A 57,671-nucleotide genomic window follows, 5' to 3' on the forward strand; every position below is an offset into this window, starting at 1 on the left:
ATTTAGACTTCTTGAATTGATCCTAACCAGGCGCGTAATACAAGAAACTCAACTAGCCCCCCGAATCATCAAAGAGCTTAAAACTCACTAATAAAATGAAATTCCACTTCTGGGAAGTTGTCCTGCACCATTTGTAACCAGGCGCGGGTTTCAGCCATGAATACGAGCTTACCTTCCTTGTCACGGGCAATGTAGCGGTACTTGTCTTTGACAAACGCATCGATATCATTGTCCGAACCGGAGATCCAGCAAGCCTTGTAGATGTTGACCGGACTGAACTGTACTTTGGCACCATACTCATTGAGTAAGCGATGCTGCAATACTTCAAACTGAAGTGCTCCAACCGTACCCACGACTTTTCGAGCACCCATTTCATAAGAGAACAACTGTGCAACTCCTTCATCCATCAATTGGAGCAGTCCTTTTTCTAGTTGCTTGGCTTTCATTGCATCAAGGTTGATCACCTCTTTGAAAAGCTCAGGAGAGAAACTTGGTATGCCTTTGTAAAGTCCTTTTTCCCCTTCGGAAATGGTATCTCCGATTTTCAGGTTACCCGTATCATAGAGACCCACGATATCACCGGGAAAAGCTTCCTCCACGGTTTCTTTTTGTTGGGCCATGAAAGCCGTGGCATTGGAGAAACGGATTTTCTTGTCCTGGCGGACATGATAATAGTTGCTTCCTCGTTCAAACTTACCCGAGCAAATCCGCGCAAACGCGATCCGATTTCGGTGCTTTGGATCCATGTTCGCATGGATCTTAAAAATGAATCCGGTGAATTTGTTCTCGTTCGGCAGGACCTCTCTGGCTTCTGTTTCTCGAGAAATAGGAGGAGGCGCAATGTTGATGAAACAATCCAGCAACTCCCGCACACCGAAGTTACTCACGGCACTTCCGAAAAATACCGGAGCAATCTTGCCGTTCAGGTAATCATCTACATTCAGTGGATCGTACACGCCATCGATCAATTCTATGTCTTCTCGCAATTGACTTGCTGCAGAATCAGGGAGGTGTTGTTCAATCTCCGGACTATTGATATCATCAATTTCAACAACCTCTTCTACACGCTTGGTCTTACTGGGCTCATAAAGGTTCAGGTTGTTCTCATAGAGATTGTAAACTCCGCGTAAGGTCTTACCCATACCCACTGGCCAGCTCAAAGGTCTTACTTTGATGTCCAGCTTTTCTTCGATCTCATCGAGCAATTCGAACGGGTCGCGTCCCTCACGGTCGAGCTTGTTGATGAAGCAAAGTACCGGCGTATTTCGCATGCGGCACACTTCCATGAGCTTTTCGGTCTGCCGCTCCACGCCCTTTACGCAATCGATCACCATGATCACACTGTCTACAGCAGTCAGCGTTCGGTATGTGTCTTCCGCAAAATCTTCGTGACCAGGCGTATCCAGGATATTGATCTTAAGGTCTTTGTATTCAAACCCCATCACCGAAGTAGCGACGGAGATACCTCTTTGCTTTTCAATCTCCATCCAGTCCGACCGAGTATTCATATCAATCTTATTGGACTTAACCGCACCTGCAGTTTGGATCGCGCCTCCGAAAAGCAGCAGCTTCTCCGTTAAGGTTGTCTTTCCTGCATCAGGGTGGGCAATGATCCCGAAGGTACGTCTACGCTTGATTTCCTGCTCAAAAGTCATGTTGCTCACAATTGGACCGCAAAGCTACCAAATTGGTGAACAGTGTCCGCAAATTGATCCCGGAGTTTGTAAATTCGATCTCAATGAATCGTCTGGTCCGTTTTTTATTGTTGCTTTTACTGGCCTTTGCGCTGATTAGTCTTGTCAAAGCCTTTGCCGTGAGTCGCTTGCTGATCATGGGTACTCTATTCGTCCTTTTAATTGGCATTATCATTTGGGTGATGAACAAAGCGAACAAGAATCCATAACATCACTTTTTCAACCAATAGAAAAAACGTCATTCTCGAAAAATGGGATTTAAATTTATCTCTAAGCACATTTTATCGGGAATCTCAACAGCGCACGTTATGAGATTCCTTGGTCAGGCACGCTGAAATTTTCTAACATTAACAGAAATTCTGGAAGGACCGGGTCACGCCAGACCGGGTCACGAAGACGCGCTGGAAGACGTTTTTTAACCTTAGGAATTCAAAATAGACTTTTTTTAGAAAGGTGAATCATTCTACCGGCAATTGCTGTTAAAGCGCTATGATCGAGCAACATTTGACCAACGCTGCCGCTGGCATCATTCGGATCATCCACAACGAATCAATAGTCAAACAAGACTTTGCTAATCCGGAGCAAGTACTGACCATCGCCTGGAATCGAGGGTCAATCAAAGTCATGCAATTGGGGGAAAATGAAGTGGAACTAGCCCCGAACAGTTTATTGATGATCGATGCGGGTATACCGTTTTCAATAGTAGAAGCGGAAGAGATCGTCTTCTGGCAATTTAACCGGGAGTTTTATTGCATCGTAGATCACGATGTAGAAGTCTCCTGTGCTGGTGTACTTTTCTTTACTTTAAAGGATGCTCTTTCACTGACCTTATCTGATGCCGATCAGCTGAAATTCAACTTGCTCTTTGAAGTCTTCAAAGAAGAATTCTCCGAGGAGGATGACAACCTTAAAACGGAAATGCTCCGCACGATCCTAAAACGACTGATTGTGAAAATGACGAGGCTACACAAAATGCAGCACGGTGAACTCGTCGAAACGACGGAATTAAATGTGGTCCGGCAGTTCAATGTATTGGTGGAGAAAAACTTTAAGCAATTACACCAGGTACAGGATTATGCCAACCTCATGTATAAGTCTCCAAAAACCATTTCCAACATCTTCTCGAAATTTCACGATCGGTCACCGCGGGAGATCATCCTGGATCGAATTGTACTGGAAGCCAAACGGATGTTGCTTTATACGGACAGCACCTCCAAGGAAATTGCCCATGAACTGGGTTTCACAGAAATACCACATTTCAGCAGATTTTTTAAGCAAAAGACCCAAATGAGCCCCTCAGGTTTTCGAGAAGCCAGCCAAAAAGGTGCATTCGGGAACAATTGATAACCCTTCGGGACGAATAGGCACTATCCTTTGGTCAACAACTTCCGTTCATTGAATTGTAACATTTAAAATCACATATTAAACCAAAATATAAAATGAGCACTTTCAATGTCCCATCCCGCGAAGAAGTTTCAGAAAACAATCAGGCGATCTTCGACAACCTTCAGAAACAAGTAGGATTCGTTCCAAATCTCTTCGCAACCTACACACATAGCGAAACTGCACTGGGCGATTACCTTGCTTTTTCTAGCAGAAAAACATCATTAAGCGGAAAAGAAAAAGAAGTTGTGAATTTGGTCGTGAGCCAGGTGAATAACTGTGCTTATTGTTTGGCCGCTCACACCGCTATTGGAAAAATGAATGGCTTCACCGACGAGCAAATCATCGAAATCAGAGGTGGCTCGGCTAGTTTCAACGAGAAATTCGATGCATTGGCAGCTTATGTAAAAGATGCGACCATCAACAGAAGTCATCCTAGCCAAACGTCAATCGACAACTTGTTAGCAGCTGGCTATACTAAAGAAAATGTCATTGATATCATCATCATGATCGGAGACAAAACGGTGAGCAACTTCCTGCACGGAACTACTCAAATTCCAGTAGACTTCCCTGCTGCTCCTGAATTGGAACCCGCATTAGCTTAAGATCTGTTTAAGTGTTAAGTACGAGGCCACCTGCACGAAAGTCAGGTGGCTTTTTTTGGTTTTACACTTATCTGATCGCTTCTACAAAAAAGTAGGGAATTTGGTGAATCGCTGTTTTGTGTTTGGCCTTCTTCAGGTGATTGAAGCCAAGCAAGTGCATGTACTCATGAAAGAGCACCCGGGCCGTTTCTGCATGGTAGCCGTATTTGACATTGGCGTCTAAATTGAACCGATCACAAATCATGATCCTACCATTTTCAGAATTGGCAAAAGCAATGGTTGGTTGCTCACAGTCACTTGCAGGATACAACCTAAAATCCATCACCTTTGGTTGGTTGACTTTACTGAACTTCCTTGCTCCACTTTTTTCAGCTGCATGTAGGATATAATCAAGTATCTCCTGATTAGTAAAGTTCTTTCTCTTTCGTCCCATGTAGACATAAGCCTCGGTGTAGTTCCCCGCCAATACTTTTTCCTTGAATGTCTTACTCTGAATGGTCTTGATGAGCAAGTCTAATGACTCTTCGACATGCGTTCGATGACCTTCTGCTAGTTCGAAATCATGGATTTGATAGGAAAGCTGTCCAAAAGCGGTAAAAGGCGATAGCAGTAGCGCGAAAAACAGGTTTCTCATTTTTCAATAGAAGGCCTAAAAAACAGACCAAAGGAAATGACCGGTCCAGGATCAGAACTGAAATCAATATCAGGCAGGGACTCTGAAATAATATCGTAAGTCCTTCCGGCAGCTATTCCTGAAAAAGCATTTAGAAACAGGCCACTTTTACCCACAGCCCGGTTGATATTTAGTCCCAAATTCACTCTGGAAAACTGGACATTATCATATGGGGTTCTGGTCCCTGTTGCCAGGTTAAACTGACTACCATTCAGCACCATTTTGGGACCAATCTCCCAGGCTTTGTCTTTGCTGATCCAATACCATTCCGCTTTATTAGGAAATAGTATACTCAGCTTCGACCGACTCCACTTTTTATCAAATCCGAATAAGGGAATCACCAAAGGTCTTCCAAAACGACTGGTGAAAGCAATCCCGGCAGTCCATCTGGTATTTTTATTTATCGAAGTGGACAAAGCCAGGCTTCCGAGGTACAGGAAATCATCTCCAGACAGTTTTTGATCGAGTTGTGAAGAAATGGCCGGTTGAATCACTCCTATCAGCTGTCTTTTTTGATTGAGGGGTTTGATCACTGTAAGACTGTATCCAATAAAATGCAGGTTTTGGTCTTCGGCAGCCGTATTGGGTTCCACGTCCGGCAATACAATACCATAAACGCCACTGTGCAGTAAAATCCATTTATTGTCCTTGAGGACCATAGGAACGCGTATGGCTACCTGATACTCTTGAATACTGGCTGTTTCGCTAAAAGGTGATTCCGAGATATCTGTCGTCGGGTAATTGGAATAGGAAAATTCCAATAATTTCAAGTCTTGCCCAGAAAGTTGAAGAACAATCAGACTCAGTAATAACGCCAACAACTGAGGTTTTGGGATTTGCATGTTTTGGTTGAATATGGTTCGCAAAGTTACAGCAGACAAGGGCTGCATCAATGATTATGATATTATTTCTGATAAAAACAAACTTTTTGAAATCGTCCATCATCCGACAAATTCCGTGAACCATTCCACGCTTCACAAAGGTTTAGGGAAAATATAGCGACCTTGCCAACGCATGAAAAGCCACAATACGGCCATATTGTTATTTACCAGAAGAGCGAGAGAAGAAGCGACCTTCAAACGGGTGTCTGGCAAAAAACGCCTGAATCAACGGTTTTTCAGCACACTGATCAGTCATTCCCGGCACACGGCCGAGGCAACGGGCCTGCCGCTCTATACTACCGATCAACAGCAGGGAAATACCTTTGGCGAACGATTAGCACATGCCATTCAGCAGGTCTTTGATCAGGGATTCGAACGCATCATCACGATCGGGAATGATTCTCCGGAATTGACCACTAACATGATCCTGCAGGCAACGAATCAGCTGGATCACCATGATTTAGTACTTGGGCCTGCCCGCGATGGAGGTACCTACCTGATCGGACTGCACAAAAATGCTTTTGATCAGCAAACATGGTCACACCTCGACTGGAGTGAAGCACATTCTTTTCAAGACCTGATCGCTTTCGCCCGACAGCATGATTTTCGCTTTTCCATTGGCGAGGAATTGGCAGATATTGATAGTCGTCGTGAATTACATCTGCTACTCAATTTTTCCGGACATCAGTTCCAGCGATTGAAACTTCTGGTGGTGAGTCTGCTCACTACTTACATCAATATTCCATTGAAAGATCGTGCAATTGCACTACGTCCTGTACGATTTGCTTTCGGCCTGAAGGCACCTCCTTTTTCTTAAGGTCAAGTTCGGTTTTCTTGTTTTCTGTCGCACTGTTTGGTGCACATCTATCACTATTGATTTCAATTATTCATGTCTAAAGAATATTACGAAGCGGGTGACCTCAAAAAGTTTGGGGAAATCAGCGATTGGCAGCCTGAATTAGGCAACAAGTTTTTTGATTGGTACGGTTCTGTATTTCAGGAAGGAGCCCTGACCAAACGCGAAAAAGCGCTTATTGCCCTGGCGGTAGCTCATGCTGTTCAGTGTCCTTATTGCATTGATGCCTACACGGATTCCTGTCTGAAAAAAGGAGCCGATGAAGCTCAAATGATGGAAGCCGTCCATGTGGCCGGAGCCATAAAAGGGGGCGCAGTACTCGTTCACGGCGTACAAATGATGAAACAGGTCAATGATAAGTTGATGTAATGAAACTCGCTACTCAGACATTAAAAAAGACCAAAAATGCGCTTTCCTCAACAGATCGACAGGTCCAGGTCTTAAACGATCACACGTCGGTGGGCATTCCTGCTTTTGGGCAGCAACTCCTCGAAATGGGGCTGCTTCCACTCAAACCTACAGGCATTGACATCCTGCAAATCAATGTGGGCAAAATGTGCAATCAGGTTTGTAAGCATTGCCATGTCGATGCTGGTCCCGACCGTAAGGAGATCATGACCCGCGAAACCATGCAGCTCTGTTTGGATGCTTTGAAAGGTAGCAGTGTTTCTACCGTAGACCTTACGGGAGGCGCTCCTGAAATGAATCCAAATTTCCGCTGGTTTGTAGAGGAGCTTTCGGCCCTGAGAAAACAGATCATTGTCCGGTGTAACCTGACGATCATTCTGGCCAATCCGAAATACCATGACTTACCTGAATTCTTCAAAAAACACCGGGTCAACGTGGTTTCTTCCTTGCCTTATTTTACAGCCCGTAGAACAGACGCACAACGTGGAGATGGTGTTTTTGAGCAATCCATCAAAGCCTTGCAAATGCTCAATGAAGTGGGTTATGGTCAAGAAGGCTCAGGACTTCAGCTTGATCTGGTATACAACCCATCCGGTGCCTTCTTGCCTGATGATCAGGAAGGACTGGAAGCTACTTTCAAACAAAAATTACTGGATCTGTATCAGATCCGGTTCAATAACCTGTTTGCAATTACGAATCTACCCGTGAGTCGATTCCTGGACTACCTGATCAACTCGGAAAAATATCAGGAATACATGGAAGAACTGGCCAATGCTTTTAATCCGGCAGCAGCCATGGCGGTGATGTGTCGAAATACCATTTCTGTAAGCTGGGATGGCTATCTCTACGATTGCGATTTCAATCAAATGCTGGACCTGAAACTAAACGGTGGTGCACCTGATCACATTCGTGATTTTGATGCGAAAAAGCTAGCAGCCAGAAATATTATCATCAATCAACATTGCTATGGATGCACGGCTGGTGCCGGCTCAAGCTGTGGAGGAACTACTACGTAATCAAGAAAGGATCGTCATTGCGAATAAGGCTAGTTGTAAACAGACATGTGAAGCAATCTTTCTTACTCAAGTCACATACCGTCAAAGATCGCAACGTCGGCGGTCCGATCGCTGCACGGAATAAAATACGATAAAACTTTAAAAGACATAAAATGGAAACCTATTTAGAAACCACCAAAGACCTGTACCGAGATGCAGCCTTGACACCAGATGTCGGGCTGTGCTGCACCACCACTCCTGTTTGGGCATTTCCCGAATTGGATATTCCCAAAAAAATGCTGGAAATGAACTACGGCTGCGGCAGTACGGTACATCCCCGCGACCTGATCAATTCTCCAAAAATTCTCTACGTAGGTGTAGGTGGAGGCATGGAATTGCTTCAGTTTTCATACTTCAGCCGTCAACAGGAAGGCGTAATCGGAGTAGATGTCGTAGACGAAATGATTGATGCTTGCCAGGAAAATTTCAAAGAAGCGGAAAAGCTTAATTCCTGGTTCGATTCGTCTTTTGTTTCCGTAAGAAAAGGTGACGCCCTGAACCTGCCGATCGAAGATGATAGCATCGATGTGGCCGCTCAAAATTGCTTGTTCAATATTTTTCATGAAGAAGATCTCAAAAAGGCGTTGGAAGAAATGTATCGGGTACTTAAGCCACATGGTCGATTGGTCCTTTCTGATCCTATCGCACAGCAGGCCATGCCGGAAAACCTGAAAGCTGACGAGCGATTAAGGGCGCTTTGCTTAAGCGGAGCTTTGCCATTGGAGCAGTACATTAAAATGATCACGGATGTTGGATTCGGCACCGTTGAGATCCGCGCTAAGCGGCCTTACCGTATCCTGGACACCAGGAACTACAATACTGATACGGATATTTTCATCGAAAGCGTGGAAGTATGCGCCATCAAAGATCCGATGCCAGAGGATGGACCTTGTGTGTTCACAGGCAAGACAGCTATCTACTTCGGTGGTGAAGAGTACTTCGATGATCACAAAGGGCACGTTTTACTGAACAATCAGCCTTTGGCGGTTTGTGATAAGACAGCCAATAACCTGGCGAGCCTGGGGCAAAGTGATATTCACGTGACGGATAGCACGTTCTTTTATGATGGTGGGGGGTGTTGTTGATGACATTGACCACCATTTCAAGTTCTTGAATTTAGCGCTATAAAAATAAATACCGTCATTCCCGACGGAGTTCGGGAATCTCAAAGTCATTTATTAGATCTAAGTTTGAGATTCCTGCCTACGCAAGAATGACGCTAAATTCAAGAGCTTGAACTCTTATCTCGTGTACTCACCACTAAGTACCAACCATAAGTCAAGGCGAGAATACCAATGTAAATGAGGGCCAATATAGGATTGTAGACCGTGATAGCAACTAAGGCAACACTGGCGATGACCAATGCAATGATTGGAGTAATCGGGTAAAAAGGCACTTTAAAGGGCCTTTCCATGTCTGCATGATCTTTCCTCAACTTCAGAAAGGCAATCATGGAAATGATGTACAATGAAAGCGCACCAAAACAAGCAATGGTGATGATCTCTCCCGTTTTACCAGTCCAGATCGCAACCATGCCAATGATCGTATTCAAGATCAGTGCATTGGCTGGTGTCTTAAATTTGGGATGAATCTTTGCCAGGATCGGAGGAGCAAAACCTTCTTTACTAAATTCATAAGTCGCTCTACCAGAAGCCAGGATGATTCCATGAAAAGAAGCGATGAGTCCGAACAAGCCAATCACTCCTACAGCTTTGAATAACCACGAATTGGTACCTAAGGCGTGACCAATGGCCATGGGTAGTGGTGCATCAGAGGTGGCTCCGGATGCGTCAAAAACAATGGACTCCCAGCCATTTACCCCGATAGAAGTCATGAAGGTCAAAATGCATAAAACAACCAACGTAAGAATGGCCGAACCAAAACCAATCAGGATATTCCGTTGAGGGTTGATGGTCTCTTCCGCCACATTGGCCACTCCTTCGATGGCCAGAAAAAACCAGATCGCAAAAGGTATTGCCGCAAAGGCCCCACCCCATCCGTTGGGTAACGGGTTTTTACTCAAATTAGCCATCTCGAAATCCGGTATTACGGCACCTGCAAACAGCAACAACTCAAATACAGCGATCACTGTAATGACCAGTTCAAAAGAAGCAGCCACTTTAACTCCGGAAATATTGAGCACGGTAAACACCAGATAAGCACCCATTGCAAAATATTCGACTCGGATTTCCGGATAGAAAAGTGATAAGTAAGCCCCAATCGCAAAAGCAATGGCCGGTGGGGCAAAGATGAATTCGATGTTTTGGGCCATTCCGGCAAAAAATCCCCAGTTTTTGCCCAGTCCTTTTACCGCATAATCAAACGCGCCTCCAGCCTTGGGAATGGCGCAAGCCATCTCCGTGTAACTAAAGGTAAAGGTCACGTACATGAGGATGATAAAAATGGTAGCTACTCCCAGGCCAAGGGTCCCTCCCTGTTCCAAACCCAGGTTCCACCCGAAATACATCCCTGAAATGACATAACCAACCCCAAGGCCCCAGAGCATCAAAGGGCCGAGTTTTCTTTCAAGTTTAGGCTGTGTGGTATCTGACATAGCTAGCTTTTGATTACAACTGGACAATATATCCAGAATTATTCATAGTTATCCAGCTGATCCAGACATTGAAATCCCCTCTCAGCACATTTGTAATTTGGAGATATCGTAAAAGGTTCTATTTTCGATCAACCATTTGACAAACCCAAATTTGACCTTTTCACCAGATCAGCAAATATTTATTCTGGTCACAGTCTTCCTTTCGATTTTTGCAGTAATCGGGATTTATAACCTGTCTCTGTATTTCGTCATCCGCAGAAGAGTGTTGCTTGACTACTGCATTTTTGTCTTCACACTAATGGTGTACACCTCCCTCTTCGTATTTGATATCCTGGGTATAGATGTGGATACAGGTGGACTAAGCATCATCGCTGCTGCCTTTGCAGCATTTGGCGGTCTATTATTTAGTCGTTCCTTCTTTGGTATTGATCGTCAATCCTATCCGAAAGTTAATATTGCCTATCAGGTCCTGATCTTCCTGGCGTGGATCATCATGATCGTGGAAGGAATTAATGTACTAATATTTTCAAACCTGGGACTAGTTGAAATCATCACAAGTTTTGCTGCTGCCATTCTCGCGTTATTGACCATTGCGCTATTCATATTCGCAGCAATTTATCTGTGGAACAAGGAGAAAAGCGTCAGGATCTTTACCTACACCCTGATCCCGTTGATTCTAGGTACAGCTTATTACGTGAGTAATTGGTTGGCGATTTCCACGGCTGGAGAAACAGCCAATCCGGAAGTAAGTCTTTCGGCGAACCTTATTCTGTTCAGCTCTATCACGTTGCAAATGATTTTGTATTCTGTGATCATCGGCCACAGCCTGAAAAATCTGGAGAAAGAGAAGCTCGAGCTTCAAAAAGACATCAATAGCCGGCTACATGAAGAGGTCAAAAGACAAACAGCTTCTTTATTGGCTGCCAATGAGGAGATCGCTGATCAAAAGGAACAATTGGAGGCAAATAGCCGGATGAAAAACAAGCTCTTTTCTCTGATCTCTCACGACATGCGAGGACCCTTGAACGGACTGGTAGGTCTGGTAAGTGTGTTGGATCAGAATAAGATCCCGAAAGATCAACTGGCACAATTTGCCTCACAGCTGAAAACGAAGATCAAGGACAATGTGATGGTCCTGAACAGGCTCTTACAATGGTCGCATGCACAACTGGAGGAAGTCAAAGTCCGCAAGGAAGGTTTCTCGATCAATGAACTGGTCAATAAAAACATTGCGTTGTTTGGCGATAAGCTAACTCAGAAACAACTGAAAGTTAACAGCGATCTGACTGGTCAAGATGTCTATGCAGACCGTGAGATGATCGATACCATCATCAGGAATCTGATCGCTAATGGGATCAAGTTTACCGGAGAACAAAAATCACTCTACATCAGCAGTCGTACGATCGGAGAAAAGACTGAACTAAAGATCCGTGACGAAGGCATAGGCATGGACCCAAACCTATTCAACCACTTCTCCGCAAATGATGAACTACAAAGCAAACCCGGCACCGATGGGGAGCGCGGATTTGGTTTTGGCCTACTCATTTGCAGGGATTTCATCAAGATGAATGACGGCACTTTGGTCTGTGAAAGTGAGATCGACAAAGGGACTACTTTTACCATGACCCTGGATAGTGCCTGAACAAATTTATGGTTCCTCAAGCGTGGGATAAAACGGCTGAAGGTCGACCCTTAATTTGCTCAAAGCGATGCCAATTTGATTTTCAACCGTCCTTGTACTTGCTTTCAAATACGTAGCGATTTCCGCACTTGTCATTCCTTCAAAACGACTCAAAGTAAAAATGACCTGACATTTTGGAGGAAGTCGCCTGATCGCCATGTCGAGTTGCACCTGGAAAACAGATAGGTCCGCGGGTTTACTTTCTTCCGCTACTGGTTCTTCAATCTGATCGATCCGAATGACGTGCTTTGAAAAATAGGTGTCCAGGTGATTGAGACAAGCATTGATCACAGCCTTCTTCAGGTATCCGGCAGGTTGATCAATATGGCTCAGGCTGTCCTTTTCCCAGATGCGGAGAAAAACAGATTGAACAATGTCCTCGGCCACATCTCCGTCACCCAGCATGCGATAAGCAAGCCGACATAAACGGGTGAAATGATCTCGATAAATTTGCTCAAACGACATAAAAAGACCAATTGTCAGTCTTCAAAGGGAATATATTCCAACCGACTTTTCCCAAAACCTGCAAAAATGCCTAGTCCGTTTTCAATGTTCCCAAAAACCTGGACAGGCTGGCTGAACGGATTTTCGGCTGTTTCTTGTTCTTGCAGCTGCCCAGTAGTCGCATACAAGTAATGTTCTTCCGTAATATGCTTCAGTTGTGCTTTAAAAGACGAATAACGTTCAAGATCCGTGACTAAACCAAGGCTCAGGTCCAAAGCATACAGCTCCCCATTAAAGGCATCGTCACTCAAATAGAGAATGTTATCCTTAAATGGAGATACTTCCGCGTCAAAATCTATTTTATCAGGAAGGGTCGCTTTAATGTTGACAGAAGCTGAATCATAAACGGTGACCAATTCATCATTATCATCGTACCATTGTCCTATCAAAGCTGTTCCCAGCACCTCGACTGCATAATAATTTTTTTGTGAAGGATCATCAGCAAAGCTCAGATTAGCCGCCACGACCATGGGCGCTTCTCTGGTTTGAAAAGCTACTTCTTCTACATCGAATGTCACAATATCTACCGCCCCCGGAATAGTTGTAGTTGCTCGGACAGGTTCGAAACCAGGCGCCTCAACCACCAGGGTATAGGTTTTTCCTGATTCCGGAACAAAACCGGCCGTCGCATAGTAAGCACCCCAATCATTAACCGGACGATCACTATCATCACGTTGTTCTCTGAAACGCAATTCATCGACGATGGTACCTCCTTCATATATCCTCACGTTAGCATCTTTTACATCAAAATCGCTAAACCGCGTACTTTCTGCGATCGATACCGAGCGGGTCAATTTAATTACCATTTCCTCTTCAGGTGCAAACAGTCCACCTACCACCAGACGTGGCGTGGAGTCATCTACATCAATGTCTACCAGTGCCTCCTGACAGGCATTTAAGGCGAAAAATAAAAACATTGTGAGTGTTCTGTGAAGGATAGTCATACTTGTATGCGATAAGAAATGGATGGAATGATGGGCAATAAGGAATACTCTTGGAATTGGATCTGAACATTCACATCCCGAAAATTTACTTGAGGTCGAGCATCGACGAATAGCGGATTTCTCCGATTGTAAGCATTGTAGACCGCCAGGGTCAATTCATGGTCCCAGATGGTTTTCTTCAGTTTGTAAGTCAAACTAAAGTCCAGACGATGACTAGGTCTCAATCGATAACCATTTCGAGTATCAAAATCCAATAAGGGTCGATAGGCACTGTTCTCTTGATTTTCCAAATCCGCAGGTCCCCGGAAAAATCCCGTTGGCAAGGTCGTGGCAATCCCTGTTCCGTACAGCCAGTTCATGGAAAAGTGAATTTTCTTCGAAACTTCATAGTTCAGCAAGAGCTTCACATCATGTCTTCGATCATATTTATATGGAAAACGATCACCAAAGTTGATGTTGTCAAACTGTCGGTGGGACCATGCTAGTGTATATCCCAGAGAAACCGACACTCGATCGCGCAAATACTGGGTAAACCATTCCAGGCCATAACTTTCTCCACGTCCCTGTTCGATCTTCTGCTGCCAATCTTCATTTACACTTAAAAAGGTGGCCCCATCTTTATATTCGATGAGGCCCGACATGGATTTATAGTAACCTTCCAGTGAAGTGGTCAGATGCCATGCTGGAAATGCGCGTTGCATGCCTAATGTCAATTGATGAGCCTGCTGTGGAGGTACAAGGTCGGTGGCGGGGACCCAAAGATCTGTTGGCAGTCCCAAACCAGGATTGGTGAGCAAATGCAAAAACTGGGTCACATGTGAGTAAGAAGCGGTCCATTCAAATCCCGGGGACAGGGTAAAACTAGCAGCAAGCCGTGGTTGAAGGGAAGTGTATCTTTTTTGTTCTATTTCATAATTCACAGCGTGCAATCCAACATTGAATGATAATTGCTCTCCTATGCTAAATTGATCCTCCACATATCCAGCATATTCTATCGCCTCTACGGTGTTGTTGTTGAAGATGACCGGATTATCCGAAAGCGATTGTGTACCTGTAATATTTGGCTTGAAACGATGATTTAGTATGGAAATCCCTGCCCGGATCTCATGATTTGGATTAGGGAAGTAGTCGAATTCTAACTTGGCTCCCCGATCCAAAATATCCGAACTTGATGTAAATATCTGATCAATGAGGACGTCACTCTCGAAATCCTGAAATTCCCGGAAGAAGGAGTTTCGGCCAAAAAAGTCATATTGACTATGACTTAGGCTGATGTTTGAAAACAGTTTGGGATTCCAGATATGGTTCCAACGCAGCACAGAAATATCACTCCCCCATTTCACAGATGCACTGGTCCGGTCGAGGATCTGCCGTAAGGGCTCTGGTTGAACAACCATAAGCTCCTCTGTTCTTAGGCTTCCCCGGTCACGTCCTAAATAGGAACTAAAATACAATCGGTCTCTTTTAGAGGGACGGAAATTGAGCTTAAGGTTCGTATCATAAAATGAAAACCGATCTTCTCGAAAAGGTCTTAGAAACAGATCCAGAGTAGACCTTCTAGCCGCGAGCATAAAAGATGCTTTTTCACGAACAATCGGACATTCCACCATGACATTCCCCACCAATGGACCGACTTTAGCCGACCCATGAAATTCACTCTCGTGACCTTCACGCATGCTCATGTCTACTACCGAGGACAACCTTCCGGCATACCTGGCAGGAAAACCTCCTTTGATCAACCGTATGCTCTGAATGGCCTCTGCATTGAAAACTGAGGCAAAGCCAAAGAAGTGAGAAGAATTGTAAACCGGAATACCATCTAGTAAGATGAGATTTTGATCCGGCCCACCACCACGGATGTACAAACCGGCACTCCCTTCGTTTCCAGCCTGTACACCGGGCAGTAATTGTAGTACCTTGATGGGGTCCACCTCGCCACCAATGGCAGGACGTTCCGTCAATTGTTTTCGTGTCAGCACCATCGTTCCAAGCCCTCGATCCAGTGCCTCCTCCTCGCCGGTAACGACCACCGACTTCAATTCATGACTGGAAAACTGCTGTCTGATCTCCAATAATGTGTCTGATTGCAAGTCCAATGAAAACAACTGTGGTTCACTGCCGAGATACGAAACATGAATTTGTGCGGGTCCTTTTTGGAGTGTAAGACTGAAATATCCGTAATAGTTTGAAATGGCTCCTGTTTTTGAAATGCTATCATAGATAGTAGCCCCGTACAAATTTTCACCACTCTCTCCCTCCCGGATGTGGCCAAATATGGTTGCCTCTTCTTCCTCTTTCGATGGTCTGGGTTTTTGCGTTAAAATGATGGTGGAACTGACCAACTCATATTCAAGCCCGAGACGTTGGCCAATCAATTCCAAAATGTCCTTTATCGCATGCTTCCCTTCTATATTGATCTTCCAATTCCCATCAATCTTATTGGCATCATAGGCAAATTGAAACTTGGTTTTGACCTCTATTTCTTGCAATACTTCCTTTAATGAAGTCGCTTCGATTTCAATTTCAGTACGAGTATCCGGTGGTTCCTGCGCAGCTATAGAAAGGACCCAAAAGTTCAACAAAAACGCAATTGTTAGAATTTTCCTAGTCATCTATCTTTTGAATATTCAAATCCAGGGTTTTCTGGATCAAGGTTATAATATTGTCCAGTGGCTGATCTTTAAAGCTGGCCGTGAGCAAAGCCTTACTGGTCGAATCATAAATAAGTTCGGTTTGGTAATGGGTCTCAAGTATCTGAATGACTTCTGCAATCGGAGCGGCATCAAAAGACAATTCTCCGGTTTTCCAGGACAAATAATGATGGGCAGTAACCATCACTCGATCATAAGTACCCTTAAGCAGATTAAGCATCACGGCTTCTCCTCTGGAAATCTTCACCGAATGTTCACCATAACGGACGTTGACCAGCCCTTCCTCAACGACCACCATCGGCTTTCCCCAGGTTCCGTCATTCACATAAAAAGAGGTTCCCAGAACTTCTACCTGAAAATCATTGGCTTGAATGACAAATGGCTTATCGGGATCTTTCGCGACTTCAAAAAAGCCCCCTCCTGATAGGAATAATGCACGCATGTCACTCTCTGCTGTAAATGATATTTCACTGTTTGCCATCAGAGATAGTACGGAACCATCCGTGAGGGGTCGGTCCAAAACCGGTTGATTGGAAGCTGAAATGGTCATCGGTTCCACTGCGGACAAGGAAACAAAGAAGTAAAAGGCGAACAATAGGAAAGAAGCAGCTATTCCACTTCCCAATACCAATAGTTTTCGGTGACGTACGCTATTTTGCTTTCTTCTTTGAAGGTCCTGCCAACTGGCCTCAACCTCCGGCGGTTGGTAGTCTTGCCTTAAGCCTTCAGTCTCCTTCCAAATCAATTGAGCAGCATCAATTGAGGAAAGGTTTTCTATCGAAGTTTCATCGACTTGTTCATCATCCGACGACAATCGAAGGTACCTGGCAATCTCGTCTTCATTTAAATCCTTCATGGTCTGCAAGTTTGCTTCTATACCTACAGACAGACCGAAATCCGGAATTACTCAATCACCTTGAAAAAAATTGAAGATTTATTAAGTGCCTTGTTGTACAACAGTTAGATAAAGGACTTCAATATAAACGCCGATATGCTGCTTTTGGCAGTTTGATAAAGGCCCGGTCAACTTTGGCAATACTCCATGATCCCTGCTTTGATTTTTTGGAAGATCAATTGACGTTCGTTCTCGTCTTCCTCCAACAAAGTCACACGGAAGCCTAGCAAATCTGAAGCAAATGCGGAGATAGGTACGACACAAACTCCTTTTGCTCCCAGCAAATAATAAACAAAGCGTTGATCGAAAGGCATCGTCTCATCATTCACCCAATCGGCTACTAAATCTTCCACCCGTGGATCCTCGATCCTCATGCGCTGACCTGCCTTCAATACACCACTTTTAAAGATGATCGTGTTGTAAAATGCCCCGTTGGTCAGGTTGAATCGGATGTATGGGATGTCTTTCAGAAACTGCGTGAGCATTTGGCTCCGTTCACCAATCCGGTCATTGATCTTTTGAAGATATCCGGGATAACGGTCATCCCCCATTAGTTTGGGAATGGCTCTTTGCGGCAAGGTGGTAGAACTCACTTCGATCATCTTGGCATTGTCGATGGTCTGGCAAAACCGATCAAAATCCGGGTCCTTGTCACGATTGTAATATTCAGCCCAACCACAACGTGCACCTGGCCAGGGGATCTCTTTTGAAATTCCTTTTAAGCTCAGCCCCGGCACATCACCAATCACTTCTGACATCAGGGCGGTTTTCGCCTCATTGTAAATGATGTTCAGATAGATCTCATCAAATACCAGGAACAGGTTATACTCCTTTGCGATAGCGACGATTTCCTCCAAAATATGCTTTGGATAGACCATTCCCGTCGGATTGTCGGGGTTGATCACCAAAATACCAACGATGCTTTCATTGTATTTGACTTTGTTTCGTAAGTCTTCCAGGTCTGGGAACCAGGAATTCTCAGGGTCCAAAAAGTAGGTGAGCGGGTTGGTGTTGGCATGCGCTGCTTCCGCGGAAGAATGTGTGGAATACGCCGGGGATGGGCCTATTACGCGAGAAGTCGGCATTAAGTATTGATAGATCTTAGCAATCGCATCACCCAGCCCATTGAAAAAAGTAATGTCCTGAACACTCAATTGCGCGCCGCCAAGTGCATTGTTTTGATCTACCAGAAACTGACGTGTTTCCAATAGTCCTTTGGAGTGGCTGTAGCCATACGTAATGTCCTCCTCTAACAAATCGGCGATGATTGCTTTCATCCAGGATTCCAATTTCCTGTTTTTCTGCACAGGATCACCAATGTTTTCCCAGCGGATCGTCTGGCCCAGTGCTTGTAGTTGCTCCGCCTTCTTTACGATCCCCCTGATCTCATAAGTCAGCTCATCCGCACCGGATCGAAGCAATTGTCGTCTCATTTTTTACCGCATAATTTATTGTGCGCGAAATTAGTGAAGAAACGATCTTTCGCTTGCTGGAATTTGACATTAATTTCTTTGGTAAATTCCGAAAATACTTCCTTTCCGAGCAGGAAACCACTCATGTAAAAGCATTCGTAGGGCTTTCTCACGCTTGAAGATCATCGTAAGTTTAATGTCCACAAAAATCATGTGAGTTATAATGAAAAAGCTTATCCTGTCTGTGATGGTATTAGCTGTGGTACTTTTTTCCACAACTGACTTATCAGCACAGAAGAAGAAAAAGAATAAAAAAGGAGCAACAGAACAACCAAAAAAGCCCAAAGAAAAATCACCTTTCAAAAAGTATTCAGAAGTCATCACCAACAAGGCTGAATCCGATGAGGGCTTATTCACCTTTCACAAAGTTGATGATAAGTACTACTTTGAATTATCAGATGATGTACTCGAGAAAGAAGTCCTGATCGTCAGCCGGATCTCAGGCCATGTAAAAAACCTGAACTTCGGTGGTGCGGGCATGAAATCACGACCACAACAGGTCATCCGATTTCAGAAGAAGGACAACAACATCCTGATCCGCTCGGTAAGCTACAATTCTGTTGCAGATGAGGAATTGCCGATTTATCAATCAGTAGTCAACAACAATTTTGAGCCAATCATCCACAGCTTCAAGATTGAAGCACTGGGTAAAGACTCTAGTTCATACGTAGTTGACATAAAAGACTTCTTTACATCCGACATTCCGATGATCGGCGCACTGTCCGAAAACCAGCGCAAAAACTTCAAGATCCGAACCGTTGACAAAAAACGTTCTGTGATCAACTGGGTGAAAGCTTTCCCTGAAAATGTGGAAGTGCGTCACATCCTGACCTACACGGGAACTGCCCTTCCTGATAATCAAGCGACTGGTTCCCTTTCTATCGAACTGAACCAGTCCATGATCTTACTCCCTGATGACCCGATGGTTCCTCGTCTGCACGATGAGCGTGTTGGATTTTTCTCTATTCGACAACTGGATTACAGCCTGGATGAGCAGAAAGCCGCCACTCGACGTTACCTCACCAAATGGCGTCTGGAGCCGAAAGATTGGGACGCTTTCGAACGCGGAGAGTTGGTCGAGCCGGTGAAGCCGATCGAGTATTACATCGATCCTGCTACGCCTGAGAAATGGAGACCATTCTTGAAGCAAGGTGTAGAAGATTGGCAGACGGCATTTGAAAAGGCTGGCTTAAAGAACGCCATCATTGCGAAAGACCCTCCAAGTAAAGAAGAAGATCCGGAGTGGAGCCCTGAAGATGTGCGTTATTCCGTAATCAGATACATCGCTACAGACATACAAAATGCGGTAGGTCCACATGTACACGATCCTCGAACGGGAGAAATCCTGGAAAGCGACATCTTGTGGTACCACAATGTGATGAACTTGTTGAGAAACTGGTTCCTGATCCAAACGGCAGCTATCAATGAGGATGCCCAAAAAGTAAAATTCGATGATGATTTGATGGGTGAGCTGATCCGATTTGTTGCTGCTCACGAAGTAGGACACACCCTCGGTTTCCCACACAACATGGGTTCCAGTGTGGCTTATCCTGTGGATTCTTTGAGATCACCTACGTTCACGGCCACTCACGGTACCGCTCCTTCAATTATGGATTATGCGCGCTTCAACTACATCGCGCAACCAGAAGATGGTGTGACCAATTTCTTCCCAAAGATTGGCGAGTACGACGATTGGGTGGTATGGTATGGTTACCGACCAATCAGAAACATCGATACGCCCCAGGAGGAGAAGGATATACTGAAAGGTTGGGTCAAAGAAAAAGGTGACAATCCATTGTACCGATATGGTCGCCAACGTCGAGGTGCAGTAGATCCATCTGCTCAAACCGAAGATTTAGGTGATGATTCTATGATGGCTTCTGAGCTTGGGATCAGAAACCTGAAGCGCATTACGGAGAAGCTTATTGAGTGGTCCGCAGAAGATGGTAAGGACTATCGTGACCTGACTGAATTGTACAGAAATGTATTGGGTCAATACAATCGCTATGCTGGGCACGTGACTGCCAATGTGGGTGGTGTCTATGAATTTTACAAGACCTACGATCAGAACGGAGCGGTTTATGTTCACACGTCTAAAGACAAGCAAAAACGTGCGATCCAGTACATGAACGAGCAGGTATTTGCCACGCCAACCTGGTTAGTCAATGAGGACATCCTCGGACGTATTCAGCAAGACGGGATCATTGATCAGATCAAAAGAACCCAGGTCCGCTACCTGGATCGGTTGTTCGACGGTGCCCGAGTAAAGCGGGTGATAGAAAATGAGGCACTCAATGGCGATGAAGCTTACACTTCTGTGGCTATGATGGAAGACCTGCGAAGAGGCATTTTCTCCGAATTACGCAGAGGCCGAACCATCGATACCTACCGAAGAAACCTACAAAAAGCTTTTGTAGAAAAGCTTGGCGAATTGGTGAACACAGAAAATGAAGACATCCGTACAACGGATATTCCTTCATTGGCCCGCGGCACCCTGTCCACCATTCAAGGACAAGTCAGAAGTGCTACCGGCCGATACACCAGTACGATCTCCAAGTATCACTTGCAAGATTTGAATAAAAGAATCGGACAGATTTTGGATCCGAAGTAATTAAAATCGTCATGCCGGAATTTTTCAGCTTAAATTCCGAAGGAAACTGAAAAATGTCCGATATCTCTCTGGACGATCTTCCAAGAAAATAAGAATTTAAACCACCTCAGGAATGGGGTGGTTTTTTTGTTTTATTTAAACTGTAACCAGTAAACAGTTAGGAAAATCTCAATTCGCATTCACTACAGCACCGGCTCCAGTGATATTGACATCAATGGTGGGTTCGCCGCGGTAGTGGATGTTGCCTGCTCCTAGGATGTTGCCAGCAATAAGTTCGGCGGCGGATACTTCGATGTTGCCTGAACCGGTCAGGGTGATGCGTACGGTATTGGCTGCAAAATCAAATGCAGCAATATTACCTGCTCCTAACAGCTCAATGATGAGCTCATTCGCAGAACCTGAAAGGTCAAATGATGCCGCTCCTGTGTTTCTCAATGTCAGGGTTTCCTGATCATTGAATCCTTCAATACTGATTCTTCCTGCTCCTAAATTCTCAACTGAAATCAATTCAGGGATCACGATATTGACGCGAAGGGTAAGGTTCTCGTAGCTGCCTTCTTCTAAATCGATGATGAGCTGGCCATTCATATTAACTCTTGTGATCACGCGATCAATCAAATTATCATCTGAAGATACTTCCATAGCTTGGATAGCTCCCTGAGTAATCGTTAAATCGATGGCTGGTGAGGAAGTAATGGCATTGAAATCAGGTAGTTCGCGGGTTTCCGTGATGATCACGCCAGAGCCTCGGAATCTTTCGCCGTTCCCAAGGCCAGGTTCATCATCCAAACAAGAGGTGAGGAATACAATGGAAAATAGCGCGGTAAAAAAGTGCGGTGTAAATCGTTTCATGGCAGTACTACTTAAAAAATTGTTATTCTGAATTATATCTATGTCAACTAAAGACAGGAAGAACCCCAAAGGGTTGCTGGATTTAACAAATCATAGACATGGCTTGGGAGTGACTTGCTTCGAAAAACTCAGCATGACCGTAATTTTAATTTTCAATCGTTTGAAACGAATAAGTTTTTGATGTCTTCCTCGCCTGGCCCGTTTGCACGGCCAGTGGTGCGGAAGGACGTCCTAGAGCTTTGGAAATTTGGCAGCTTACCCTTTCCAGCAAAAGAATCTACCTCTCTGATCAAGATCATCTTCAAAATAAGAAGGCAATCCGGCAGGGTATTTTAATTTTATGCCTTTAAACCGAAGCCTATGCTGGATGAACTTCGTAAGGGGATAGATGAAATAGATGATAAGGTAGTAGAACTCCTTGGAAAGCGGCTGGGGTACGTCAAGCAAATTGGCGATCTCAAGCGGAATTCCAACGCGACGATCTATCGTCCGGAACGAGAAAAGGCCATCATTGATCGCCTTTTTGAAGCCAGTAAGGGCAAAAACGAATTGACACGTTCGGCCATCGAAGCGATCTTTCTGGAGATCTTTGCCGTGAGTCGGAATTATGAACTTCCGGAACGTGTGGCCTACCTAGGACCAGAAGGCAGTTTCACGCATCAAGCTGCCGAATCGCGTTATGGCGCCATGAGCGATTACCTGCCATTGGATTCCATTCCTTCGGTTTTTGATGCGGTGGCTACTTCTCGTGCTCGTTTTGGTGTGGTGCCTATTGAAAATAATCAGGAGGGTACTGTTCAGGAAACCATCGATTACCTTGGTGTTCACAATCTGAACATCGTGGCGGAAGTAGTACTTCCTATCCATTTCTGTATCGCGTCATTGGAACAAGACCTGAGTAAGGTCAAAACCATCTATACGAAAGACATTGCATTTCGTCAGTGTAAGAACTTCATCCGGGACTATTTCCAGCATGATGTCAAACAGATCCCGGTAAGCTCAACCAGTCGGGCTTGTAAGATCGCCCTGGAAGAGGAAGGAACAGCCGCGATTTGTGCGCCCATTGCAGCGAGGAACAACCGACTGCCTATTTTGTACAGCAACATCCAGGACTCAGCAGATAACCAGACCCGGTTCCTGATCCTTAGTCAGAACTTCATCAACGAGATCAGTGGTGAGGATAAGACTTCTTTGATCGCCAAGCTGCCCGATGAACCTGGTGCGCTGGTCTCCTTTTTAAAGAAATTTGAAGACGCGGGCATCAACTTGTGTAAGGTAGAAAGTCGACCGGCGAAGATCGGGTCCAAATTCAAGTATATCTTCTTCGTAGAGCTGGATGGACATTTCAATGACCCGGCAGTTCAAGACACCATTGCTCCGTACAAGAACAACCTGACGTGGTTGGGGAGCTATGTGAAGATGTGCTAAGGCCTGTTGGGCAAATTTAAGGTTGAATGTCGATAGACCAATCTTTGGTCTTTTTTCAATTAAAATCCCCAGCCCTGCCTTGCCGTCAGGCAGGCTTTCAGGCACCCTCTTAAAAGGGTGACAATTGAAAAAGGCCACCCGCTGGGTAGCCTTTGAATTTTCTGATTGCAGTGAGGATTATCCTTCTGAGTACTCGATAGAAAGTACTTTGTCTTCGATCATCGCAAGGGCCAGTTTGTCCTCACCGATCACGTCAAACAATTCGAGGGTTCTGCGTGCTACAAACTCTTCTTCGATCTGCTCGCTCACGAACCAACGCATGAATTCCTCGGTAGCAATATCATCCGCCTTTCTGCACCCTCGTACCACATTGTGAATGGATTCCGTTACTGATATTTCCATGTCCAGTGCTTTCTCAAATACACTTCTCAATGTCGGAAACTCATATTCTGGCTGCTCTACTCTGGGCGCGATAGCCGTCGCTTCCATGTTTACCAGGTAATGGAAAATCTTCTTCTGATGATTTCTTTCTTCTTCTGATTGCTTGAAGAAAAATTCCGCACAGTTGTCATAGCCATTCACGTCGCACCAACCAGCCATGGCCAGGTATTCGTTTGCGGAATTCGCTTCGATCTGTACTTGTTTGTTCAATATATCAATTACCTCTTCTTTCAAAGGGCATTCTCTTCTAAGTAAATCTTTCATGTGTGTGGGTTTAATTTCACGCTCTTTGGCTTATAAAACATCCTTTGATCCATGTAAAATTAATTCAGCATGAATAGGCTTGCTTTATGGAGCCTGTTTAGCGAATAACAAAATAACACCCGATTATCCGTAAAAGTTGAATTACGGGCGTTCAGGACACTAATTTAAAATCAGTCTAATTAAAAATAGTAATGGGATATAAGCGCACTTAATGATATGAGCGCACCAATTTTTGATGGATCATACTGTTGAGTTCCAGCATGGTCATGGCTCCGGCAAAGAGGTCGCGAAGCTCTAAAATCTCTCGTAGTTCAAACACGAAAAATCGTTCGATCTGTGGCATAGAAATGATCTCGATTCCCGGATGGGTGGGCATAAACATTTCCGCCAGATCTATGGATTGGATTTTTTTCCGAAAAGACAGCAACGCACAGAGCTTGAACTCTACTTCCTCTGCAGGTAATTTCAGAATGAATGAAGCACGTGTGTCGTTTTGATAAATGCCAATATTAGAAGTAGCAAACACCAAAGCCGAGGCCCCTGTCATCAATTCTTTACTTACTATATTTTCGGACAGCTTTTGCAATGCTTCTTTCCTTTCTTTTTATACTTCTTGCAGCATTTCTTGAATACGCAATCATTTCCTGTAATAGGACCGAAATCCTTGAATTCCAAGGTTACCCCGCTGTTCTCCTCTACATCTGCTATTTGAAATTCCATATTTCGTATTTAGAATTAATCTAAATAAGGTACAAATTACGTGCTTCTTTCTTTTTTGATCAATTGCTAGTGCTGGTGAAATTGTTACTCCCTAGTACTAGGGATGTATCACTACAAGTAGTGATACAACTATTTTACCAGGCCACTTTCCAGTGCATAAACGATCAATTCTGTCGGCGATTTTAAGTTCAGCTTTTTCAAGATGCTTTTCCTATGGGAATTAATCGTATGTACGCTGACACAAAGTGTATCCGCAATTTTCGTGGTAGTCTGGCCTTTGGTAATGAGTTGAAGCACTTCATATTCCCTTGGTGAGAGATCCATAGGTGCACAATTCTCCTCTTCTTCTTCGACCGATTGCTCCATTACGATATCCAGGATCTTATTGCAATAAAACCGGTTCCCCTGTGATACTGCAAGAATAGAGTTCACAATTTCCTGCTCACTACAGGTCTTGGTCACCATGCCTTTCACTCCCGTCTTCAGAATCTCTCGTACCCGATCTTTTTTGGTATCACTGGTGAGGATCAAAATATTATTAATCCCTATCTCTTTGATACTTTTCAGCCGTTGGACAAAGTCCTGCTCATCGGGACGATAATCGATCACCAAAACATCAGGCCGGTTTTCCAGTAACTGCTCATTCAGCATGTCCCAGTCCTCCTCCTGACCTACCAATTGAAAATTATCATTCCTGGCCAGCAAGGACTTGAAGCCTTCCTGCGTAAGGAATTGAAAATCGGAAAGAAAAACTGAAATCGCTGACATGACTTATTTAGAATCAATCTAAACTACGCAAACATACTATTAACAATGAATCAGGGCAAGGTTGTTTAGAATTATTCTAAATAAAGTGATGAAAATTACTCATCTGTCCGCGATTCGATGCTTTTAACTCCCTCATTTGCGCGGACTGCACTTTATTTTTGCAGAAAATAGAACAGATTCATATCATGGATATCCGACTGGAACGTGACACAATGGGACCCGTAGAGGTACCCGCAGACAAATATTGGGGCGCCCAAACACAACGCTCAAGGAACAACTTCAAAATAGGCGGAGCCAACATGCAGATGCCTCTTGAGATTGTCAAAGCTTTTGCTATTCTTAAAAAATCTGCAGCTCAGACCAATCATGAGCTTGGTGTACTGTCCAGTGAAAAATCGGATTTGATCAGCCAGGTATGTGATGAGATCCTCGAAGGAAAACTAGATGATCAGTTCCCTCTGGTGGTTTGGCAAACAGGTTCCGGTACCCAGTCGAACATGAATGTGAATGAAGTGGTTGCCAATCGCTCGCACGTACTCAATGGTGGTTCGCTCACCGATGAGAAGAAGGCCGTGCATCCCAATGATGATGTGAACAAGAGTCAATCATCTAATGACACGTTCCCTACTGCGATGCACATTGCTTCTTACAAGATTTTAGTGGAGCATACCATTCCATTGGTTGAAAAGCTAAGAGACACGTTCAAAGAAAAGTCCGAGGCCTTCATGGATGTGGTGAAAATCGGACGGACGCACTTCATGGATGCCACACCTTTGAGCCTTGGCCAGGAATTTTCAGGCTATGTCTCACAGCTAAACCACGGATTGAAAGCCCTTCGCAATACACTGGATCACCTATCGGAGCTAGCATTGGGAGGTACCGCAGTTGGTACCGGGCTGAATACCCCGGCCGGTTATTCGGAACTTGTTGCTAAGAAAATTGCAGAAAACTCCAATCTACCTTTCGTTACAGCGGAAAACAAATTTGAAGCATTGGCTGCTCATGATGCCATTGTTGAATCTCATGGCGCTTTAAAGCAATTGGCTGTCAGTCTCATGAAAATCGGCAATGACATTCGCATGCTGTGCTCAGGACCAAGAAGTGGTATTGGGGAAATTCTGATCCCTGAAAATGAGCCTGGGTCTTCTATCATGCCAGGTAAAGTGAACCCCACTCAGTGCGAGGCATTAACCATGGTGTGCGCGCAAGTGATCGGAAACGATGTGGCGGTAAGTGCAGGAGGTATGACCGGTCATTTCGAACTGAATGTCTTCAAACCCATGATGGTTTACAACTTGCTGAACTCTGCTCGTCTCATCGGCGATGCCTGTAACTCTTTCAATGATAATTGCGCCGTGGGTATAGCGCCTAATCAGGCCGTGATCAAAGAAAAGCTCGAGAACTCTCTGATGTTGGTAACAGCACTTAACACGCACATTGGATACGAAAAAGCGGCTCAAATTGCAAAAAAAGCACACAAGGAAGGCACGACGCTACGAGCCGCTGCCCTTGAATTAGGCTTCCTGACCAATGACCAATTCGATGAATGGGTACGTCCCGAGGACATGATCGGCTCTTTGAAAGACTGATCTGATTGTATATCCCATTGGTTTTCAGATAAAAAGACCAGAGGCCTGCAAATTGTACTTTGTAGGCCTCTATCTGTCTAAAATTAGCTTTATTCAAGTCTATTTTGTACTTTCGCTTTAACATATCGTAATTTTTACTTATCGATACACTGATGAAAAACATAGCCTCATTATTGATCCTTCTGTTTTGCGTAACATTTGCGTTCGATGGAAACGCTCAAATGTCGAAAAAAGAGCAAAAGGAATGGAAGAAAAGAATCAAGGCCTTGAGTCCTGAGCAGTACAAAACACTACTCGATGATAACAAGTCGCTGAAAAGCCAAAATGCGAGCCTGAAAGCCGAAGTTGCCGGTGTTGACGGTCGAATAGCAGATAAAGACAATCAAATTTCCAATCTTCAGGATCAGGTGGCTGACCTGAAAGATCAATTGGCGGATGCCCTGGCAAGACCTGAACCTGAGCCACAGCGTACTGCTGGTCCTGCAGTAGGTGCTGGTATCAATGATCAGGAAGGCATCGTGTTCAAAGTACAGATCGGCGCATTCAAGCAAAAAGACCTTTCTAAATATCTGGACGCTGGTGACAACTTCTCCGGTGAAACAGATGAAAATGGTCTGAGAAGATATTCTTTGGGTGTTTTCAGAGAGTACTGGGATGCTGACACATTCAAAAAATACCTGAGAGAAATGGGCGTGAAAGGTGCCTTCATCGTTTCTTACAGAGATGGTCAACGAGTGGACATCAAAGACGTGCTGGAAAGCATCGGTGAAAAAGGAGAGTAATCCTAAAAAACATATTCCCCTGGGAAGCGAACCCTGTCTATATTAGCCAGGGTTTTTTTATGGTACCTTTGTGGCTCCCGTTTTCGAATAGCGTATAATGATTCAGTATAAGTCGTCAGAAGAGATAGAATTGATCCGCCAAAGTGCACAGTTGGTTTCCAAAACCCTGGGACTGATGGCTGAGCATATTGAACCAGGAATCACTCCTTTAGAGTTAGATAAAATTGCGGAAGAATTTATCCGCGACAATGGCGGTGTTCCAGGATTTTTGGGCCTGTACGACTACCCAAATACCATCATCACTTCCGTCAATGAGCAAGTAGTACATGGCATTCCTACCGCACGGCCCTTGCAAGAAGGTGATATTGTGGGATTGGATTGCGGCGTTCTGATGAATGGTTACTACGGAGATCATGCATATACCTTCCCTGTAGGGGAAATATCACCAGAAATCAAACAACTCCTTACAGTTACAAAAGAAAGCCTATATAGGGGGATTGAGCAATGTACTGCCGGGAAGCGAATCGGAGACATCAGCTATGCCATTCAATCATACACGGAGAGTTTCGGTTACGGTGTAGTGAGAGAACTGGTAGGTCATGGTCTTGGCAAGAAAATGCACGAATCTCCTGAAGTTCCTAACTATGGCAAAAGAGGCCGTGGCCCGAAACTTAAAGAAGGAGTGGTAATTGCCATTGAACCTATGATCAATATGGGAACTCGCAGGGTCGTTCAATTGAATGATGGCTGGACCATCGTCACTGCGGACAAACAACCTTCTGCTCATTTCGAGCATGATGTGGCCATCGTCGATGGCAAACCTGAAATCCTTTCTACGTTTGATTATGTGGAAGCAGCTCTGAAGAAGAAATCTGCGGTGTTTATTTAGTCTTCGAGAGCCTCAGACTAACTTAAAACGAGCGCCTCAAGCTGACACAGTTCCTGCTATCGTGTCTTCTCCGAGCGCGCAACTATAACACAGGAAGGCTCCCGACTAGGCGCGGCCTGCCAGGCGTCGCCGAATAAATCCGGGGATTTGAATCTACTATTTTCCATGGTTTAATCTAACTATTATGTGTTTGGTTAAACCCAAAAATTGCCCCTCAGATTGACACAAGCACAATTAAAAAAAGCCGCGCAAGGCGGCTTTCATTTGAAATTTATCGACCTCTAAGGGCTTAAGCTTTACAGCTTTCTTTTCACTTCTCGTTGCTCAAATCCTTCGATCACGTCGCCCACTTTAATGTCATTGAAGTTCTTGATACTGATACCACATTCGTATCCGTTCTTCACTTCGTTTACATCGTCTTTGAAACGTTTCAACTGATTGATGTCTCCTGTGTACACAACAATACCATCACGAACTAGTCTTACCTCATTGTTTCGCTTAACAATACCGTCAGTTACGTAGCAACCGGCCACTGTTCCGATCTTAGAGATTTTGAAGACTTCACGAACCTCAATGTTACCCGTGATCACTTCCTCAGAAGTAGGCTCCAACAGACCTTCCATCGCATCTTTCAACTCGTTGATGGCGTCGTAGATGATGCTGTAAAGTCTGATCTCTATCTCCTCGTTTTCGGCCAGTTTTCTGGCGCCACTGGAAGGACGTACCTGGAAACCAATGATGATCGCATCCGAAGCAGTTGCCAACAAGACATCTGATTCTGAGATCTGTCCCACGCCTTTGTGGATGATATTCACCTGGATTTCATCGGTAGACAACTTCAACAGGGAATCAGAAAGTGCTTCTACCGAACCATCCACGTCACCTTTCACGATCACGTTCAGTTCCTTAAAGCTTCCGATTGCCAGTCGACGACCAATCTCATCCAGCGTAATATGCTTCTTCGTACGCATGGACTGCTCACGAAGGATCTGCTCTCTCTTATTAGCGATCTCTCTAGCCTCCCGCTCATTCTCCATGATGTTGAAGCGATCACCTGCCTGTGGCGCTCCGTCCAATCCAAGCATCTGTACAGGTGTGGAAGGTCCAACGTTCTTCAGCTGACGTCCACGATGGTCAAACATCGCTTTCACTTTACCAAAGTAAGATCCTGCCAAAAGCACATCACCGATCTTCATCTCACCAGCCTGAACCATCAGCGTGGTTACGTAACCACGCCCCTTGTCAAGCGAGGCTTCAATCACAGATCCAACAGCAGCTTTTTCCGGATTGGCTTTCAATTCCAGTAATTCGGCTTCAAGCAATACTTTTTCCAGTAATTCGTCAATTCCCTCTCCGGTTTTTGCAGAGATTTGCTGACACTGGTACTTACCACCCCAATCCTCTACAAGGATGTTAATTCCTGAAAGTTCTTCTTTGATCTTATCAGGGTTGGCATTAGGGCGGTCAATTTTGTTGATCGCAATCACAATAGGCACACCTGCAACCTGTGCGTGATTGATAGCCTCTTTCGTTTGTGGCATCACCGCGTCATCTGCCGCCACCACAATGATTACAATATCCGTGATCTTCGCACCCCGTGCCCGCATCGCGGTAAAGGCTTCGTGACCCGGTGTATCCAGGAAGGCAACTCTTTTACCACCGTCGGTCACCACATCGTAAGCCCCAATGTGCTGGGTAATTCCTCCAGCCTCGCCTTCCGTTACTTTACTGTCGCGTATATAGTCAAGCAAGGACGTCTTACCATGGTCAACGTGTCCCATGATCGTAACGATCGGTGCTCTTTCCTGCAGATCTTCTGCTGCATCTTCTACCTCCTCGATCTCTACTTCTTCTTCTGCTGAAGTGAAATCTACATCATAGCCAAATTCATCCGCAATTACAGTGATGGTCTCCGCATCTAATCGTTGATTGATCGAAACGAACATTCCCAGACCCATACAGGTGGAAATCACATCGTTTACAGAAACTTCCATCAGAGTAGCCAAATCACTCGCGGCGATAAATTCGGTGACCTTCAGGATTTTTGCATCTTCTTGTGCCTGCTGTGCTCTTTCTTCCTCAGCCTCAGCCCTCGCACTACGTTTGTCTTTCTTGTATTTGGCACGGTTGCCACCGCCTTTACCACCGCCGCCACTGAGCTTAGCAAGGGTAGCCTTGATTTTATCCTGAATTTCCTTATCTGTAAGTTCTTCAGTTTTCCGATTATCTTGACGTCCTCTACGATTGCCTCCCGGCCCGCCACCTCGACGATCACCAGGACGACCACCAGGTCGGCCACCGCCTTGTCCTTGTCCAGGGCGATTTTGTCCACCACCAGGACCTCCTCCGGTAGCAATTCTTTTTCTCGGACGCTTTTTGCGCTCCTTGTTCTCATCAGAAGAGGCCACTGGTTTGGCCTTCTTATTTGCAGGTAATTCAATTTTACCCAGCACTTTGAGTCCTCGAAGGGATTCAGCTTTCGCTTTCACCACTTCATCAACAGGTGGTTTTGGCGCCTCAGCAGGAGGAGCTGGCTTCTCTTCTTTCGCGGGAGGAGCTGCTGCAGGTGGCGCTTCTTTGGCTACTGGAGCTTCTTCCTTAGGTTCTTCTTTCTTCTCTGGTTCCGGAGCTTGCGCTTCAGCAGGCTTTTCTTCCTCCTTCTTCACCTCAACCGGTGCTTCTGCCTTGGGCTCCTCTTTTTTCTGCTCTACAACCGGCTCCGGCTTAGGCTCTTCTTTTACTTCCTTAGGAGCTTCTTCCGCTTTAGGTTTTTCTTCCGCAGGAGCCGCTTTGCCTTTCTTCGCCGCATCCAGATCGATTTTACCAACAACCTTAGGACCAGAAAGTCGATCTTTTGCTAAGTCAACTCTTTCTTCTTTTGGCGCTTCTGCCGCTGGCTTTTCTGGCTCAGCTGTAGGAGCAGGTGTGGCTGGTTTATCTGCAATTGGCGTTTCAGTCGCCACATTGTCTTTGATCAGAATTCGGTCTTCTTCTGCACTATCTCTTGCAGCTGCTTCCTGACCGGAACGAATCACCAGATTGTCCGCATGCTTGGTTCCGATAGTCAAGCCAGAAGCTTCCTCTTTGTCCAAAGCGGAATCTGCAAACTCCTTCGATAGCATAGCGAATTGCTCCTCCGTGATTTTGGAGTTGGGGCTACTGTCCACCTCGAATCCCTGATTAGACAGGAAGTCGTTGATGGTCGTCCGACCAACGTTCAATTTTCTAGCTACTTGACTTAATCTGTACATATACTTTCTTAACTGTCGGCTACGGCTGGTTCTTCTGGTTTACTTATTCAAATTCCTGATTGAGGACAGACAATATATTGTCGATGGTCTCTGCTTCCAGGTCCGTTCTTCGAACAAGATCCTCTCTGCCGAGCTTCAAAACGCTCTTGGCCGTATCCAATCCAACGCGCTTCAATTCATCAATTACCCAATCTTCGATTTCATCAGAGAATTCGTCCAGATCGACATCTTCCTCCTCCATTTCACTTAACTCTCTGAATACATCGATCTCCAGACCTACCAGTCGGCTGGCCAACTTAATGTTCTGTCCGCCTTTACCGATCGCCAAAGATACTTGATCTGGTTTTAAATAGACCGAAACACGATTTTTGTCCTCTTCAATTTTCATGCTCTGCAGTTTTGCGGGACTCAACGCCCTGGCAATGTACAGTTCCATGTTATCTGTGAAGTTGATCACATCAATGTTTTCATTCTGCAATTCACGTACGATAGAGTGGATTCTGGACCCTTTCATACCCACACAAGCGCCTACCGGATCAATACGATCATCGTAAGATTCCACGGCCACTTTTGCTCTTTCTCCTGGTTCCCGAACTACTTTCTTAATGGTGATAAGGCCATCATAAACTTCCGGCACTTCACTTTCGAACAATCGCTCAAGGAATGTTGGGGCCGTTCTGGAAAGTACGATCCTCGGATTGCCATTGTGCATTTCTACCCGATGTACGATCGCTCTTACATTATCCCCTTTACGGTATCGATCTTTGTTGATCTGCTCCGCTTTAGGAATGATCAACTCATTTCCTTCACCATCGATCAACAACACTTCCCGGCTAAGTACCTGATATACTTCGCCATTGATGATCTCCCCAACCAGATCTTTGTATTTCTGGAACAGGATGTCTTTTTCAAGGTCTTTAATCTTCTGAATGAGGGTTTGACGTGCTGTCATCACCGCTCTTCGTCCAAAATCTTCCAATACGATCTCCTCTGCAACTTCCTCGCCAATTTCAAAATCCGGCTCGATTTTTCTTGCATCAGTGAGACAGATCTTGTCGTGATCCCAAATGTCTTCGGAATTATCATCTACAATCTCGCGGAATCGCCATATTTCAAGGTCACCTTTATCGGCGTTAATGATGATGTCAAAATTGTCATCAACCTTGAATTTCTTACGGATCATCGTTCTGAAAACATCTTCCAGTATCCGGATCATCGTAGGACGATCAATGTTTTTTCCTCTCGCAAAATCTGCAAATGAATCTATTAATATTCCAGCGTCCATCATTATTTAAACGATACTATAACTTTCGACTTCTTCACATCGCTCAACGCTATCGTCGAGATCACTTTTTCTTTTTTATTCATCACTTCCAGTTCGAAATGCTCATCCTCAACGGCGGTAAGGACTCCCTCCTTTTTCTCCCCGTCGTTCAATTCGACTTTCAGCGAACGGCCAATATTTTTCACATATTGCCGCTTTAGTTTCAATGGCTGGTCGATTCCCGGTGAGCTTACTTCAAGGGTATACTTACCCGGAATAATATCCAACTCTTCCAATTGAGCACCTAATTGTCGGCTCACACGCGCGCATCTATCTATGTCTAAGCCCTGGTCTCCGTCGATTAATACCTGCAATTTCGAATTACCACTATTGCCTTTATGACTCACTTCAACCAGAAACAAGTCTTCATCCTCTTTAAGGATTTCCTCCAACAAAATGGTTTCAACTTGTTTTTCTACACTTAATGCGCTCATCTCCACTAAAGAAAAGAGGGGACTATTTAGTCCCCTCTATGCTTGTTTCTATATTTGCAACGCAAAGCTAATTGAAAATAACTTCAATACAAATAGGTGGATTGACCTTAATTCACCGAAATAGCGAGCAAATAAGGTCAGTGGAAAGATTTTAACAGTTGTAATACGGAAGTACGCATGATTGGAAAACTCAAAGTTTTCAACTCTCTGTCCAGAGAAAAAGAAGTGTTTGAACCCAAAAACGCACCCTATGTGGGCCTGTACGTATGTGGCCCAACCGTATATAACTCTGTGCACCTTGGTAATGTAAGGACCTTCCTCAGCTTTGACATGATCAGTCGTTACCTGCGGTTTCTCGACTACAAAGTCCGATATGTACGCAATATTACCGACGTAGGTCACCTTACCGATGATCAGGACGATGGCGAAGACAAAATTGCCAAGCGTGCCAAGCTGGAGAACCTGGAACCCATGGAAATTGTGCAGAAATACACCGTGGGATTCAGGGAAGTAATGAAAACCTTCAACGCCCTTCCTCCGGATATCGAGCCTTCTGCTACCGGACATATCATTGAACAAATTGAGATGATCAAGGAAATTCTTGACAATGGCTACGCTTATGAAAAGAATGGCTCGATCTATTTTGATGTAGAAAAATATAACGAGCAGTATCCATACGGAGAACTTTCAGGCCGCAAGATTGACGAACTGATGGAAAACACCCGTACACTGGATGGTCAGGAAGACAAAAAAGGACCCCTGGATTTTGCCCTTTGGAAGAAAGCGACCAAAGGACATATCATGCGATGGCCTTCACCATGGGGGTTAGGTTTTCCGGGGTGGCACCTTGAGTGTTCGGTCATGAGCACCAAATACCTGGGAGACACTTTTGACATCCACGGAGGTGGCATGGACCTTAAATTTCCCCACCATGAGTGTGAAATTGCGCAGTGCAAGGGCTCAAAGGGCCACGGGCAGGCCAAATACTGGCTCCACACCAACATGCTGACTGTCAACGGACAGAAAATGAGTAAATCACTGGGTAATTCGTTCTTGCCTCACGAACTCATCTCTGGGGATCATCCAATCCTTGAAAGAGGTTACAGTCCCATGACCATCCGTTTTCTAATGCTCCAATCACACTATTCGAGTACTCTTGATTTCTCAAATGATGCCCTGAATGCGGCGCATAAAGGCTGGATGAAAATGAATAACGGGTTGCGAACGCTGAATGAATTAAGTTATCCAGAAGATGCTGAAGGAGAAATCAACGAAAAGCAGCAAAAGCAACTTGAGAAGTTCTGTGACAACTGCTACCACGCCATGAATGATGATTTCAACACAGCATTAACATTGGGACATCTCTTCAATATGCTGAAGAAAATCAATTCGATTAAAACCGGGCAATTGCAATATACGGAGCTGGGACAGGAGACTTTTGACCGAATGAAAACCACTTTCCTGAGTTTCTGCCACGATGTATTAGGACTCAAATATGAATCTCGCATGGATCAGGAATCTCTATTGGAGGTGATTATTGATGAATATACTGAAGCCAAAAAAGTACGCAACTACGACAAGGTTGATGAGCTCCGGGAAAAGCTGAAGAAAGAGGGTATTGTGGTGAAGGACATGAAGAATGAGATCGGGTGGGCGTTTGAGGAGTAGTCTTCCTGACTTGGGAGATCTATCACTTTTTATTTCTTCGTACGATTTCATTCAGATGCATAAAAAAGGGGCCGAAGCCCCTTGTCATTTAATGCACCGCGTAGTGCTTTTCTTTGAACTTTTTGAGCTGCCTTCTTAAGGCCTCCACCGCTTCGTCGGCAGCAGCTTCGAAGGATTTGTTCTTCTTCTCAGCAAAAAGTTGCTCCCCGGGGATATTTAGTTTAATCTCTATGATCTTATTCTCATTCTTGTCGTCTTTGTCAAGTCTCATGAAGACTTCACCATCGATGATCCGGTCATAAAACGTTTCGAGTTTGTCAGCTTTCTTCTGTATGAAATCAAGCAGCTTGTGATCAGCGTCGAAATGGATAGAATGCATTTGCAGTTTCATGACATTATTATTTATTGGGTTGAACAATTAAGCCCTCGGATGCGCTTGATCGAAGGCCGATTTAAGTTTTTCTAATGAATTATGGGTGTAGACCTGTGTCGCAGCGAGGCTCGTATGCCCTAAAAGTTCCTTAACTGCATTGAGGTCAGCCCCCTTATCCAACAAGTGTGTAGCAAAGGTGTGGCGAAGTACATGTGGACTTCTCTTGGTCAGCGTGCTTACTTCGCCGATGTACTTCTTGACCGTTCGATAAATAAACATGGGATAAACAGGCTTACCCTGATCTGTCCTGATCAGTGCACTTTCTCCTGTTATCGTTCCCCACTTCTCCATTGCCAAGTTGTTGTATTTCTTTATTAATTCAACGACAAAAGAGGTGATAGGGATGACCCTTTCCTTGTTTCTTTTTCCTAAAACTTTGATGGATTGATCGAAAAAATTGATGTCCGTATTTTTGAGCCCTAAAAGCTCAGAAAGTCGCATGCCTGTGCCGTATAAAAGCTCAATGATAAGGCGGTCCCTGCATTCGGGTAAGCTGTCTCCTTTAAAAACAGGAAGGGATAAAAGCTCTTCCATTTCTGTGGATTTCACAAAGCTCGGAAGTCGCTTTTCTGTCTTTAATGGCCGTAACCTCGATGCTGGGTTGGTCTCAACATATTCGCGAGAAAGCAAAAACTTGAAGTAGGACTTCAAACATGCAATTTTACGATTGATGGAAACAGGAGACATCTCGTTTTCCATGAGATGAATGATCCAGTTCCGAAGGTGGGTATGACGGACCTCACTATGGTCCTCTATTTCGAAGGTCTCAGATAAGAATTCCTGTAGTTGTTTCAGGTCTTCCTCGTACGCAGTAATCGTATGCTGACTACTGCGCTTTTCGAAAGATAAGTATTTTAGGAAGTTTGTTACCACGCACTAGTCTTTACAAGGGGGTAAAGACTAACTTACAAAATTCTCCGTGGAAAAACGAATCGAACGAATTATTTATTCGCCTTATCCTGCATGTATTGTCTGTAGGATGCACGGATAATTTCGTGACGTCTTTTTACAGAAGGTTTTGTAAAAGCAGTACGGCTTCTCAATTCTTTCAAAACGCCAGTTCTTTCAAACTTCTTTTTGAATCTTTTAAGCGCTTTATCGATTGATTCGTTCTCTTTTACGTTAATGACGATCATGTTAATTTTCTATTAAAGGGGCGCAAATATAAATCCTTTATTAAATCAAAAGAATAGCTAGCCCAAAAAATATCGATATACTTTCTTTATATTGTGAGATTCCTTCCAAATTAAGCCTCGATTAAGTGATTGACGGATAAGAACTGACAGATGATGAAAAAACTAACCTGGCTCCTATTAATTCTCTTTTCATGTTGTTTCACCTGCCTGTATGGTCAGGATCTATTGCACGTGTCTGGAAAAGACATTGTTGATAGTTCTGGCGAGCCTTATATCTTAAAAGGAATGGGTCTGGGCGGATGGATGCTACAAGAAGGCTATATGCTCCAGACTGCATCCTTTGCTAACCCTCAACATCAGATCCGCGCAAGGATTGCCGATCTCATTGGAGAGGAAGACACCCAGGTTTTCTATGATGCATGGTTGGCCAATCATGTGCGCAAAATCGATATCGATTCGTTGGCTGCCTGGGGCTTCAATTCGGTGCGACTCCCTATACACTACAACCTGTTCACCCTACCGATAGAAGATGAACCAGTAGCCGGAGAAAACACCTGGCTTGAAGTAGGCTTTGCACTCACGGATAGTTTGATCAAATGGTGCAAAGCAAATGATATGTATGTCGTACTGGACTTGCATGCCGCACCCGGTGGACAGGGTCAGGACGAGGGTATTTCCGATTACGATACATCAAAACCGTCTTTATGGGAAAGTGAAGCAAACCGTGCCAAGACCATTGCGCTTTGGCGTAAGATCGCTGAAAAATACGTTGATGAAACAGCAATTGCAGGTTACGACTTGATCAATGAACCGAACTGGCCTCTCGACGGCAACACTTTGTTGCGAGAACTTTATGGAGACATCACCGCGGCTATTCGTGAAGTTGATCAAAATCACATCATCTTCATCGAAGGAAATTGGTTTGCCAATGACTTCACGGGCCTTACGCCGCCGTGGGATGATAACATGGTTTACAGCCCCCATAAATACTGGTCGATCAATGATCAGTCTTCCATTCAATGGGTACTTGATATCAGAGAGCAAAATGACATCCCCCTTTATCTGGGAGAAACGGGGGAAAACTCAAATACATGGTTTCGTGATGCCGTGGAACTTTTTGAAACGCACAATATCGGTTGGGCATGGTGGCCCATGAAAAAGGTCGAATCCATTGCTGGCCCACTTTCTGTGACCAAATCGGAGGATTATCAAACCCTGCTGGACTACTGGTCCAATGGGGGTACGAAGCCTACCGCGGAATTTGCGCGATCAACACTCATGACACTCACGGAGGACCTGAAACTTGAAAATAGCCATTATCAAAAAGACGTCATCGACGCGCTGTTTCGACAGGTTGAAGAAAGCGGAACCATTCCCTTTCGAACACAGGAAATTCCCGGCCGGATCGACGTGACTGATTTTGATCTGGGGGCCAATGGGGAAGCCTACTTCGATGCAGACATAGCCAACTATCAGGTGAGTACCGGATCCTACACGGCCTGGAATCAGGGTTGGGCCTATCGAAATGATGGTGTAGACATAGAATTGTCTAGTGATCCACAATCCAACGGCTACAATGTCGGCTGGATCAGTAGCGATGAATGGATGAAGTATGACATCAACGTGACCGAAAGCGCGAACTATCAAGTTTCTGTTCGCGTAGCTTCGGGTGGTGAAGGAGGAAAATTTCATCTTCAGGCAGATGGTTCGGCTATCACCAGCGTTACTGATGCGCCAGCAACAGGCGACTGGCAGGGTTGGCAAACCGTGGTGATCGAGGATGTGATTTTGGACACAGAAGATCAAAAATTAACCTTTTATGCGGACCAGGCTGGGTTCAACCTGAGTGCTATTCACTTTGAAGTAATGGGATCAACCACCGAAGTAGACCTGCAAGTAGTAGGAGGTCAAACAATAACGAATGAAAAAATTCAGGTTGATTTCAATAAGCGTATTTCCGGAGAATTGAACAGTGAGGATTTCAGGTTTAGCCTTAACAATACCGCTATATCGATCAGCAATTTAGAATTGGATGGGCGCTCCTTGTTATTTGATATAGCAAGAGAAGTTTCCGGAGGAGATGAGTTGAAATTGTCCTACGCAGGAAATGGCATATCCGCCAATGATGGGACAATGATCACCGCTTTCTCGGATAAGTCCATTACCAATACCATTCGCCCAATGCATGAAATTCCCGGTCAAATTGAAGCGGAAGATTTCTTTGTACAATCGGGAATCGCATTAGAAGCAACAACCGATACAGGAGGTGGTGAAAATATTGGCTTTTTAGATCGTGGCGATTATCTCGACTACCAGGTGAATATTCTTGTAGCTGGCGAATATCTGGTGACCTATCGCACTGCGGCCGAGAGCGAAACTGGTGCCGCTAAGGCCACTTTGATAGATGAAAATGGCATAGCTACTGTACTCCACGACATCTCCTTTGAACCTACTGGAGGCTGGCAAAACTGGGCATCTACGACGATTGCCGAGGAACTTCCAGTAGGAGCATTTACGCTTCGAATAGAAATTACCGAACCTCTGTTCAATATAAACTGGATTGCTTTCGAGCAAGGTCTTTTGCTCAATGTCAACTCAGATCTGGCCAAGGGTATTTATCCGAACCCAACATCAGACTGGCTCACCTTGACCGAACTTGATATGAGTCAAACATTGACTTTTAAGGTATTTGACTTAAATGGAAAACTGTATCAGTCCGGCAAAATTGAATTGAACTCGCATCCTGGCATCAATGTGGCTGCGCTTCCTGAAGGAATCTATGTCTTGCAGGTCTTCAATAAAGATCAACCTCAATTAACCACACGATTTATTAAGCAGAATTCAGAATAAATCTTTTCTTTTTCCTTGAAGTCCGCTTAAAGTGAGGCTCTTTCATGATGACTTTAATCATAAATATGCTCTGTGTTGCGATTGCCAGTGGCATCGGTATACCAATCCTGATGTTGAGCTCCTTCCGCATTGGCCCAGTCCATGAATCGATTATAAGCCCGATCAATTCTTCGTGATTCTTTAGGGTATCGGAACGCATGAATGATGTCAATACCCCAGGGTGCATTGTTCACTGAGCGATAGTATTTTCCTTGTTCAGGGTTCGAGTTATCGGATTCCGCACCTATATATTGGTCATCTGCCAAATCGGTTGGGGGCCGGTTTCGCAAGTGCAATTCTTTGGAACGTTGCCCAATGAAAATAAAAGGGTTGAACTGTTGAGTACGTACTTCAGCTAATTCCAGGGGCTCTACAAATTCAACCAGCACCTCAAATCTTTTAGAAGGAGCAGAAGCCCCATCTGGTTTGGTGTTCACAATGGCATTTCCACCCAAATGCTCAAACGCATCATCAAAAACAATGATCACAGGGTTGGTCTGGCCATTTTCAAGCCCTTTTTGATCCAGGTTAATGCCCGATCCTACTTCATAACCCGTCACACTTTCAATTTTCGATTGGTCAGTGGGCAATTCGATACCAAAACCATTGTGGAAAGTGGCTCCCATGGCCACCAGGTCATAGATCATTTTCATCCGAACGGTTTTATTATCCGGATTCAGGTATTGAATGTATTTGTAGTGCACGACCAGATCATTGAAGTCATAATCCCCGATGGCTGGCCACATATCTTCGAAGGCCAGACAGCCCTGTCCTAATTCAGAGGGTGTGTATTTCGTGGCACTGATCTCAGCATCTTCAGGATAATCATCGAGTGCATCGATCACCCCATCACCATCGCTATCAATTGCTTCCAAATCTTCCTCCGCACATCGCCAGGCAGTGAGGTCATTGATCTTATGATTGTACTGCCTTACAATTTCAAAAGAACCGTCCTCCAGGTTCATTCGGATTAATCTTGAATTGGATTCATTGGTTGCCACATAGATTTGGTCCTCTCTATCAATGGCCATGGAGGTCAATTGATAAGGAAAGTTCTCCGCACTGATTCTAGAAATGGTAGCCGTTCCACCATCATCATCAAAAGCATCAAATCGGTATAAGCCGGAAAAACAAGCCAGATAGAGCGTCCCATCAGAAGCAAAGGCAAGATCTCCGCCGGAGTTACTGTTCACAAACCCGGTTATGTCATATCGCTGAACGATCTGATTGGAAGCAGCATCAACTTTGAAAAGCACTTTGTTATTGCCCATGTAGAAATAGCCGTCTCGGTATTCAAATCGGGGATAACTCCCATTGAAAGGATTGGAAGTGAATACTGTTTCAAAGGTTTCCATCTGCACATCATATCGATTCAAAGTCCTTCCTACATTGTAGTATACATGATCGTTTTCCTGATCCAGGGCACAGGCAATGGATCCTCCACCTTGTAAATTGGAGAGCTGGCTTTCAGCGTAGTTTCCTTCATGTAAATCAATCTCCCAGAAGCCTCCAAAACTACCTTCTACTGCATATAGGCGATCCAGACAACTCTCTGTCCGACCTGACGCAGTTGGAAACGCAATCGAAACGATTCCTGTCGACCCAATGCTAAACGTACGTTCAATTTTGGAATTCCCAGTGATGTACGTCACCTCCAGGACAGCAATCCCTTTCGGGACTTGTACCTGTACCTCGGCCATTTCTTTTTGCCCGGTCAAAGAGACGACACCTTCCTTCTCCCCTTGCCATTCATAGGTAATTTCATATCTCCCCGTTGCCGGACCATCGAAAGAAAGTGTTAATTCCTGACTGGTCTGAAAATCGAATGCCTCCGGAAAATGAAAGTCGGGCATCTCAGTTGATTCAATTGGTTTTTGATCTGATTCGTCCAGAATGGTGCTGCAACTACTGAATGTTGCCAGTACCACGATATAAAAAACCGATCTTAGGTACATGATGGAGAACTTCATTGCTCAAAAGTTTAATTGAGCCTCAAAACAGCTTTCAAATAGGCTTTAAGAAGATTTATTTTCGGAGTTGTGCATTTTTTCGCGTGTTTACTGCACAGAACCCAATAAGTTTGATATCCTAAGAATCAGATCCATGGAAACTATCAAAACGAATTTGATTGACCTTTTTCAAAGGAAGATCTACCCAGTAGCCATTACTTTCGACACGCACATCCGTGAAATAATGCTCATCGAAGAAACCATAGATGGTCACGCATTGCCAGGGTTTGTAGATGCACACGTCCACATTGAAAGTTCGATGCTTCCCCCTTCCGAGTTTGCCCGGTTGGCGGTTGTGCATGGTTCCGTTGCCACGGTATCTGACCCTCATGAAATTGCCAATGTTCTGGGGGTTGAAGGGGTCAATTATATGATTGATAATGGCAATCTGGTTGACTTCAAATTCAATTTTGGGGCTCCCTCCTGTGTGCCTGCTACTTCATTTGAAACTGCCGGAGCCACCATTGATTCGGAAGATATCCGGGGATTACTGGAAAGACCCGAAATCAAGTACCTCGCAGAAATGATGAATTGGCCGGGTGTGCTGTTCAAAGATCCTGAGGTCATGAAAAAGATTGCCATCTCCAAAGAACTGGGAAAACCTATTGACGGACACGCTCCGGGCCTGATGGGGGACGATGCATTGAATTACATGGCTGCGGGTATTTCAACCGATCACGAGTGCTTCACTTATGAGGAAGGGTTGCACAAACTGAAAAACGGGATGAAGATCCTCATCCGGGAAGGAAGTGCAGCTAAGAATTTCGAAGCATTGATCAACCTGTTTCACGTAGACCCCTCGAAGATCATGTTTTGCTCCGATGACAAACATCCTGATGACCTGATTCAAAGTCATTTGGATGAATTGGTGCGTCGAGCCCTGGCCAAAGGTCACGACCTTTTTGATGTCTTGCGAGCAGCTTGTATCAATCCGGTGGAACATTATGGTCTGGATGTTGGCTTGTTGCGCGTAGGCGATCCTGCGGACTTCATCCTGATCGATGAAGCTACCAAAGACCTGAAAGTCCAGGCGACCTATATCAATGGCAAGTGCGTCGCGGCCGAAGGGCAAAGCAACATCGAAAGGCATGAGGTAGCACCTGCCAATTACTTTGATGCGCAGAAAAAAACGCCTGATGAATTTCAACTAACAATCAATGGACAGCAAGCAAAAGTGATTGTCGTAAAGGATGGCCAGTTGATCACACAAACAGAAGAAGTTCCTACTTCATCGTTCAGCCAGGACGACCAGTACAACATGACCAAAGACTTACTGAAAATCACTGTAGTGAACCGCTATAATGACGCGCCCCCAGCTGTGGCATTCGTCAAAAACTTTGAATTAAAGGAGGGAGCAATTGCCTCTTCTGTTGCCCATGACTCCCACAACATCATCGCTGTGGGCACTAATGACTTGGACCTTTGCGAAGCAGTCAACCAAATCATCGAAAATAAAGGGGGAGTCGCAGTTGCACACGGTGACTATAGGAGCGTTCTTCCATTAGAAATCGCCGGACTGATGTCGACCATGGATGGCTATGAAGTGGCCGAGCAATACACAGCATTGACGAATTATGCTAAAGCGACCCTCGGTTGTCAGCTCTATTCTCCTTTTATGACTTTGTCCTTTCTGGCCTTGCTTGTTATCCCACAATTAAAATTGAGTGACAAGGGACTGTTTGACGGCCAGCAATTCAAGTTTGTGGACTTATTTACGGATTAACAGTTCTCACTTTAAGACATTCATAACCCCTTCAGGTGATGGACGTGCTCATCGATGGTATCCACCTGCTTCGTGATGGCCTTGATGTACTTACCTAATTCTTCCTCAATGGTTTTGACTTCCTTTTCATATTCTTCTCCTTTGGAACGGCCAAGGTTATTTTCCACGTAATTGAATTCCTGGCACTCTTCTCTTAAGAATACAATGAACGATTTGGTTGTGTAATCAATTTCCAGTGTCTCAATGTCGTCGATCGTGGCTTTGGCTTCAGGGTCAGAATCTACTGCATATTTTTCCTGCACAATCAGGTACAGCACGGTATCGTAGTGATGGATCTGGTCAAGCAACTTCCTGGTTTTATCACGGTATGGCTTTACCCGACAATAATCCCTAAGCCCCTCATAGGACTCCAGCTTTTCTGCTCCCTCATCCCATTGAATGGTCAGGTCATCTATGATCTGTACAATGTTTTCTCGTTCGTCCTGATCCTGTGCAAAAAGTGCATCCTCCGCACAAAACATCAATAAAAGGGCCAGGGTCAATTTAGGAAATAGCTTCGTTCGCATAGCAATTGGGTTGGGTTGAAAGTAGAAAGTAAACTTAGGATTCTCCATTTCCAGAATCAACCCTGAACGGTGAAAATTATTCCTGTTCAACGGAAAGTATGGATGAACCGGCTACTTTTAGAAGCTTATGAAAGCATTAGATGCCTACTACGATGGACTGACTGAACCCTTACAGGGATTTATGTTAGCGATCCGGCAGATGATTTTGAGTCTGGATGATCAGGTAGAAGAAACCTGGAAGTGGAGCGCCCCGTTTTTTCTCTACAGAAAGCACATGCTATGTTACCTCTGGATGGATAAGAAAACCAATGAGCCTTACCTTGGCATTTATGGAGGAGACGCCTTAGATCATCCGGCTTTGGTTCAAAAGCATAATGCCAGAATTAAAAAACTGGTCTTTGATATAGAAGAAGACATCCCTATCGAGACGATCCAGGATGTGTTATTGGCTTCCATTGGATTGATTGATCAAAAACGATGATGCGCCATCACTCCTCCAAAACTTCAACCGTTTCGTCAAAGAATTGAATCGGATCAGGTGTAGGATAGCAGCAATGGTGAGCCCACCGGAAAGTGCATACCATACGCCGTGTACACCCATCCCTAAAGTGAAACCAAGGAAATATCCACCAGGAATGGATAGGATGAAGAACGCCACAAATGTGACCAGCGTAGGAATTTTTACATCGGTCAGGCCACGCAATACCCCAAGTCCAACCGCCTGAGCACCATCGGAGATCTGAAAACCAGCAGCAATGATCAGCAGACTGGCAGATAGTGCACGCACTTCTTCATCGTCGATATAAAGGGTGGGTAAGAAATCTCTAAAGATAATAAAGGTCAATCCGCATAAAGCCATAAATGCTGCTACCAGGACAAAGCACGAATAACCAGCACCACGCAAAGTTTTTACATCCTTCAATCCCAATTGATTGCCCACTCGAATAGTAGAAGCGGCGGCGATCCCCGTAGAGGCCATATAAGTAATGGCAGCCAGATTAAGAGCAATTTGATGCGCCGCCAATTCTTTAGCTCCCAACCAGCCCACCATGATCGCAGCGGTAGCGAAAGCTCCTATTTCGAAAATATACTGCAGCCCCGAAGGCACTCCCAATTTGATCACCTGCTTCATCATGCCTTTGTCAAATTGAAATGCAAAGCCTCGGAATTTATCGCGGATCAAAACGATCATTAATACACCCATCACCACCCTGGAGATCAATGTGGCATATCCAGCCCCTATGAGCCCCATTTCCGGAAATCCAAACTTTCCAAAAATCAGCAGATAATTAAGTCCAACATTAACCAGATTGGCCACGACAGAAACGACCATGGGTTTGAAGGTGTCCGACTGTCCTTCGGAATACTGCCGGAACGTCTGAAAGATCAAGGCCGGAAAGATTGAACTGATGATAATCACCAGATAGGGTCCAGCCGCCTGGGCAACTGGAGGCTCCTGACCAAATAAGTCCAAAAATGGCACCACCGCAAAACCCATTAGGATCAGGATCACGCTTAGGACCGTAATTACAGCAAGTCCATTTTGAAGAATGCTTAGCAACTTAGGGTGTTGTTTTTCGTCAGTCGCGGCCACCAGGGGTGTAATGGCGTAGCTTACGCCAATGCCAAATAACAATAGTACATGAAAGAAGGTGCCGCCAAAAGTTGCCGCGGCGAGTGGGATCACGCCAACCTGACCAACCATCGCTGTATCCGCGACTGACACCATAATATGTCCCAGCTGCCCTACCATTACGGGGGTAGCCAGGACTACATTTCTTCTCAGGTGTTCTTTGATGGTCATTTTTGGGCTGTTTTTGTCAGCAGCCCGCAAAGTTCATGAAAAGAATAATCAAGTACCTAAGTTCCTTCTGAAATAAATGAATCGATCGTCAATCTATGGATCGTGTTTACCGTGTTCCGGATTTCATTCAATCCAATATGTAAGTACTATTCATGTTGTAGCAGTAGACTGATTCCGGAAATGACGAAACTCATCAAATAGCCTTATTCCATTCGAAGTGTATCTACAGGGTTTTTCAAGCCAGCTTTAACCGATTGAAAGCTCACAGTTCCTAAAGTAATGAATAGCGTTAAAGCGCCTCCCAGTATAAATATCCAGGCACTTAATTCCGTGCGATAAGCAAATTGTGACAGCCAATTATTGAGTAATAAATATGAAATGGGTGTAGCGATCAATAAACCTATGGCTCCGAGAACGACCAACGTACGGTACTGGATCCAAACCACATGGCCTAAATGTGCACCTAATACTTTTCTTACCCCGATCTCTTTCATTTTTTGTTCGGCGGTGAAATTGGCCAATCCAACCAGCCCCAGGATACTGATGATGATCGCCAACATGGAAAATGTAAGCACCATTGAACTCAACCTCGCCTCTGCCTGATACGCCCGATCAAAATCCTCATCCATGAACCGGTATGAAAATTCCCAATCTGGGATCACTCGGTCCCACGTTTCTTTCAAGCTATTGATGGTTGCCGTATAATTTCCCGGAGCTACACGAACTAGCAAATGATCAAACCAGGGTTCTTCGATGTACATCATAATCGGACCGATCTCATCCCTTACCGTTGAGAAGTGGAAATCCTCTACGATCCCAACGACCGTTACCTCTGCTCTCCCTTCAGACATGTCAAATACAGTACCTACGGGATTTTCCAGGCTAAGGTAATTGGCCATGGTTTCATTGATCAAAATTGCATTTTCGGTATCCGTCGTGAAGGAAGCATCAAAATCTCGACCATTGATGACATTCATCTTCATGGTACGCACAAAATCATGGTCTACGGCGATCAATGGGATCAGCTCTTTAGTGGCTTCGGCATTATTTTTCTCTTCCATCCACCAGGAGTTCAGCCCCCCTGGTGGTGTATCTGAAACAGCCGATACTGCAGTGACACTCGATAGCTTCAAGAAATTCTCTTTGATCAAAGTCACGTGCTCTCGTAGTTCATTGTTGTAAAATCTAACCACTACCACTTGTTCTTTATCCAGTCCCAATTCCAGGTCTCGGGCAAATTGCAGCTGATGATAAACCGTAATGCTACCCACCATCAAGGCAATAGAAATTGTGAACTGTAACAGTACCAGGCCCTTTCTGAGCGAACCTGCGATTTTAGAATCTCCTAGTTTGCTATTGCCCTTCAAGACAACCACCGGCTTGAACGATGACAGATAGGTGGCTGGAAATGCTCCTGCAGATACGCCTACGACCAACATCAAGACAAGAACGAACCAGGCGATATCCCATGACAGCAATGAAGCAGGACCTAAATCAGAACCCGTAAATTCCGCAAAATACGGTAAGATCATAGCAGCTAAGAGTAAAGCAAACACCGTAGAAATAAAAGCAATGATGACCGACTCACCAAGGAATTGGGCAATGAGGCTTCTTTTTTCTACGCCAAGTACTTTCTTCACACTGACTTCCTTGGCTCTCCAGGAAGCTCTGGCAGTAGCAAGATTCACAAAATTGAAACAGGCGATCAGCAAGATCAGCAGCCCTACGGCGAAGAATACTTTAAGAAAAGTCATACTCCCTCCTGTTTTTAAGCTTCCAGTTACATTGCTGGCAAGATGGATATCTTCAAGAGGTTGGCAAGGAAAGCTCATTTCAAACTGATCCAGCGCAGGAGGTCCATACTCATAGGCAACTTTTGTGATTTGGCCTTCTAGTTGTTCGGGGGTAACATCGGGAGTGGTAACCACATAAGTATGAGCCCATATATTTCCCCAATGAGTAAACATGGATTCGCTGTACCAATTGTTTTTTGTGGTAGAGAGCGACATCAAAAAATCAAATTGAAGATGCGATTGTTGCGGCCATTCGGAAATAACACCTGTAACAACAAAGTCGCGTTCTTTATTCATCTGAAGTACTTGGCCGAGGGGATTGCTTTCACCGAAGTATTTTTCTGCCATGTGTTGGGTAATGACCATCTTATTTGGACCTTCCAGTGCTGTTTCAGGGTTCCCAACTAAAAACTCTACATCAAAAACACGGAAGAAACTTGTCTCCGCTAGAAATATTCTGTTCTCTTCAAATTGCTTAGACAGGTCCATTGTATTGATCCAACCACGAGCTGAGCCAAATCGCGTAACTCCCTTAATTTCAGGCACATGTTCCCGAATAAGATCAGTCAGGGAATAATTAACCCGGGCATAAGTACCTTCTCTTCCGCTTATAGTTGCTTTTCTGGTGACACGATAGATCTGCTCTGATTGACTGTGAAATTTATCAAAGGACAATTCATGTTTTAGGAACAAGAAAATAACGAGGCAAGCAGCCAGGCCAAATGAAAGTCCAACAATGTTGATTAGGGAATAGGAAAAGCGTCTGGTCAGGTTGCGGAGTGCAATCTTTAGGATGGAATTCATGAGTTTTTGAGATGGTATTCTCTAAAAGAGTGGCCTTTCTCATGAAATGTTGCATGGAGGGATTAGAAACTTCATTTCTGAAGTAGAAACAGAAGCTATTGGATAGGGTATTGTTGTCAACTTAAGCCTAAAATCATCATACGTCATTCCGAGCGAATGCCGGAATCTCAAGCTCATTATGTACTTCCTACATTGAGATTCCTGCCGTTCCCGGCCGGGATCAGAGTCCCATCCGGGAACGGCAGGAATGACGCTTAAGTTGACAGCCTTGCTTTGAAAAGGGGGATTTTTACAACTTCAACGAATGCCCTAACTTCAGAATCGCAGCCAGACTCAAGCTATCCGTAATCTCCCCATTCATGCACATGTCAAAAGCTTCCTGAAAAGGTACTTTTTTGATCTGCAGATCTTCTGTTTCATCAAACTCGGTTGCTCCCTGGGTCAACCCTTTGGCCGTGTAGCAAAAGCCCACTTCGTCAGTCACGGAATTAGACGTATGGATCTTCAGAAAGCAATCCCAGTCTTTGGCCTCAAGTCCGGTTTCTTCCTTTAGCTCGCGTTTTGCGGATTCCAAAGGGTCGATCGCCTCAGGACCTCCTCCCATAGGAATTTCCCACGAATATTCATTCAAGGTATAACGCCACTGGCCCACCAGCCATGTATTGAGTTCCTCATCGAGGGGAACAATGGCTATCGCGAGGTTTTTGTAATGAACTCGCCCATACAAACTATCTCCCCCTTGTGGGTTGATCACCTGTTCTTCGTGTACCGTAATCCAGGGGTTGTCGTAGACCTTTTTCGTTGACTTTAGCTTCCAGGGATTTTCCATTTGGCTAAAATCCTTTATTTCATTGAAATGAGGACTACAACCCCAATTGTTTACGCAAGGCCCGGTCGGCATTGCTATTTTTTTGCCAGTAAGGGCTTTTCAAGGATTCCTTTCTCACAGCAGTAGTCGTTAAGCCCCGAGCCGTTTCTTCCCAACCCAGGATCTGAAAAGGAAAATTTCGTTCGAAATAAATGTCCAGTGATCGATCATCATATTTCAAACTATACTTATGGTGCTTACTTTCTGAAAAGGCACTTTTGTCCATCACCACCAGGTTTCCCCTGGCAATCTTTGATCCAGCCTCGATGTGTTTCAATCTCAAGTGAAATGTCCCCGGAACAATCTTAAAAGAACCGGTCGGCAAGGTGGCTGGATTGATCCTGATCTTCGTCCACAGTTCATCTTCAAGATAGACTTTATCCAATTTCTCGTTCACATCTCCTTCGGATTCAAAGTAGCTCAGTCCAGTCAGGGCGTAGTGGTTCTTTTCCAGATTCAGCTGCATAAAAGTATGGCCACACCACTCTTGTGAGGAGGTCGAAACTTTCAACGTATTCGGATACTTGTCATAAGAAATAGGTGTGAAAACCGAACTCATCATGGAATAGGGATAGATCCCTGTAATGAACTTCTTGGTAAAATTCAGTTTAAGCACCGACACATTATCGTCTCCTGCTCTTCCGGGATAGTCCAGCTTCACTTGTTTGGAGGCACTGAAAGGTTCTGTAACGAAGACCAGGACGGCATGCCCCTCATGGATCTCTCCATACCTCGCCTGCTGCAAAGAATAACTGGTCAGTTCCGCTTCTCCGGCATACCAGTAGTCATTGAACAGTTTGTTGTCCACCGGATCAATCTGTGTCGTTTGCGAGTAAGATTCGCAGGACATCAGACATAGGAAACTTAGAAGAATAAGTAGGTTTTTCATAAGCTCAAAGATTAAGCGACATATGGATAACTCGCCTGACATTAAAAATAGTTCAAGCTGAATTTCATCAGTGACATAGGGTTGACACCCAGGCGCATTTCTTTGAAAAAAACTTGACAATGGAAGCTCTGATCATCAAAGAAGAAATCCTGATCAATGGTACTACACAGGAAGTTTGGGACGCCCTGATCAATCCTGAGAAAACCAAACGATACATGTTCAATTGCGAAGCTGTCTCAAACTGGAAAGTAGGCAGTCGGTTGTTATGGAATGCCAACATCAATGGAAACCCCACAACTTTTGTGAGTGGCGTGGTGCGTGATTTTGAGCCTGAAAACAAATTGGTGTTCACCACTTTTGATCCAAATTCTTCAATTAAGGACATTCCGGAAAATCACATCCCAGTTACCTATACGTTAAGAGATAAAGCCGGTAAAACTTTCCTTACCGTCATGCAAGGGGATTTTTCCAGAGTAGCACAGGGTAGGAAAAGGTACGAAAGCACTATTGCCGGTGGGGGTTGGGCGAGTGTTTTGGCTGACTTAAAGAAGGTAGTAGAGCAATGAGCTATTTAGTAATGTTAGTTCTCAACTTGAAAAATGGGTGACTGAACTTCAATTACTTCACCGTCCGAAAAATCAAAAGTGAAAGTGAAATTTTGATTGATGGTGCTATCCGGCTGATCAAGAAGCTGAAAAATGATTTGAGAACCTACCTCACCAAATATCCAGGGGTCATTATTTTGACGATCAATAAATTGGTCTATTGTTCCCTCATTTAGAAATCGTCCAGTTGCCTTGAACATGCCTGCCAGGTCATCTCCACTGTTGAACGTATTACCTCCAGTATAGATGGGTTGATCAGCAGTGATTTTTAAAGATTCGATGGATTGTGTCGGTTCTGGAAGCGCTGGTTCTCGGGCTTGTGCAACGTTTACTAACGAAAAACTATTCCCATGGCTTTGTGAAATTTCAAAATAATCAACCTCAGAGACAGAAATTCTTATCGCAGCCTCCTCATATTGCGTGCTGATAGAAAAGTCAAATTCTGAAGAGGTGTACCTACCTACCTGAGCAATGACTTCTGTTATTCGGGTTCCTAATGAAGAATTCCCCGGATCAGTCACACATGCAATTGGGAAATGTGTCACTAGCGCGATGATCAATAAGGTGAATGTTTGTTTTTTCATTAGGAGTTGTTTTTTCGGACGTATTTACGCGGTGGACCCATTAATCTCCTCAAGGGTTTTTCACCCGTATTGATAACATGGTCTCCACAATCTATTGATCAAGTTAATTGAATCCTTTCAAACGTTCCCATATGGTTAAGGGGATTTTCGCTTCATGCGGACAAATTTCTGCGATTGGATAAAGACGATAAAAAAAATGCACCCTTACCCGAAGCGAGGTAAGGATGCATGGACACCTGGTTTGTGTTAATTACTCTGAGCGGACGCTCAGCGTATTTTGAAGCGCGCTTGCGGTCTCTACGAGATCCAAAAACTCCCGGCGATACCCAAATTCATCTTTGCCCACGGCACTTCTGGCCTGGGCAATTACCTGGTCATAGGTTAGGTCGCCTTTGTAATCAGAATCCCTCAGTAACATTCCAAAACCCGCGACTGCACTTGCCCATTGCAAGTTGTCAGACATTCGAACAGCAGCTCCGGTAAGCGTTCTTTCGATCAGCTTACTTTTATTGCTATCCGGTTGCTTGTATCGGAATTTCACTGTTAACCACTCGTTGGTGTTCACTTTAGTTGAGTTGGGAACTTTCTTTTGGTATTTGAGTGGATCAACACTTCCCAAAAAGCTGCTTTCCACTCCGACAGGAATGATTTCGTAAAGAGCGGTCACCGTATGTCCGGCCCCAAGCTCTCCAGCATCTTTTTGGTCATCGTTGAAATCTTCGGCGGCCAGTAATCGGTTTTCGTAACCGATCAGTCGATAGGCCTGTACTTTGGCAGGATTGAATTCTACCTGAATTTTAACATCTTTGGCAATGGTGAACAGGGTGCTTCCAAATTCATTTACCAACACTTTTTTTGCTTCACGGATGTTGTCAATGTAGGCGTAATTTCCGTTCCCTTTATCAGCGAGGGTCTCCATTTTATCATCCTTGTAGTTGCCCATACCAAAGCCAAGTACAGTCAGAAAAACTCCCTCTTCTCTTTTCTTTTCAATCAGTCGCTCCATGGCTGCATTGCTGGAAGCTCCGACATTAAAATCTCCATCCGTAGCCAGGATGATGCGGTTATTTCCACCTTTCACAAAATACTTTTGGGCCGTGGCATACGCCAATTCGATCCCTTCTCCACCAGCAGTTGACCCTCCGGCCGACAAATTATCCAGTGCCTCGATAATGCCCTTTTTATCTGCCCCCGAAGTAGAAGGCAATACCATTCCGGCAGCTCCCGCATACACCACCATGGCCACACGATCTTGTGGCCGCATTTCATTGACCAACATTTTGAGAGAGGCTTTCAAAAGCGGCAATTTATTTGGGGCTTGCATGGAACCTGATACATCAACCAGAAAAACCAGGTTGGATGCAGGAAGCTCATCCGTTTCGATTGACTTTCCTTGCAATCCAACATGTACCATTAAATGATCTTCATTCCAGGGTGCCGGAGAGATTTCGGAATGAATGGCAAATGGATCCTCAGCTGTAGGCTGTTCATAATCGTAAGTGAAGTAGTTGACCATTTCTTCAATGCGCACCGCATCTTTAGGAGGCATATTTCCATAGTTCAGGAACCTACGCATGTTGCTGTACGATGCAGCATCCACGTCGATAGAAAAAGTAGATAAGGCCTGGTCTAGAGGTTTCAAAAATCCATTCTCATGGATAGTACTGTAGCCTTCGGTGTTGAAATCGGGGGTTGCTTCGTAGATGGGGCTAACCATATGACTTCTCATATAACTCATGTCATGCATGGGCTGACCGGGAGAGGCTGCTGCCTTTCTTGATGCTTTCTTCCTTCTCGAACGGTCGGATTTGCCATAAGCCATTACTACCACTTCCTGTAGTTCTACCTCGTCCGATTCCATGGCCACGTTGATGATCTTGCGACCTTTTACTTTTATTTCCTCGGCCACAAGTCCAATGAATGTGAACACCAACACACTTTTTTCATGAGGAACTTCAATGGCATAAAAACCATTGAGATCCGTAACAGTGCCCCGAGTGGATCCTTTGACCTGAACATTCACTCCGGGCAAAGCTTCTCCATCGGTCTTGGAAGTGACAGTACCCGTTACAAAATGGGCCCCCTCGATCTGGAGTCCAAAGAAACCTACTAAAAGGAAGATCATTAACTTATGCATGGTAACTTTGTTTTTGTGTTCGTCCATTGAGATGCAGGATGGCCCCAGATTCCATAAAAAATTTTTAAAAAAAATTATCATAGAGGTTAAATAGCTGTTTATCAATCTGTTGCGAAAGTGAGGGTGTCTAAAAAATTTGAGGATGTATCGGACGCGGAGCTGTTGAAGCGCTATGTTGAGACAGCTGATTTGGAGTATTTTGGCCAACTCTACGATCGCTATCTACACCTGATCTATGGTCTTTGCATGAAGTACTTCAATTCCTCCGAAGACAGTAAAGACGCAACAATGGAGATTTTTGAACATGTTTCGACTGCTGCATTAAGTAAAGAAGTGACCCACTTTAAGTCCTGGTTATACGTGATCAGTAAGAACCATTGTTTAATGCAGCTTCGTAAAAAGCAGCGCCAGGAAGAAAAAAATCATGTTCCATTTATGGAATCTGCTGCGGATGTGCATCTTATCTATGAAGAAGACCAAATTGATAAAGACATTGAGGCGTTAACCGCCTGTATTGAAACGTTAAAAGAAGAGCAAAAACGATGTGTTTCTTTATTTTACCTTAAGAAAAAAAGCTACAGAGAGGTAGAATTGATCACAGAGTTATCGGCTAAAGCGGTGAAAAGTGCCATTCAAAATGGAAAACGTAATTTGAAAATCTGTGTAGAAGCGCGATTGAAAGTACTGAATGAGTAAGCAACCCACATATCGTTCTGATCAAGAGGACTTTGAAAAGTACTTCGGCGACGAGCTATCTGAAAAGGAGCGCCATGATCTGGAAAGTCGTGCCCTGGAGGATGCTTTTGAAGCGGAGGCCATGGAGGGATGGGAAGAAGTGCCTGTAGAAACTGCTCAAGCCGATCTTACCGACTTACGTGAAAGGCTTCAAACGAACAATAAAAAATCCTTCAATTGGATCAAAATTGCGGCAGCTATTGTATTGTTACTGGTTGCTAGTGTGGTGTTATTGACCAATATCAACCAGCATCCGGAATTGATGGTTCAGGATGCTAAAGCAGAAGAATCGCCTGTTAAGGCAATGGAATCGGCAAAATTAAAAGCCTCTGCTCCCATTGAAAAAGAGCAAAGTCCTGCACCCATACCAGAGGAGTCCAAAGTTTCAGAAGAAATAAAAGAAGTAATCAGCACGCCAACAAACGATGATTTATTGGCCTCTACCAACACCACTGAGCCCGACGAATCATTGGTTGATCGATCCAGAGTAAATGCTCCTGTGCTCCAATCTAGATTGCAAGTTGGCAATGAAAATACCGTGGGTGCACTTGATGTTACTGAAATGGATATAGTCGAGAGCGATGCAGAAGTTCCTGTGCAGGTTTTAGCAGCTGAAGGTCAGGACCAGAGAGCCGTCAAGCTACGTCAAGAATCAACGGGATTTGAAGTAGCTGCTAATGACTATTTTGAAGTAAAGAGCAAAAGCGGTTGGAACTTTCGCCAAATACAGGGAAATGTCATGGATAAAAACGGAGAAATCGTGTCCGATGCACGCATTGTCTTGAATGGAACTCCGATTCTGGCAGTCTCAGACTTAAATGGGAAGTTTGAAATGGCGATCCCAGATAGCCTGGAGACCCCTACGCTGACGTTTTCTTCCCTAGGATACAATCAATTGAATTATGAAATCAATTCACGTGATTCGTTTGATGTGGTGTTGGACCGTGATGACCTGCCTGAATTAACCAGTGCTCATGTATCGAATCAAGCAGCTCGAAAATTTAGCACAGATGTATATGACGATAATGAGCTATCAGATTTTGTCTCGGCCTCTCCAAAAGTGGGGATCAAGAAGTTTGAGAAATATCTGAAAAAGAATACCCACATACCTGAAGTAGCAAAACGCATGGGAGTAACAGGTACGGTCCTGATTTCCTTCAAGGTAAATGTCACCGGAGAATTAACAGATTTCCAAGTGATCCGAGGTTTAGGTGCCGGGTGTGATGAAGAAGCTGTAAGAGTAGTCAAAGAAGGTCCTCAATGGACTCCTGCAACCTCTGGTGGACAGGCTGTACCAGTAACCTCCGAAGTTGAGGTGCAATTCAATTAGACTTTCCACCTTCCAGAAACGATCCTCGCCTTGTCCTGAAAGTCTTTGTGCAATAACACCTGCTCATATCCCAAATTTTCGAGCAGTGCCAGCATCTCCGCTCCAAATTGTTCATTGATCTCGAAATACAATTTCCCTCCCTGGGTCAGGTAATCTCTTCCCTTTTCGCCGATCTCACGATAAAACAACAAGGGGTCTTCATTGGGAACAAAGAGTGCTTTGGCAGGTTCATGGTCCAACACATTAGCTCGCATGTCTTTCTTTTCCTCTTCTCTGATATAAGGTGGATTAGAAACGATCACATCAAATTTCTCCTCATGTGATGGCCACGCTTTCAGTGCATTCACGACTTCAAATTGTACTGAAACATTCAAGTTATCAGCATTTTTTTGAGCGACATTTAATGCCCCAGGGTCCACATCCCAACCCCAAACATTTGCGCCAGCTATTGACTTGGCCAGGCCAATAGCGATGCACCCACTTCCCGTGCCTATGTCCAAAATCAATTTTGCCTGAGGGTTGTCCTGGCTGACCTTCAGCACCAGTTCTTCTGTTTCGGGCCGTGGAATTAACACGGATGAATTAACCAGATATTGCTCACCGAGAAATTCAGCATAGCCCAAGACATATTGAATGGGCTCTCCTTTAGTCACACGATCTAAGACCATTAGAAATTGATCCCGTGCTTCTTGACCCTGCCTTTGACTTTTTTTCATGGCGATATCCATTCGGGAAAACCCTAATATATCTTCCATCAGCCAACGGACATTGGCAGCAGACTCCTCTTTTTCGTAGGTATGGGACAATTTTTCAACAGCGCTTTGAAAAATCTGGAAAGCATTGAACGAACTATCCATAGATTCGCGAAGTTATTGCTATCTAAATGAGCAACGAAGTTCACCACGAGGAATATATGCGACGGGCCATTGAGCTGGCAGCATTAGGTTTGGGAAGTACCAGTCCCAATCCACTGGTGGGATGTGTCATCGTTAAAGAAGGTATTATCATTGGCGAGGGATATCACAAACAATATGGTCAGGCACATGCAGAAGTCAACGCGGTTCGGTCCGTTGGAAATCCCGAAAATGTAATAGGCGCCATAGCTTATGTCACGCTTGAACCATGTACTTTTCATGGCAAGACCCCACCTTGTACGGACTTGTTGATCAAACATCAGGTTAAAAAAGTCGTCATCGGTGCGCTGGATCCTCATGAACGGGTGAATGGCGTTGGCGTAGAACGATTACGTTCAAGTGGTATTGAAGTGGAAACTGGCCTTCTGGAAGAACAATACCGACATCTCAACCGTAGATTCTTCACCTTCTATGAAGAAAAACGCCCTTATATCATTTTGAAGTGGGCCACCACCAGTGATGGATTTATTGCCCGTAAGAACTTCGATTCCAAATGGATCAGCAATGCAAAATCAAGGCAACTGGTTCATAAATGGCGATCAGAAGAGGATGCGATCCTCGTAGGAAAGAATACGGCTAAATATGACAACCCCTCTTTGACCGTTAGAGAATGGAATGGCAGCAATCCAACAAGAATACTGGTCGACCTAAATCTGGAGCTTTCACCTAAAGGAAATCTCTGGGATGAAGCTGCTCCTACCTTGATTTTCAACTCCAAAATAGCCAAACAAGAAGGTATGCACGAATGGGTGCAGGTTGATGCCCAACAGTATGAAGAGGAATTACTTGCGCAATTGCATCAAAGAAAAATCAATAGTTTGATCATTGAAGGAGGGTCGAAAACGCTACAAGGGTTTATTCAAAAAGGACTCTGGGATGAAGCTCGGATATTCCAAAGTGAGCAACATTTTGGGGAAGGTATAGCAGCTCCGGAGATTTCCGGGAATTTGATCGAAGAAAAATGCGTTGAAAAAGATACATTGAAGATTTTACACAAGGGCTGACATGGCAGAGGAACTACACATCACCGAATCAACAGATAAAAAAGAAAAATACGAATCGTTATTACCGCAAATTGAGGCACTGGTCACTACAGAAGAAGACCAAATTGCTAACATGGCCAACGTGGCTTCTGCCCTGAAATACGGCATGGATTTCTTTTGGGTAGGCTTTTA

50 protein-coding genes (1 of these 50 only partly in view) are annotated in these 57,671 nt (G+C 44.6%); 22 read left to right on the plus strand and 28 right to left on the minus strand.

Features of this window, described 5'->3' with window-relative positions; translation table 11 throughout:
• Positions 1-77: 77 nt before the first annotated feature.
• A complete protein-coding gene (locus R8G66_28665; protein MDW3196381.1) occupies positions 78-1,655 on the minus strand; it encodes a peptide chain release factor 3 in 1,578 nt (525 codons plus the stop codon).
• 83 nt (positions 1,656-1,738) lie between these two features.
• Here R8G66_28665 and R8G66_28670 point away from each other — a divergent pair, with 83 nt between their 5' ends.
• The 3 genes from R8G66_28670 (at position 1,739) to R8G66_28680 (ending at position 3,682) form a co-directional block, all read left to right on the plus strand.
• Positions 1,739-1,903 carry a hypothetical protein gene (locus tag R8G66_28670; GenBank protein MDW3196382.1) on the plus strand — a complete coding sequence of 55 codons (165 nt, stop codon included), beginning with the start codon at positions 1,739-1,741 and terminating at the stop codon, positions 1,901-1,903.
• A 280-nt stretch (positions 1,904-2,183) separates the two neighbouring features.
• A complete protein-coding gene (locus R8G66_28675; GenBank protein ID MDW3196383.1) occupies positions 2,184-3,038 on the plus strand; it encodes a helix-turn-helix domain-containing protein in 855 nt (284 codons plus the stop codon).
• A gap of 95 nt (positions 3,039-3,133) precedes the next feature.
• Entirely contained in the window at positions 3,134-3,682 is a 549-nt protein-coding gene (locus tag R8G66_28680; GenBank protein ID MDW3196384.1) for a carboxymuconolactone decarboxylase family protein, read from the plus strand.
• 67 nt (positions 3,683-3,749) lie between these two features.
• On the opposite strand, the gene R8G66_28685 is transcribed toward R8G66_28680, so the two are convergent.
• Together R8G66_28685 and R8G66_28690 are read right to left on the minus strand one after the other, a co-directional pair.
• On the minus strand, positions 3,750-4,316 hold the full coding sequence (locus R8G66_28685; protein MDW3196385.1) for a hypothetical protein: 567 nt from the start codon (positions 4,314-4,316) through the stop codon (positions 3,750-3,752).
• Positions 4,313-5,197: a DUF6268 family outer membrane beta-barrel protein gene (locus R8G66_28690; protein MDW3196386.1), complete on the minus strand. Its 885-nt coding sequence runs from the start codon at positions 5,195-5,197 to the stop codon at positions 4,313-4,315. Before R8G66_28690 ends, R8G66_28685 begins: the two co-directional genes overlap by 4 nt.
• Positions 5,198-5,369: 172 nt before the next feature.
• Here R8G66_28690 and R8G66_28695 point away from each other — a divergent pair, with 172 nt between their 5' ends.
• From R8G66_28695 to arsM, 4 genes are all read left to right on the plus strand, one after another.
• Complete coding sequence (locus R8G66_28695) at positions 5,370-6,053, plus strand: DUF2064 domain-containing protein (GenBank protein MDW3196387.1); 684 nt, start codon at positions 5,370-5,372, stop codon at positions 6,051-6,053.
• Between the two features lie 72 nt (positions 6,054-6,125).
• Entirely contained in the window at positions 6,126-6,461 is a 336-nt protein-coding gene (locus R8G66_28700; protein ID MDW3196388.1) for an arsenosugar biosynthesis-associated peroxidase-like protein, read from the plus strand.
• Entirely contained in the window at positions 6,461-7,516 is a 1,056-nt protein-coding gene (gene arsS, locus R8G66_28705; GenBank protein ID MDW3196389.1) for an arsenosugar biosynthesis radical SAM protein ArsS, read from the plus strand. The genes R8G66_28700 and arsS overlap by 1 nt, the downstream gene beginning before the upstream one ends.
• A gap of 152 nt (positions 7,517-7,668) precedes the next feature.
• A complete protein-coding gene (arsM, locus tag R8G66_28710) occupies positions 7,669-8,640 on the plus strand; it encodes an arsenosugar biosynthesis arsenite methyltransferase ArsM (GenBank protein ID MDW3196390.1) in 972 nt (323 codons plus the stop codon).
• Positions 8,641-8,780: 140 nt separating this feature from the next.
• Here arsM and eat read toward each other — a convergent pair whose 3' ends face one another.
• Positions 8,781-10,109, minus strand: a complete 1,329-nt coding sequence (eat, locus tag R8G66_28715; GenBank protein ID MDW3196391.1) for an ethanolamine permease — start codon at positions 10,107-10,109, stop codon at positions 8,781-8,783.
• A 151-nt stretch (positions 10,110-10,260) separates the two neighbouring features.
• Here eat and R8G66_28720 point away from each other — a divergent pair, with 151 nt between their 5' ends.
• Positions 10,261-11,751, plus strand: a complete 1,491-nt coding sequence (locus tag R8G66_28720) for an ATP-binding protein (GenBank protein ID MDW3196392.1) — start codon at positions 10,261-10,263, stop codon at positions 11,749-11,751.
• 6 nt (positions 11,752-11,757) lie between these two features.
• Here the strand turns inward: R8G66_28720 and R8G66_28725 are convergent, their stop codons facing one another.
• The 5 genes from R8G66_28725 to R8G66_28745 all read right to left on the minus strand — a co-directional run bounded on the left by R8G66_28725 (position 11,758) and on the right by R8G66_28745 (position 18,217).
• Positions 11,758-12,255, minus strand: a complete 498-nt coding sequence (locus R8G66_28725; GenBank protein ID MDW3196393.1) for an RNA polymerase sigma-70 factor — start codon at positions 12,253-12,255, stop codon at positions 11,758-11,760.
• A gap of 14 nt (positions 12,256-12,269) precedes the next feature.
• The gene (locus R8G66_28730) at positions 12,270-13,211 is read right to left on the minus strand and encodes a DUF4249 domain-containing protein (protein MDW3196394.1); all 942 of its coding nucleotides are present in this window, start codon (positions 13,209-13,211) and stop codon (positions 12,270-12,272) included.
• A 23-nt stretch (positions 13,212-13,234) separates the two neighbouring features.
• Positions 13,235-15,850 carry a TonB-dependent receptor gene (locus tag R8G66_28735; protein ID MDW3196395.1) on the minus strand — a complete coding sequence of 872 codons (2,616 nt, stop codon included), beginning with the start codon at positions 15,848-15,850 and terminating at the stop codon, positions 13,235-13,237.
• A complete protein-coding gene (locus R8G66_28740; protein ID MDW3196396.1) occupies positions 15,843-16,745 on the minus strand; it encodes a FecR domain-containing protein in 903 nt (300 codons plus the stop codon). Before R8G66_28740 ends, R8G66_28735 begins: the two co-directional genes overlap by 8 nt.
• 167 nt (positions 16,746-16,912) lie before the next feature.
• Positions 16,913-18,217, minus strand: a complete 1,305-nt coding sequence (locus tag R8G66_28745; protein ID MDW3196397.1) for a pyridoxal phosphate-dependent aminotransferase — start codon at positions 18,215-18,217, stop codon at positions 16,913-16,915.
• 202 nt (positions 18,218-18,419) lie between these two features.
• Between R8G66_28745 and R8G66_28750 the strand changes: the two genes are divergently transcribed.
• Positions 18,420-20,867, plus strand: a complete 2,448-nt coding sequence (locus R8G66_28750) for a zinc-dependent metalloprotease (protein ID MDW3196398.1) — start codon at positions 18,420-18,422, stop codon at positions 20,865-20,867.
• Between the two features lie 168 nt (positions 20,868-21,035).
• Here R8G66_28750 and R8G66_28755 read toward each other — a convergent pair whose 3' ends face one another.
• Positions 21,036-21,719 carry a head GIN domain-containing protein gene (locus R8G66_28755; protein MDW3196399.1) on the minus strand — a complete coding sequence of 228 codons (684 nt, stop codon included), beginning with the start codon at positions 21,717-21,719 and terminating at the stop codon, positions 21,036-21,038.
• Between the two features lie 360 nt (positions 21,720-22,079).
• On the opposite strand from R8G66_28755, the gene pheA reads away from it, so the two are divergent.
• Positions 22,080-23,147: a prephenate dehydratase gene (gene pheA, locus R8G66_28760; protein ID MDW3196400.1), complete on the plus strand. Its 1,068-nt coding sequence runs from the start codon at positions 22,080-22,082 to the stop codon at positions 23,145-23,147.
• Positions 23,148-23,324: 177 nt separating this feature from the next.
• Here the strand turns inward: pheA and R8G66_28765 are convergent, their stop codons facing one another.
• The 3 genes from R8G66_28765 to R8G66_28775 all read right to left on the minus strand — a co-directional run bounded on the left by R8G66_28765 (position 23,325) and on the right by R8G66_28775 (position 25,340).
• Positions 23,325-23,852 (minus strand): ferritin, encoded by a 528-nt coding sequence (locus R8G66_28765; GenBank protein ID MDW3196401.1) that lies wholly within the window; start codon positions 23,850-23,852, stop codon positions 23,325-23,327.
• Between the two features lie 208 nt (positions 23,853-24,060).
• A complete protein-coding gene (locus R8G66_28770; GenBank protein MDW3196402.1) occupies positions 24,061-24,399 on the minus strand; it encodes a hypothetical protein in 339 nt (112 codons plus the stop codon).
• A gap of 302 nt (positions 24,400-24,701) precedes the next feature.
• On the minus strand, positions 24,702-25,340 hold the full coding sequence (locus R8G66_28775; GenBank protein ID MDW3196403.1) for a response regulator transcription factor: 639 nt from the start codon (positions 25,338-25,340) through the stop codon (positions 24,702-24,704).
• 185 nt (positions 25,341-25,525) lie between these two features.
• Between R8G66_28775 and fumC the strand changes: the two genes are divergently transcribed.
• From fumC to map, 3 genes are all read left to right on the plus strand, one after another.
• A complete protein-coding gene (gene fumC / locus R8G66_28780) occupies positions 25,526-26,929 on the plus strand; it encodes a class II fumarate hydratase (GenBank protein ID MDW3196404.1) in 1,404 nt (467 codons plus the stop codon).
• Positions 26,930-27,081: 152 nt separating this feature from the next.
• A complete protein-coding gene (locus tag R8G66_28785) occupies positions 27,082-27,711 on the plus strand; it encodes an Ezrin/radixin/moesin family protein (GenBank protein MDW3196405.1) in 630 nt (209 codons plus the stop codon).
• Between the two features lie 97 nt (positions 27,712-27,808).
• On the plus strand, positions 27,809-28,600 hold the full coding sequence (map, locus tag R8G66_28790; GenBank protein ID MDW3196406.1) for a type I methionyl aminopeptidase: 792 nt from the start codon (positions 27,809-27,811) through the stop codon (positions 28,598-28,600).
• A gap of 296 nt (positions 28,601-28,896) precedes the next feature.
• Here the strand turns inward: map and infB are convergent, their stop codons facing one another.
• Genes infB through rimP form a run of 3 tightly spaced genes read right to left on the minus strand, consistent with a single transcriptional unit; the run spans position 28,897 to position 33,609 of the window.
• The gene (infB, locus tag R8G66_28795) at positions 28,897-31,851 is read right to left on the minus strand and encodes a translation initiation factor IF-2 (protein MDW3196407.1); all 2,955 of its coding nucleotides are present in this window, start codon (positions 31,849-31,851) and stop codon (positions 28,897-28,899) included.
• A gap of 43 nt (positions 31,852-31,894) precedes the next feature.
• Positions 31,895-33,136, minus strand: a complete 1,242-nt coding sequence (nusA, locus tag R8G66_28800) for a transcription termination factor NusA (protein ID MDW3196408.1) — start codon at positions 33,134-33,136, stop codon at positions 31,895-31,897.
• A gap of 2 nt (positions 33,137-33,138) precedes the next feature.
• Complete coding sequence (rimP, locus tag R8G66_28805) at positions 33,139-33,609, minus strand: ribosome maturation factor RimP (protein MDW3196409.1); 471 nt, start codon at positions 33,607-33,609, stop codon at positions 33,139-33,141.
• 177 nt (positions 33,610-33,786) lie between these two features.
• On the opposite strand from rimP, the gene cysS reads away from it, so the two are divergent.
• Entirely contained in the window at positions 33,787-35,277 is a 1,491-nt protein-coding gene (cysS, locus tag R8G66_28810; GenBank protein ID MDW3196410.1) for a cysteine--tRNA ligase, read from the plus strand.
• A gap of 88 nt (positions 35,278-35,365) precedes the next feature.
• Here cysS and raiA read toward each other — a convergent pair whose 3' ends face one another.
• From raiA to rpsU, 3 genes are all read right to left on the minus strand, one after another.
• Positions 35,366-35,668, minus strand: coding sequence for a ribosome-associated translation inhibitor RaiA (raiA, locus tag R8G66_28815; GenBank protein MDW3196411.1), 303 nt, complete (start codon positions 35,666-35,668; stop codon positions 35,366-35,368).
• A gap of 27 nt (positions 35,669-35,695) precedes the next feature.
• Complete coding sequence (locus tag R8G66_28820; GenBank protein ID MDW3196412.1) at positions 35,696-36,583, minus strand: tyrosine-type recombinase/integrase; 888 nt, start codon at positions 36,581-36,583, stop codon at positions 35,696-35,698.
• Between the two features lie 68 nt (positions 36,584-36,651).
• On the minus strand, positions 36,652-36,846 hold the full coding sequence (gene rpsU / locus R8G66_28825) for a 30S ribosomal protein S21 (GenBank protein ID MDW3196413.1): 195 nt from the start codon (positions 36,844-36,846) through the stop codon (positions 36,652-36,654).
• Positions 36,847-36,996: 150 nt separating this feature from the next.
• Between rpsU and R8G66_28830 the strand changes: the two genes are divergently transcribed.
• Positions 36,997-39,696, plus strand: coding sequence for a carbohydrate-binding protein (locus tag R8G66_28830; GenBank protein MDW3196414.1), 2,700 nt, complete (start codon positions 36,997-36,999; stop codon positions 39,694-39,696).
• A gap of 53 nt (positions 39,697-39,749) precedes the next feature.
• Here the strand turns inward: R8G66_28830 and R8G66_28835 are convergent, their stop codons facing one another.
• Positions 39,750-41,705 carry an LruC domain-containing protein gene (locus R8G66_28835; GenBank protein MDW3196415.1) on the minus strand — a complete coding sequence of 652 codons (1,956 nt, stop codon included), beginning with the start codon at positions 41,703-41,705 and terminating at the stop codon, positions 39,750-39,752.
• A 133-nt stretch (positions 41,706-41,838) separates the two neighbouring features.
• Between R8G66_28835 and ade the strand changes: the two genes are divergently transcribed.
• Positions 41,839-43,467 (plus strand): adenine deaminase, encoded by a 1,629-nt coding sequence (gene ade, locus R8G66_28840; GenBank protein MDW3196416.1) that lies wholly within the window; start codon positions 41,839-41,841, stop codon positions 43,465-43,467.
• A gap of 20 nt (positions 43,468-43,487) precedes the next feature.
• On the opposite strand, the gene R8G66_28845 is transcribed toward ade, so the two are convergent.
• Complete coding sequence (locus R8G66_28845; protein MDW3196417.1) at positions 43,488-44,033, minus strand: hypothetical protein; 546 nt, start codon at positions 44,031-44,033, stop codon at positions 43,488-43,490.
• Between the two features lie 127 nt (positions 44,034-44,160).
• On the opposite strand from R8G66_28845, the gene R8G66_28850 reads away from it, so the two are divergent.
• On the plus strand, positions 44,161-44,514 hold the full coding sequence (locus R8G66_28850; GenBank protein MDW3196418.1) for a DUF1801 domain-containing protein: 354 nt from the start codon (positions 44,161-44,163) through the stop codon (positions 44,512-44,514).
• Here the strand turns inward: R8G66_28850 and R8G66_28855 are convergent.
• From R8G66_28855 to R8G66_28870, 4 genes are all read right to left on the minus strand, one after another.
• Positions 44,476-45,837, minus strand: coding sequence for an MATE family efflux transporter (locus R8G66_28855; protein ID MDW3196419.1), 1,362 nt, complete (start codon positions 45,835-45,837; stop codon positions 44,476-44,478). The genes R8G66_28850 and R8G66_28855 overlap by 39 nt on opposite strands.
• A gap of 203 nt (positions 45,838-46,040) precedes the next feature.
• A complete protein-coding gene (locus R8G66_28860) occupies positions 46,041-48,434 on the minus strand; it encodes an ABC transporter permease (protein MDW3196420.1) in 2,394 nt (797 codons plus the stop codon).
• A 289-nt stretch (positions 48,435-48,723) separates the two neighbouring features.
• The gene (locus tag R8G66_28865) at positions 48,724-49,263 is read right to left on the minus strand and encodes an NUDIX hydrolase (protein MDW3196421.1); all 540 of its coding nucleotides are present in this window, start codon (positions 49,261-49,263) and stop codon (positions 48,724-48,726) included.
• 34 nt (positions 49,264-49,297) lie between these two features.
• Complete coding sequence (locus tag R8G66_28870; protein MDW3196422.1) at positions 49,298-50,191, minus strand: hypothetical protein; 894 nt, start codon at positions 50,189-50,191, stop codon at positions 49,298-49,300.
• A 119-nt stretch (positions 50,192-50,310) separates the two neighbouring features.
• Between R8G66_28870 and R8G66_28875 the strand changes: the two genes are divergently transcribed.
• Positions 50,311-50,757, plus strand: coding sequence for an SRPBCC domain-containing protein (locus R8G66_28875; protein MDW3196423.1), 447 nt, complete (start codon positions 50,311-50,313; stop codon positions 50,755-50,757).
• Between the two features lie 14 nt (positions 50,758-50,771).
• Here R8G66_28875 and R8G66_28880 read toward each other — a convergent pair whose 3' ends face one another.
• Both R8G66_28880 and R8G66_28885 read right to left on the minus strand, forming a co-directional pair.
• A complete protein-coding gene (locus R8G66_28880; protein ID MDW3196424.1) occupies positions 50,772-51,380 on the minus strand; it encodes a hypothetical protein in 609 nt (202 codons plus the stop codon).
• Between the two features lie 250 nt (positions 51,381-51,630).
• Positions 51,631-53,517 (minus strand): von Willebrand factor type A domain-containing protein, encoded by a 1,887-nt coding sequence (locus R8G66_28885; protein ID MDW3196425.1) that lies wholly within the window; start codon positions 53,515-53,517, stop codon positions 51,631-51,633.
• 117 nt (positions 53,518-53,634) lie between these two features.
• On the opposite strand from R8G66_28885, the gene R8G66_28890 reads away from it, so the two are divergent.
• Both R8G66_28890 and R8G66_28895 read left to right on the plus strand, forming a co-directional pair.
• Complete coding sequence (locus R8G66_28890; protein MDW3196426.1) at positions 53,635-54,213, plus strand: sigma-70 family RNA polymerase sigma factor; 579 nt, start codon at positions 53,635-53,637, stop codon at positions 54,211-54,213.
• Positions 54,206-55,582: a TonB family protein gene (locus R8G66_28895; GenBank protein MDW3196427.1), complete on the plus strand. Its 1,377-nt coding sequence runs from the start codon at positions 54,206-54,208 to the stop codon at positions 55,580-55,582. Before R8G66_28890 ends, R8G66_28895 begins: the two co-directional genes overlap by 8 nt.
• On the opposite strand, the gene prmC is transcribed toward R8G66_28895, so the two are convergent.
• Complete coding sequence (prmC, locus tag R8G66_28900) at positions 55,579-56,439, minus strand: peptide chain release factor N(5)-glutamine methyltransferase (GenBank protein ID MDW3196428.1); 861 nt, start codon at positions 56,437-56,439, stop codon at positions 55,579-55,581. The two genes, R8G66_28895 and prmC, sit on opposite strands and share 4 nt — an antisense overlap.
• A 26-nt stretch (positions 56,440-56,465) precedes the next feature.
• Here prmC and ribD point away from each other — a divergent pair, with 26 nt between their 5' ends.
• Together ribD and R8G66_28910 are read left to right on the plus strand one after the other, a co-directional pair.
• The gene (ribD, locus tag R8G66_28905) at positions 56,466-57,500 is read left to right on the plus strand and encodes a bifunctional diaminohydroxyphosphoribosylaminopyrimidine deaminase/5-amino-6-(5-phosphoribosylamino)uracil reductase RibD (protein ID MDW3196429.1); all 1,035 of its coding nucleotides are present in this window, start codon (positions 56,466-56,468) and stop codon (positions 57,498-57,500) included.
• Between the two features lies 1 nt (position 57,501).
• Positions 57,502-57,671: the beginning of a GAF domain-containing protein gene (locus tag R8G66_28910; protein ID MDW3196430.1), read on the plus strand. Its footprint extends 316 nt past the window's final position; only the first 170 of its 486 coding nucleotides appear in the window; it begins with the start codon at positions 57,502-57,504; its stop codon lies off the right edge, out of view.

This window comes from Cytophagales bacterium (assembly GCA_033344775.1).
GTDB lineage: Bacteria > Bacteroidota > Bacteroidia > Cytophagales > Cyclobacteriaceae > JAWPMT01.

Coding starts and splice junctions, on each gene's coding strand:
- raiA (MDW3196411.1), bottom strand. CDS start 35,668: ATGAAACTGCAAATGCATTCTATCCATTTCGACGCTGATCACAAGCTG.
- prmC (MDW3196428.1), bottom strand. CDS start 56,439: ATGGATAGTTCGTTCAATGCTTTCCAGATTTTTCAAAGCGCTGTTGAA.
- R8G66_28740 (MDW3196396.1), bottom strand. CDS start 16,745: ATGAAGGATTTAAATGAAGACGAGATTGCCAGGTACCTTCGATTGTCG.
- fumC (MDW3196404.1), top strand. CDS start 25,526: ATGGATATCCGACTGGAACGTGACACAATGGGACCCGTAGAGGTACCC.
- R8G66_28830 (MDW3196414.1), top strand. CDS start 36,997: ATGATGAAAAAACTAACCTGGCTCCTATTAATTCTCTTTTCATGTTGT.
- R8G66_28750 (MDW3196398.1), top strand. CDS start 18,420: ATGAAAAAGCTTATCCTGTCTGTGATGGTATTAGCTGTGGTACTTTTT.
- R8G66_28770 (MDW3196402.1), bottom strand. CDS start 24,399: ATGACAGGGGCCTCGGCTTTGGTGTTTGCTACTTCTAATATTGGCATT.
- R8G66_28690 (MDW3196386.1), bottom strand. CDS start 5,197: ATGCAAATCCCAAAACCTCAGTTGTTGGCGTTATTACTGAGTCTGATT.
- R8G66_28860 (MDW3196420.1), bottom strand. CDS start 48,434: ATGAATTCCATCCTAAAGATTGCACTCCGCAACCTGACCAGACGCTTT.
- rimP (MDW3196409.1), bottom strand. CDS start 33,609: ATGAGCGCATTAAGTGTAGAAAAACAAGTTGAAACCATTTTGTTGGAG.
- R8G66_28695 (MDW3196387.1), top strand. CDS start 5,370: ATGAAAAGCCACAATACGGCCATATTGTTATTTACCAGAAGAGCGAGA.
- R8G66_28880 (MDW3196424.1), bottom strand. CDS start 51,380: ATGAAAAAACAAACATTCACCTTATTGATCATCGCGCTAGTGACACAT.
- R8G66_28765 (MDW3196401.1), bottom strand. CDS start 23,852: ATGAAAGATTTACTTAGAAGAGAATGCCCTTTGAAAGAAGAGGTAATT.
- cysS (MDW3196410.1), top strand. CDS start 33,787: ATGATTGGAAAACTCAAAGTTTTCAACTCTCTGTCCAGAGAAAAAGAA.
- R8G66_28700 (MDW3196388.1), top strand. CDS start 6,126: ATGTCTAAAGAATATTACGAAGCGGGTGACCTCAAAAAGTTTGGGGAA.
- R8G66_28895 (MDW3196427.1), top strand. CDS start 54,206: ATGAGTAAGCAACCCACATATCGTTCTGATCAAGAGGACTTTGAAAAG.
- R8G66_28685 (MDW3196385.1), bottom strand. CDS start 4,316: ATGAGAAACCTGTTTTTCGCGCTACTGCTATCGCCTTTTACCGCTTTT.
- R8G66_28855 (MDW3196419.1), bottom strand. CDS start 45,837: ATGACCATCAAAGAACACCTGAGAAGAAATGTAGTCCTGGCTACCCCC.
- nusA (MDW3196408.1), bottom strand. CDS start 33,136: ATGGACGCTGGAATATTAATAGATTCATTTGCAGATTTTGCGAGAGGA.
- R8G66_28865 (MDW3196421.1), bottom strand. CDS start 49,263: ATGGAAAATCCCTGGAAGCTAAAGTCAACGAAAAAGGTCTACGACAAC.
- R8G66_28785 (MDW3196405.1), top strand. CDS start 27,082: ATGAAAAACATAGCCTCATTATTGATCCTTCTGTTTTGCGTAACATTT.
- R8G66_28870 (MDW3196422.1), bottom strand. CDS start 50,191: ATGAAAAACCTACTTATTCTTCTAAGTTTCCTATGTCTGATGTCCTGC.
- R8G66_28775 (MDW3196403.1), bottom strand. CDS start 25,340: ATGTCAGCGATTTCAGTTTTTCTTTCCGATTTTCAATTCCTTACGCAG.
- arsS (MDW3196389.1), top strand. CDS start 6,461: ATGAAACTCGCTACTCAGACATTAAAAAAGACCAAAAATGCGCTTTCC.
- R8G66_28670 (MDW3196382.1), top strand. CDS start 1,739: ATGAATCGTCTGGTCCGTTTTTTATTGTTGCTTTTACTGGCCTTTGCG.
- R8G66_28745 (MDW3196397.1), bottom strand. CDS start 18,217: ATGAGACGACAATTGCTTCGATCCGGTGCGGATGAGCTGACTTATGAG.
- R8G66_28665 (MDW3196381.1), bottom strand. CDS start 1,655: ATGACTTTTGAGCAGGAAATCAAGCGTAGACGTACCTTCGGGATCATT.
- rpsU (MDW3196413.1), bottom strand. CDS start 36,846: ATGATCGTCATTAACGTAAAAGAGAACGAATCAATCGATAAAGCGCTT.
- R8G66_28835 (MDW3196415.1), bottom strand. CDS start 41,705: ATGAAGTTCTCCATCATGTACCTAAGATCGGTTTTTTATATCGTGGTA.
- ribD (MDW3196429.1), top strand. CDS start 56,466: ATGAGCAACGAAGTTCACCACGAGGAATATATGCGACGGGCCATTGAG.
- R8G66_28850 (MDW3196418.1), top strand. CDS start 44,161: ATGAAAGCATTAGATGCCTACTACGATGGACTGACTGAACCCTTACAG.
- R8G66_28875 (MDW3196423.1), top strand. CDS start 50,311: ATGGAAGCTCTGATCATCAAAGAAGAAATCCTGATCAATGGTACTACA.
- R8G66_28675 (MDW3196383.1), top strand. CDS start 2,184: ATGATCGAGCAACATTTGACCAACGCTGCCGCTGGCATCATTCGGATC.
- R8G66_28755 (MDW3196399.1), bottom strand. CDS start 21,719: ATGAAACGATTTACACCGCACTTTTTTACCGCGCTATTTTCCATTGTA.
- R8G66_28725 (MDW3196393.1), bottom strand. CDS start 12,255: ATGTCGTTTGAGCAAATTTATCGAGATCATTTCACCCGTTTATGTCGG.
- R8G66_28885 (MDW3196425.1), bottom strand. CDS start 53,517: ATGCATAAGTTAATGATCTTCCTTTTAGTAGGTTTCTTTGGACTCCAG.
- R8G66_28730 (MDW3196394.1), bottom strand. CDS start 13,211: ATGTTTTTATTTTTCGCCTTAAATGCCTGTCAGGAGGCACTGGTAGAC.
- ade (MDW3196416.1), top strand. CDS start 41,839: ATGGAAACTATCAAAACGAATTTGATTGACCTTTTTCAAAGGAAGATC.
- eat (MDW3196391.1), bottom strand. CDS start 10,109: ATGTCAGATACCACACAGCCTAAACTTGAAAGAAAACTCGGCCCTTTG.
- R8G66_28845 (MDW3196417.1), bottom strand. CDS start 44,033: ATGCGAACGAAGCTATTTCCTAAATTGACCCTGGCCCTTTTATTGATG.
- pheA (MDW3196400.1), top strand. CDS start 22,080: ATGCTGGATGAACTTCGTAAGGGGATAGATGAAATAGATGATAAGGTA.
- R8G66_28680 (MDW3196384.1), top strand. CDS start 3,134: ATGAGCACTTTCAATGTCCCATCCCGCGAAGAAGTTTCAGAAAACAAT.
- map (MDW3196406.1), top strand. CDS start 27,809: ATGATTCAGTATAAGTCGTCAGAAGAGATAGAATTGATCCGCCAAAGT.
- arsM (MDW3196390.1), top strand. CDS start 7,669: ATGGAAACCTATTTAGAAACCACCAAAGACCTGTACCGAGATGCAGCC.
- R8G66_28735 (MDW3196395.1), bottom strand. CDS start 15,850: ATGACTAGGAAAATTCTAACAATTGCGTTTTTGTTGAACTTTTGGGTC.
- infB (MDW3196407.1), bottom strand. CDS start 31,851: ATGTACAGATTAAGTCAAGTAGCTAGAAAATTGAACGTTGGTCGGACG.